General features: G+C 36.1%; 53 protein-coding genes and 2 pseudogenes (2 of these 55 cut by a window edge). 21 read left to right on the forward strand and 34 right to left on the reverse strand.

The features are described 5' to 3' along the window. Positions 1-561, reverse strand: partial view of an oligopeptide ABC transporter permease gene (gene opp3C, locus G8Y84_RS05620; protein ID WP_037572204.1) — the 5' portion only. 501 nt of this gene lie to the left of the window's left edge; 561 of the gene's 1,062 nt are visible here — the first part of the coding sequence; the start codon lies at positions 559-561; its stop codon lies beyond the left edge, outside the window. Next, entirely contained in the window at positions 561-1,487 is a 927-nt protein-coding gene (gene opp3b, locus G8Y84_RS05625; protein ID WP_037572207.1) for an oligopeptide ABC transporter permease, read from the reverse strand. Before opp3b ends, opp3C begins: the two co-directional genes overlap by 1 nt. A gap of 246 nt (positions 1,488-1,733) precedes the next feature. Here opp3b and G8Y84_RS05630 point away from each other — a divergent pair, with 246 nt between their 5' ends. Further along, positions 1,734-2,114: a DUF3899 domain-containing protein gene (locus G8Y84_RS05630; RefSeq protein ID WP_037572210.1), complete on the forward strand. Its 381-nt coding sequence runs from the start codon at positions 1,734-1,736 to the stop codon at positions 2,112-2,114. Between the two features lie 319 nt (positions 2,115-2,433). Here G8Y84_RS05630 and fabF read toward each other — a convergent pair whose 3' ends face one another. Next, positions 2,434-3,678, reverse strand: a complete 1,245-nt coding sequence (gene fabF / locus G8Y84_RS05635; RefSeq protein ID WP_105965168.1) for a beta-ketoacyl-ACP synthase II — start codon at positions 3,676-3,678, stop codon at positions 2,434-2,436. A 16-nt stretch (positions 3,679-3,694) separates the two neighbouring features. Continuing rightward, the gene (locus G8Y84_RS05640; protein ID WP_105965167.1) at positions 3,695-4,636 is read right to left on the reverse strand and encodes a beta-ketoacyl-ACP synthase III; all 942 of its coding nucleotides are present in this window, start codon (positions 4,634-4,636) and stop codon (positions 3,695-3,697) included. Between the two features lie 150 nt (positions 4,637-4,786). Between G8Y84_RS05640 and G8Y84_RS05645 the strand changes: the two genes are divergently transcribed. After that, on the forward strand, positions 4,787-4,987 hold the full coding sequence (locus G8Y84_RS05645) for a DUF2929 family protein (RefSeq protein ID WP_037572217.1): 201 nt from the start codon (positions 4,787-4,789) through the stop codon (positions 4,985-4,987). A 135-nt stretch (positions 4,988-5,122) separates the two neighbouring features. On the opposite strand, the gene clpB is transcribed toward G8Y84_RS05645, so the two are convergent. Both clpB and G8Y84_RS05655 read right to left on the reverse strand, forming a co-directional pair. Then, complete coding sequence (gene clpB / locus G8Y84_RS05650; RefSeq protein ID WP_037572219.1) at positions 5,123-7,732, reverse strand: ATP-dependent chaperone ClpB; 2,610 nt, start codon at positions 7,730-7,732, stop codon at positions 5,123-5,125. 225 nt (positions 7,733-7,957) lie between these two features. Next, complete coding sequence (locus G8Y84_RS05655; RefSeq protein ID WP_037572221.1) at positions 7,958-8,266, reverse strand: metal-sulfur cluster assembly factor; 309 nt, start codon at positions 8,264-8,266, stop codon at positions 7,958-7,960. A gap of 112 nt (positions 8,267-8,378) precedes the next feature. Here G8Y84_RS05655 and G8Y84_RS05660 point away from each other — a divergent pair, with 112 nt between their 5' ends. After that, the gene (locus G8Y84_RS05660; protein ID WP_037572223.1) at positions 8,379-9,215 is read left to right on the forward strand and encodes a Cof-type HAD-IIB family hydrolase; all 837 of its coding nucleotides are present in this window, start codon (positions 8,379-8,381) and stop codon (positions 9,213-9,215) included. 2 nt (positions 9,216-9,217) lie between these two features. After that, entirely contained in the window at positions 9,218-10,540 is a 1,323-nt protein-coding gene (locus G8Y84_RS05665) for a CoA-disulfide reductase (protein WP_105996721.1), read from the forward strand. 147 nt (positions 10,541-10,687) lie between these two features. Here G8Y84_RS05665 and G8Y84_RS05670 read toward each other — a convergent pair whose 3' ends face one another. The 7 genes from G8Y84_RS05670 to G8Y84_RS05700 form a co-directional block, all read right to left on the reverse strand. After that, entirely contained in the window at positions 10,688-11,077 is a 390-nt protein-coding gene (locus G8Y84_RS05670; protein WP_037572226.1) for a YisL family protein, read from the reverse strand. A gap of 252 nt (positions 11,078-11,329) precedes the next feature. Then, positions 11,330-12,232: a fumarylacetoacetate hydrolase family protein gene (locus G8Y84_RS05675; RefSeq protein ID WP_037572227.1), complete on the reverse strand. Its 903-nt coding sequence runs from the start codon at positions 12,230-12,232 to the stop codon at positions 11,330-11,332. Between the two features lie 78 nt (positions 12,233-12,310). Further along, positions 12,311-15,949: a helicase-exonuclease AddAB subunit AddA gene (gene addA / locus G8Y84_RS05680; protein WP_037572229.1), complete on the reverse strand. Its 3,639-nt coding sequence runs from the start codon at positions 15,947-15,949 to the stop codon at positions 12,311-12,313. After that, a complete protein-coding gene (gene addB, locus G8Y84_RS05685) occupies positions 15,936-19,397 on the reverse strand; it encodes a helicase-exonuclease AddAB subunit AddB (RefSeq protein WP_107370369.1) in 3,462 nt (1,153 codons plus the stop codon). The genes addA and addB overlap by 14 nt, the downstream gene beginning before the upstream one ends. Positions 19,398-19,696: 299 nt before the next feature. Then, positions 19,697-20,278: a signal peptidase I gene (gene lepB, locus G8Y84_RS05690; RefSeq protein WP_037573035.1), complete on the reverse strand. Its 582-nt coding sequence runs from the start codon at positions 20,276-20,278 to the stop codon at positions 19,697-19,699. An 11-nt stretch (positions 20,279-20,289) separates the two neighbouring features. Further along, positions 20,290-20,811: a signal peptidase I gene (gene lepB / locus G8Y84_RS05695; RefSeq protein ID WP_037572234.1), complete on the reverse strand. Its 522-nt coding sequence runs from the start codon at positions 20,809-20,811 to the stop codon at positions 20,290-20,292. A 142-nt stretch (positions 20,812-20,953) separates the two neighbouring features. Further along, positions 20,954-22,285 carry a glucose-6-phosphate isomerase gene (locus G8Y84_RS05700; RefSeq protein WP_165806180.1) on the reverse strand — a complete coding sequence of 444 codons (1,332 nt, stop codon included), beginning with the start codon at positions 22,283-22,285 and terminating at the stop codon, positions 20,954-20,956. Between the two features lie 188 nt (positions 22,286-22,473). Here G8Y84_RS05700 and G8Y84_RS05705 point away from each other — a divergent pair, with 188 nt between their 5' ends. The 3 genes from G8Y84_RS05705 (at position 22,474) to G8Y84_RS05715 (ending at position 26,134) form a co-directional block, all read left to right on the forward strand. Beyond that, on the forward strand, positions 22,474-23,679 hold the full coding sequence (locus G8Y84_RS05705) for an argininosuccinate synthase (protein WP_165806181.1): 1,206 nt from the start codon (positions 22,474-22,476) through the stop codon (positions 23,677-23,679). After that, entirely contained in the window at positions 23,672-25,045 is a 1,374-nt protein-coding gene (gene argH / locus G8Y84_RS05710; protein ID WP_165806182.1) for an argininosuccinate lyase, read from the forward strand. The genes G8Y84_RS05705 and argH overlap by 8 nt, the downstream gene beginning before the upstream one ends. Positions 25,046-25,198: 153 nt before the next feature. Next, on the forward strand, positions 25,199-26,134 hold the full coding sequence (locus tag G8Y84_RS05715; RefSeq protein ID WP_103158908.1) for a glycerophosphodiester phosphodiesterase: 936 nt from the start codon (positions 25,199-25,201) through the stop codon (positions 26,132-26,134). 52 nt (positions 26,135-26,186) lie between these two features. On the opposite strand, the gene G8Y84_RS05720 is transcribed toward G8Y84_RS05715, so the two are convergent. The 8 genes from G8Y84_RS05720 to G8Y84_RS05755 all read right to left on the reverse strand — a co-directional run bounded on the left by G8Y84_RS05720 (position 26,187) and on the right by G8Y84_RS05755 (position 34,215). Continuing rightward, complete coding sequence (locus G8Y84_RS05720) at positions 26,187-27,431, reverse strand: Glu/Leu/Phe/Val family dehydrogenase (protein ID WP_103158907.1); 1,245 nt, start codon at positions 27,429-27,431, stop codon at positions 26,187-26,189. A gap of 160 nt (positions 27,432-27,591) precedes the next feature. Further along, positions 27,592-28,791, reverse strand: a complete 1,200-nt coding sequence (locus G8Y84_RS05725; protein WP_165806183.1) for an ornithine--oxo-acid transaminase — start codon at positions 28,789-28,791, stop codon at positions 27,592-27,594. Positions 28,792-29,014: 223 nt separating this feature from the next. Beyond that, on the reverse strand, positions 29,015-30,559 hold the full coding sequence (gene pruA, locus G8Y84_RS05730) for an L-glutamate gamma-semialdehyde dehydrogenase (protein ID WP_037572253.1): 1,545 nt from the start codon (positions 30,557-30,559) through the stop codon (positions 29,015-29,017). A 331-nt stretch (positions 30,560-30,890) separates the two neighbouring features. Continuing rightward, complete coding sequence (ygs, locus tag G8Y84_RS05735; protein ID WP_037572258.1) at positions 30,891-31,277, reverse strand: S1 domain-containing post-transcriptional regulator Ygs; 387 nt, start codon at positions 31,275-31,277, stop codon at positions 30,891-30,893. A 165-nt stretch (positions 31,278-31,442) separates the two neighbouring features. Further along, positions 31,443-31,712 carry an FmdB family zinc ribbon protein gene (locus G8Y84_RS05740; protein WP_037572261.1) on the reverse strand — a complete coding sequence of 90 codons (270 nt, stop codon included), beginning with the start codon at positions 31,710-31,712 and terminating at the stop codon, positions 31,443-31,445. Then, on the reverse strand, positions 31,712-32,902 hold the full coding sequence (gene fmdA, locus G8Y84_RS05745; RefSeq protein ID WP_037572263.1) for a formamidase: 1,191 nt from the start codon (positions 32,900-32,902) through the stop codon (positions 31,712-31,714). The genes G8Y84_RS05740 and fmdA overlap by 1 nt, the downstream gene beginning before the upstream one ends. A 410-nt stretch (positions 32,903-33,312) precedes the next feature. After that, a complete protein-coding gene (locus G8Y84_RS05750; protein WP_037572266.1) occupies positions 33,313-33,576 on the reverse strand; it encodes a DUF1871 family protein in 264 nt (87 codons plus the stop codon). A gap of 33 nt (positions 33,577-33,609) precedes the next feature. After that, positions 33,610-34,215: a peptidylprolyl isomerase gene (locus G8Y84_RS05755; RefSeq protein ID WP_037572270.1), complete on the reverse strand. Its 606-nt coding sequence runs from the start codon at positions 34,213-34,215 to the stop codon at positions 33,610-33,612. 72 nt (positions 34,216-34,287) lie between these two features. On the opposite strand from G8Y84_RS05755, the gene G8Y84_RS05760 reads away from it, so the two are divergent. The 8 genes from G8Y84_RS05760 to G8Y84_RS05795 all read left to right on the forward strand — a co-directional run bounded on the left by G8Y84_RS05760 (position 34,288) and on the right by G8Y84_RS05795 (position 40,579). Then, positions 34,288-34,668, forward strand: coding sequence for a kinase-associated lipoprotein B (locus G8Y84_RS05760; RefSeq protein WP_037572273.1), 381 nt, complete (start codon positions 34,288-34,290; stop codon positions 34,666-34,668). A 141-nt stretch (positions 34,669-34,809) separates the two neighbouring features. Next, a complete protein-coding gene (locus G8Y84_RS05765) occupies positions 34,810-37,227 on the forward strand; it encodes a Na+/H+ antiporter subunit A (RefSeq protein ID WP_165806184.1) in 2,418 nt (805 codons plus the stop codon). Then, the gene (locus G8Y84_RS05770) at positions 37,190-37,636 is read left to right on the forward strand and encodes a Na(+)/H(+) antiporter subunit B (protein ID WP_084275994.1); all 447 of its coding nucleotides are present in this window, start codon (positions 37,190-37,192) and stop codon (positions 37,634-37,636) included. Before G8Y84_RS05765 ends, G8Y84_RS05770 begins: the two co-directional genes overlap by 38 nt. Continuing rightward, positions 37,636-37,983: a Na+/H+ antiporter Mnh1 subunit C gene (mnhC1, locus tag G8Y84_RS05775; protein ID WP_037572280.1), complete on the forward strand. Its 348-nt coding sequence runs from the start codon at positions 37,636-37,638 to the stop codon at positions 37,981-37,983. Before G8Y84_RS05770 ends, mnhC1 begins: the two co-directional genes overlap by 1 nt. Further along, entirely contained in the window at positions 37,973-39,472 is a 1,500-nt protein-coding gene (locus G8Y84_RS05780; RefSeq protein ID WP_037572282.1) for a Na+/H+ antiporter subunit D, read from the forward strand. The genes mnhC1 and G8Y84_RS05780 overlap by 11 nt, the downstream gene beginning before the upstream one ends. Then, positions 39,473-39,955 carry a Na+/H+ antiporter subunit E gene (locus G8Y84_RS05785; protein WP_037572284.1) on the forward strand — a complete coding sequence of 161 codons (483 nt, stop codon included), beginning with the start codon at positions 39,473-39,475 and terminating at the stop codon, positions 39,953-39,955. Continuing rightward, positions 39,952-40,245 (forward strand): Na(+)/H(+) antiporter subunit F1, encoded by a 294-nt coding sequence (locus tag G8Y84_RS05790; protein ID WP_037572285.1) that lies wholly within the window; start codon positions 39,952-39,954, stop codon positions 40,243-40,245. The genes G8Y84_RS05785 and G8Y84_RS05790 overlap by 4 nt, the downstream gene beginning before the upstream one ends. Next, a complete protein-coding gene (locus G8Y84_RS05795; RefSeq protein WP_037572287.1) occupies positions 40,223-40,579 on the forward strand; it encodes a Na+/H+ antiporter subunit G1 in 357 nt (118 codons plus the stop codon). Before G8Y84_RS05790 ends, G8Y84_RS05795 begins: the two co-directional genes overlap by 23 nt. Before the next feature lie 62 nt (positions 40,580-40,641). Here the strand turns inward: G8Y84_RS05795 and G8Y84_RS05800 are convergent, their stop codons facing one another. From G8Y84_RS05800 to G8Y84_RS05825, 6 genes are all read right to left on the reverse strand, one after another. After that, positions 40,642-41,016, reverse strand: a complete 375-nt coding sequence (locus G8Y84_RS05800) for a PaaI family thioesterase (RefSeq protein ID WP_103158902.1) — start codon at positions 41,014-41,016, stop codon at positions 40,642-40,644. Between the two features lie 21 nt (positions 41,017-41,037). Continuing rightward, a complete protein-coding gene (locus G8Y84_RS05805; RefSeq protein ID WP_105962979.1) occupies positions 41,038-42,351 on the reverse strand; it encodes a Na+/H+ antiporter family protein in 1,314 nt (437 codons plus the stop codon). A 135-nt stretch (positions 42,352-42,486) separates the two neighbouring features. Continuing rightward, complete coding sequence (locus tag G8Y84_RS05810; protein ID WP_103158900.1) at positions 42,487-43,965, reverse strand: M17 family metallopeptidase; 1,479 nt, start codon at positions 43,963-43,965, stop codon at positions 42,487-42,489. Positions 43,966-44,046: 81 nt separating this feature from the next. Then, the gene (locus G8Y84_RS05815; RefSeq protein WP_037572298.1) at positions 44,047-45,249 is read right to left on the reverse strand and encodes an NAD(P)/FAD-dependent oxidoreductase; all 1,203 of its coding nucleotides are present in this window, start codon (positions 45,247-45,249) and stop codon (positions 44,047-44,049) included. 246 nt (positions 45,250-45,495) lie between these two features. After that, a complete protein-coding gene (locus tag G8Y84_RS05820) occupies positions 45,496-45,855 on the reverse strand; it encodes a HesB/IscA family protein (protein ID WP_103158899.1) in 360 nt (119 codons plus the stop codon). 13 nt (positions 45,856-45,868) lie between these two features. Next, on the reverse strand, positions 45,869-46,105 hold the full coding sequence (locus G8Y84_RS05825; RefSeq protein ID WP_103158898.1) for a YuzB family protein: 237 nt from the start codon (positions 46,103-46,105) through the stop codon (positions 45,869-45,871). A 295-nt stretch (positions 46,106-46,400) separates the two neighbouring features. On the opposite strand from G8Y84_RS05825, the gene G8Y84_RS05830 reads away from it, so the two are divergent. After that, complete coding sequence (locus G8Y84_RS05830) at positions 46,401-47,465, forward strand: NAD(P)/FAD-dependent oxidoreductase (protein ID WP_037572307.1); 1,065 nt, start codon at positions 46,401-46,403, stop codon at positions 47,463-47,465. Positions 47,466-47,806: 341 nt separating this feature from the next. Here the strand turns inward: G8Y84_RS05830 and G8Y84_RS05835 are convergent, their stop codons facing one another. Continuing rightward, positions 47,807-48,127 carry a YuzD family protein gene (locus G8Y84_RS05835; protein WP_165806185.1) on the reverse strand — a complete coding sequence of 107 codons (321 nt, stop codon included), beginning with the start codon at positions 48,125-48,127 and terminating at the stop codon, positions 47,807-47,809. A 104-nt stretch (positions 48,128-48,231) separates the two neighbouring features. On the opposite strand from G8Y84_RS05835, the gene G8Y84_RS05840 reads away from it, so the two are divergent. After that, positions 48,232-48,474, forward strand: a complete 243-nt coding sequence (locus G8Y84_RS05840; protein WP_037572314.1) for a NifU family protein — start codon at positions 48,232-48,234, stop codon at positions 48,472-48,474. Positions 48,475-48,617: 143 nt separating this feature from the next. On the opposite strand, the gene dltD is transcribed toward G8Y84_RS05840, so the two are convergent. Genes dltD through G8Y84_RS05865 form a run of 5 tightly spaced genes read right to left on the reverse strand, consistent with a single transcriptional unit; the run spans position 48,618 to position 52,837 of the window. Beyond that, complete coding sequence (gene dltD, locus G8Y84_RS05845) at positions 48,618-49,766, reverse strand: D-alanyl-lipoteichoic acid biosynthesis protein DltD (protein WP_107366955.1); 1,149 nt, start codon at positions 49,764-49,766, stop codon at positions 48,618-48,620. Further along, positions 49,763-49,999 (reverse strand): D-alanine--poly(phosphoribitol) ligase subunit 2, encoded by a 237-nt coding sequence (gene dltC, locus G8Y84_RS05850; protein ID WP_103158897.1) that lies wholly within the window; start codon positions 49,997-49,999, stop codon positions 49,763-49,765. The genes dltD and dltC overlap by 4 nt, the downstream gene beginning before the upstream one ends. Before the next feature lie 16 nt (positions 50,000-50,015). Next, positions 50,016-51,236 carry a D-alanyl-lipoteichoic acid biosynthesis protein DltB gene (gene dltB, locus G8Y84_RS05855; RefSeq protein ID WP_037572322.1) on the reverse strand — a complete coding sequence of 407 codons (1,221 nt, stop codon included), beginning with the start codon at positions 51,234-51,236 and terminating at the stop codon, positions 50,016-50,018. Beyond that, the gene (gene dltA / locus G8Y84_RS05860; protein ID WP_165806186.1) at positions 51,233-52,687 is read right to left on the reverse strand and encodes a D-alanine--poly(phosphoribitol) ligase subunit DltA; all 1,455 of its coding nucleotides are present in this window, start codon (positions 52,685-52,687) and stop codon (positions 51,233-51,235) included. Before dltA ends, dltB begins: the two co-directional genes overlap by 4 nt. Before the next feature lie 18 nt (positions 52,688-52,705). After that, entirely contained in the window at positions 52,706-52,837 is a 132-nt protein-coding gene (locus G8Y84_RS05865; RefSeq protein ID WP_084275967.1) for a teichoic acid D-Ala incorporation-associated protein DltX, read from the reverse strand. A 494-nt stretch (positions 52,838-53,331) separates the two neighbouring features. On the opposite strand from G8Y84_RS05865, the pseudogene G8Y84_RS05870 reads away from it, so the two are divergent. Together G8Y84_RS05870 and G8Y84_RS05875 are read left to right on the forward strand one after the other, a co-directional pair. Beyond that, positions 53,332-53,721, forward strand: a pseudogene (locus G8Y84_RS05870) (transposase); the annotation flags it as partial. Between the two features lie 54 nt (positions 53,722-53,775). Then, a pseudogene (locus tag G8Y84_RS05875) lies at positions 53,776-53,934 on the forward strand (IS6 family transposase); the annotation flags it as partial. A 229-nt stretch (positions 53,935-54,163) separates the two neighbouring features. Here G8Y84_RS05875 and G8Y84_RS05880 read toward each other — a convergent pair. Continuing rightward, complete coding sequence (locus G8Y84_RS05880) at positions 54,164-55,822, reverse strand: glycoside hydrolase family 13 protein (RefSeq protein ID WP_037572328.1); 1,659 nt, start codon at positions 55,820-55,822, stop codon at positions 54,164-54,166. Between the two features lie 313 nt (positions 55,823-56,135). Here G8Y84_RS05880 and G8Y84_RS05885 point away from each other — a divergent pair, with 313 nt between their 5' ends. Continuing rightward, positions 56,136-57,131 carry a LacI family DNA-binding transcriptional regulator gene (locus G8Y84_RS05885; RefSeq protein WP_037572331.1) on the forward strand — a complete coding sequence of 332 codons (996 nt, stop codon included), beginning with the start codon at positions 56,136-56,138 and terminating at the stop codon, positions 57,129-57,131. Between the two features lie 258 nt (positions 57,132-57,389). Continuing rightward, positions 57,390-57,671 carry the beginning of an SLC45 family MFS transporter gene (locus G8Y84_RS05890; RefSeq protein WP_232160109.1) on the forward strand. The gene runs 1,014 nt beyond the window's last position, so only the first 282 of its 1,296 coding nucleotides appear in the window; its start codon is at positions 57,390-57,392; its stop codon lies beyond the right edge, outside the window.

A 57,671-nucleotide genomic window follows, 5' to 3' on the forward strand; every position in this document is an offset into this window, starting at 1 on the left:
CATAATATCATCAACACGGCCTCCAAAATAACCAGAAATCGCACCGTAAATTACACCAATGAAAATATCTAGTAACGCCGCCACTAACCCAATAAATAACGAAACTTGTGCACCTTGCCAAGTTCTTGTCCAAATGTCACGTCCTAGTTGATCTGTTCCAAACCAAAAGTTTTGTTTGACGTGCGCTTTATCGTAAGCATTACCGTCAATGCCTTCTCCATCAAAAGGTAAAAATGGAATTTGATCTAAAACAGCAATTTTCGGAGGCAAGTTACGACGTTCGACATCTTGCTCTGCATAATCATGCGAACTTATGAGTGGACCTACAATTGCTAAAATGAGGATAATAATTAACCCTATCATCCCTACAACCGCAAGTTTGTTGCGTGTTAATTGTGACCAAGCATCTTGCCAAAACGTACGTCCTTCTCTTTGAAAATCTTGTTCGCTGCTATCAGGTGCCCCTGTACGCACAAAGTCTTCATGCATAATCCCTGCCGTTTGAGCGACTGTCGCACCTGAATGATCGTCTTTAGGTAAAATACGTTCTTCTTTCGTCATTACTTTTTACCCCCTTGCAAACGGATTCTAGGGTCGATAAGACCATATAGAATATCGACAATAAAAATGGAAACAATGAATAGTGTACTGAACAATAAAGTAATGGCCATAATCACAGAAAAGTCATTTGTAGTAATTGAACGTACAAATTGATCCCCTAGTCCAGGAACACCAAAAATATTTTCAATGGTTAAAGTCCCTGTTAAAATACTTGCAAGCATCGGAACGAGTATCGTAATGACTGGAATAAGTGCATTTCGTAATGCGTGGCCATATAAAACGCGGCTCGTCGAATTCCCCTTTGCTCGAGCTAATAATATGTAATCTGAACTTAACACTTCAATCATTTCTGCTCTAATATAACGTGCTACTGTTGCGATAACGACAGCTGATAATGCTAATGAAGGTAAAATTGCAGTGGAAATACCTTCCCATCCTGCCACTGGAAACCATTGGAGACGTACAGCAAAAACGTATTGTAGCAATACTGCTAAAACGAAGGATGGCACAGAAATAGCAATAACTGAAATAAAGGTGGCGAGATAGTCAACCCATGTATTTTGTCGTGTGGCTGCGATAACCCCTAAAAACAGACCGACAATAACCCCTATCACCATAGAAAAAAGCCCCATTTGAAAAGATGGCACTAATCTCGGTTTAATCAAATCCCAAACGGGCTGATTATCATATTGGAAAGAGTTACCAAAATCACCTTTAACGACATTCGCCATATAGTTGCCGTATTGAATAGGTAATGGATCATTTAAACCATATTTTTCATTCAACATCGTTTTTTGTTCTTCGCTTAATTTTTCATCATTAAACGGTGATCCAGGCATCAACTTCATAAGAAAAAACGTGATTGTAATAATGATAAATAGTGAAATAACCATATATAACAATCGTTTTAAAGTATACTTAAGCATCCTACAAACCCCCTTGTGTTTAATTAACATTCCCTTCAAAATTTTCAGAAATATTAATAATATTATAATCACAAGGCTCCGAATTAATCAATATCATTTCAATTTACAGTGATAAAGGAATTAAGGGAGAAGTAGCTTTAAATCTATATTTCTTTTCATTAAAAATTATTTATATCCTCTTAAATAACTTCAAATTAATTGAGTAGTAGGTTACAATGATGAAAACAAATAGTAAGGAATGACATTATGCCACGTCTCACTAATCAATCATGGATTTATATTATAATCACCCCAGCACTTACACTTTTTTCATGGCTCTTAAGTACGCATACTTGGACCCATTTCATAAATTTATTTTTTACCTTTTCCATTATTTTTTCAATCTTACTATTCACATTGCTTATTATTCAGGAAGGCATCTTTGATGTGACAAGTTTTGGATTTCGGCGTTTTAAGTATCAATTAATGCGCAGTAAAGATAAAAAACACTATGAATCCGATGAGTTCTTTAACCCGAAACAACCCAAAAAATCTCATTATGTCGTACAATCTTGGATTAAGCCTGCATTACTTATGCATGTTTTTTACATACTACTCTCCTTTTTAATGGCTTTTACGGTACATTAACTATACAAATATATGCATATACAAAAAACAGATGTCTCCTCTAAAAAGACACCTGTTTTTTAGTTTTATAAAAAATCCTTTTATTATTTTTTCGTCTGCTGATCTTATTAAGTCAAAGATGTTGCCCCAAAAAGCATTGAGGGAGTTAAATTTGACGTGTTTCTACTATTATATATGTGAGAATTCCTTTTTTATCTCTTCACTTTAGTTACCATAATGTACTTTTAAAAAGAACAGTTTTGTATAATTAATCAATAACATACAAAAAGGCTTGCTATAGAAATATTCACCTATTCTATAGCAAGTCTTGAGATTTTATTTATTGGTTATATTTTTTAAAGACTAATACCGCATTATGTCCACCGAAACCTAAACTATTACTCATCGCATAATTAATTTCGCAATCTACAGCTTTATTTGGTGTAATGTCTAAATCAATTTCAGGGTCATTGTTATCCGCATGAATTGTTGGCGCAATTTTACTGTCTCTTATTGACAACACAGAGAAAATCGCTTCTACGCCACCTGTTGCACCTAATAAGTGTCCTGTCATTGATTTTGTAGAACTGATTTTAAGTGATTTTGCCGCTTCACCAAATGTTTTTTTGATGGCTCTAATTTCAAATAAGTCACCGACAGGCGTACTTGTGCCATGCGCATTTAAGTATTGAATGTCACTTGGTTGAATGCCTGCATCATTCATTGCTGCTTCCATTGCACGTGAGCCGCCTTCACCATCTGGACCTGGGGCAGTAATATGATGCGCATCACCTGTTGATCCATAGCCTACAATTTCAGCGTAAATATTTGCGCCACGGGCCTGTGCCGATTCTAAAGATTCAAGTACTAAAATCCCTGCACCTTCACCCATAATAAAACCATCACGGCCTTCTTGGAATGGGCGACATGCTGTTTCAATATCATCATTTGTGGATAATGCACGACTCGCACTAAATCCAGCGATGGCCATATGTGTAATCGGTGCCTCTGTGCCTCCAGCAATCATCGCATCCGCATCGCCACGTTCAATAAATTTGAACGCTTCACCAATGGAATTTGTTGCAGTCGCACAAGCTGTCACTGTTGAACCATTTGGACCTTTCGCGCCTAAATCGATAGAGACTTGTCCAGTCGCCATATCTGGAATTAACATAGGTACAAAGAACGGACTTACACGACGGGGTCCTCTTTCTTTAAGCAAGTCGTGGGCTTCTTCAAATGTTTCCATACCCCCGATACCTGAGCCAATCCATACACCAACGCGGTTGGCATTCGTTTCATCTATCACTAATCCAGAATCTTTCACTGCTTGTCGTGCAGCGACTACAGCATATTGTGTAAAACGTGACATTTTACGCGCTTCTTTTTTAGGGATATTTGCTTCAATATCGAAGTCTTTGAGTTCCCCGCCAATGTGCACATTATAAGGTGTTGTGTCAATGCGCGTAATTTTATCGATTCCGTTAACACCTTTTAAAGCGTTATCCCACATCGTAGGTACATCATTTCCAATTGGAGATAATGCCCCTAAACCTGTAACTACGACACGTTGTTTTTTAGTCATTCATGTTCCTCCTCTATTATTTACCCCATCGAATCACAAGTGATCCCCATGTCAATCCGCCTCCAAAGCCAACTAACACGAGTACATCATCGTCTTGAATTCGACCAGCTTCTAACTCTTCAGATATACTTAACGGTATGGATGCCGCTGATGTATTGCCATATTTATCTACCGACACACTCATTTTTTCCTTCGGGATATCTAATCTTTGTCTTGCAGATTCCATGATACGAATATTCGCTTGATGCGGTACGAATAAATCGATGTCTTCTGGCTGTAAATGCGCTTTTTCGACTACGCGTAAAGACGAATCTCCCATAATGCGTACCGCAAATTTAAATACTTCACGTCCATTCATTCGGATAAAATCGGTCTCTTGATCTTGATATAAGTATTTACCTCCGATTCCGTCAGAACCTAACTCATAACTTAGAATACCACGGTTGCCCGATACTTCGCCAATAATAGCCGCTCCAGCGCCATCGCCGAATAAAATTGCCGTTGAGCGATCCTCTAAATCTGTAATTCCAGATAATTTGTCTGCGCCTACAACGAGTACATTTTTATAGTCCCCAGATAAAACAAAAGATCTCGCAGTCACAAGGCCGTACATAAAACCTGTACATGCCGCAAGTTGATCTACAGATGCCACTTTACTAAGACCTAATCGGTGTTGTAACATGTTTGCGACAGTCGGAAAACGATGGTCTCCTGTGGATGTCGCTACGATTACCATGTCAATGTCTTCTTTATCAATGCCTGCGTCTTCAATCGCACGGACACTGGCTTCATATGCTAAATCTGATGTATGTTCATCCTCTTTAGCCCATCTACGTTCTTTAATCCCTGTCATTTGGGAAATCCATTCATCTGATGTATCAAGGTATGATTCAAAAAACGCATTATCCACCACACGTTCAGGTGCGTATGCGCCAAATCCTTTAATACCTACATTCATGGTTTGAACACCTTCTTCATTTATTTTTAATACCAGGTAATAATTTACCATAAGGCTAACAAAAATGACAAGTCATATACTGTGACGACTATACAAAATGATATAAGACAATTATAATAGAAATATCAGAAAAATTGGAGGCATATCGCAATGAAATACTTTTTCACATTTTTTTGGGCGGTACTCTTATTAGAGATGGTCAATTTCGTGCTTAACAGCTTAAATGGAGGCGGCGCGATTAGTTTTATCGCTCCAATCGTTTTAGCTGCAATCATGGTAGGCGTTGTGGTATTAATTGATATCGCAATGAAGCCTGATACGAACCATCCTGTTAATGACCATCACAACTAAATTTCGAAATCACATGATTATCTTAATGTCTACTGTTGACAATACATATTGTTGACAGTTTTTTTTGCGTAAAAATAGCGAACTAGGAGGTAACTCCTAATTCGCTATTACACTATAAAACAATTTTTATGATATTTATGCTTCATTTGGTTTTTCGACTTTAAATTCGATTTCACCTTCATGAACATCTCCGAAAACTTTTGTGCCTTCTGGAAGATTTTCTTTAATCATCATACGTGCTAAAGGTGTTTCAACATGTCGTTGAACAAAACGTTTTAATGGACGTGCGCCAAATTGTGGCTCGTAAGCTGTTTCACCCATCCATTTTTTCGCTTCATCTGTCAATTCTAATGTAATGCGTTGATCTGTTAATCTCATATTTAAGTTTCTTAGTACTTTATCGACAATCAATTGCATATCTTCGACAGACAATGGTTTGAACAAGACAATGTCGTCCATACGGTTTAAAATTTCCGGTTTGAAGTAAGCATGTAAACTATCCATTACTGCTTTTTCAGTGTCTTCAGTAATTTCACCGGTATCTTTAACACGATCAAGTAAAATCTGTGAACCTATATTACTTGTCATAATAATAATTGTATTTTTAAAGTCCACACTTCTACCTTTTGAATCTGTTAAACGACCATCATCTAAAATTTGAAGCAAGACGTTAAATACGTCAGAATGGGCTTTTTCAATCTCATCTAACAAAATAACTGAATAAGGATTACGACGTACGGCTTCTGTTAATTGTCCGCCTTCATCATGACCGACATAACCTGGAGGAGCCCCGATTAATCGTGAAACAGCGTGTTTTTCCATATATTCACTCATATCGATGCGAATCATATGACGTTCTGAATCAAATAAAGTGGATGCTAATGATTTTGCTAATTCTGTTTTACCTACCCCAGTTGGACCTAAGAATAAAAATGATCCAATAGGTCGATCTGGGTCTTTAATACCTGCGCGTGCACGCACAACAGCATCAGCGACTAAGTCAACCGCGCGTTCTTGACCTACCACACGCTCATGTAAGATATCAGAGAGGTTTAACAATTTTTCACGTTCTGTTTCGACAAGTTTTGAGACTGGAATTCCTGTCCATTGGCTCACAATTTCTCCAATTTCTTCATCCGTAACGACCTCTCTAATAATACGATCGCTATCAGTTCCTTGTGATTCTTGGAAAGAGGCTTCGAGTTCTTTTAATTCTTTTTCAAGTTGCGGTATTTTACCGTGTTGTAATTCTGCTGCTTTCTCCAAGTCATAGTTGTTTTCTGCATCTTCTAATGCTTTCCGACTTTCATCTAGTTCTGTTCGTTTTTCTTGAACTTTAGCAATTTTTTCTTTTTCTTTTTCTACACGAGATTGTAATTGGGCTTGCACTTCTTTTTCTTCTGCAAGTTCTTCTTGCAATTCTTTTAAACGCATTTGACTCGCTTCATCTGATTCTTTTTTAAGCGCATTTTCCTCAATTTCTAATTGCATTACTCTACGATTCACTTGGTCTAGTTCTGTTGGATTAGAACCCATTTCCGTGCGTATCGTAGCTGAAGCTTGATCGACAAGGTCAATCGCTTTGTCTGGTAAGAAACGGTCTGTAATATAACGATTTGAAAGTTCAGCAGCTGCAACTAATGCACGGTCTTGGATACGTACACCATGGTGAACTTCATAACGTTCTTTTAAACCACGTAAGATTGAAATTGTATCTTCAATATTCGGCTCTTTAACGTTCACTTTTTGGAAACGGCGTTCTAAGGCTGAATCTTTCTCAATATATTCACGATACTCATTTAACGTTGTCGCACCAATACAGTGGAGTTCGCCACGCGCAAGCATAGGTTTTAACATATTTCCTGCATCCATTGCACCATCTGTTTTACCTGCGCCAACTAACATATGGATTTCATCAATAAATAACAGAATACGTCCTTCAGACTCTTTAACTTCTTTTAATACTGCTTTTAAACGTTCCTCAAATTCACCACGATATTTTGCACCTGCAACTAACGCACTCAAATCAAGTTCAAATACTGTTTTATCGAGGAGTGAATCAGGTACATCTCGTTTAACAATACGTTGAGCCAGACCTTCCACTATGGCCGTTTTACCGACCCCAGGTTCACCGATAAGTACTGGATTATTTTTGGTTTTTCGACTTAAAATTCGAATGGTATTTCTAATTTCTTCATCACGGCCGATAACAGGGTCCATATTCCCTTTACGCACTTCTTCGACTAAATCACGACCGTATTTAGCTAATGCCTCATAATTTACTTCAGGATTTTGTGTTGTCACATGATTCCCTCCTCGCACTTTTTTTATAATTTCAATAATGACTTCTTTTTTATGGTTCACAGCTTGTTGTGTGGTTTCATCTATTTCCATTGCCGCTCTTAAAACGTGCTCCATCGAAATATAACTATCTTCATATTCACCCATAAACTGTTCAGCTTTATTAAATAATTCATTTGTTTTCGTGCCTAAATATTGTCCATATTGCACGTTATCCCCTTTTACAGTCGCATAACGTGATAACTTATCCGTATAAGCTTTGTCTAAGGCTTCTGTGTCAATATTTGCACGCTCTAAAATACTTTGATATAAACTTTCAGGTTGTTCTAAAACAGCTTTTAGAACCGCTTCTATTTCTACATTGGTTAAGTGATATTCTTTTGCATATTCAATGGCTTTTTGAAGCGCATTTTGAATAGAATGTGTCATTTGATTAATATCCAAAATGTCTCACTCCTTTATTTAACATAGGTCATTTGACTTTGACTTTCTTTGACCTTAATTATATTATACTCACTCGCGTTAATGATTGCAACCTATAAGTTTGACTTTTTTTGACTATTATTCATTTTTTCCGCATATAACAATAACCGTTCATTTCAAATTCAAACATCACACGGTATAAAAAGAACTCCCTTTGCAATTAAAGGAAGTTCTTTTCATTCAATATTAGCTAACGCCTAATGCTATTTTGGCATAACGTGACATCATATCTTTATTCCATGGTGGATTCCATACGATGTTCACTTCTGTGTCTTTAATTTCTGGCAATTCGCCTAACGCTGTTTTGACTTGATCAACAATCTGTGGCCCAAGTGGACAACCGATAGAAGTTAAAGTCATCTCAACAGTACAAAGGCCATCATCATCTAAATCCACTTTATATACAAGGCCTAAGTTTACGATATCAATCCCTAATTCGGGGTCAATAACATTTTCCAAAGCGCCTAATATGCTATCTTTTAAAGCCTCTTCCATGAGATTCACCTCTTCTAATTAATAACTACTCTCAATATATCAAAATTCAGACACGAGAACAATAAAATGCTATGATAAGTTTACATTGAAACTCGTGCATAAGGAGACATTTATGAAACAACATTTGATTTGCCTCGATCTCGATGGCACTTTATTAAACGATGCAAAAGAAATTACCCCCTATACGTTCAAAGTCTTAAAAACATTACAGGCAAAAGGCCATGCCATCATGATTTCTACTGGTCGGCCATTTCGAGCGAGTCAACGCTATTATCATGAACTTGAAATGGATACACCTATTGTGAATTTTAATGGCGCATACGTACACCATCCTAAAGATCCACAATTTCCCATGCAACATGCGCGTTTAGATGAAGGGATTGCATCAAGTATTATTGAAACTTTGAAAGAAATGGAAGTACAAAATATTATCGCTGAAGTCAAAGACTGCGTGTATTTAGATCGCTATGATGAAAACCTTTTTGAAGGCTTTAGCATGGGTGATGCTCACATTGAAGTTGGCGATTTAAGAACATTACTTCATGAAAATCCGACAAGTCTTCTCATTGAAGCGAAGGAACATCAGATTCCTCGTATTAAACAAACATTAACACGGTTTTATGCTGAAAATATCGAACATCGCCGTTGGGGTGCCCCATTTCCTGTTATCGAAATCGTTAAACGAGGCATTAGTAAAGCAGTAGGTATTGATATAGTCAAAGATTATTTAAACATTGAACGTCAACATATTATTGCTTTTGGTGATGAAGACAACGATATTGAGATGATAAAATACGCAAAACACGGTGTCGCAATGGAGAATGCCATTCCTGAACTCAAACACATCGCTAAAGAGACAACCGCTTCAAATAACGAAGACGGCATCGGTCTCTACTTGAATGATTTTTTTCAACTTAACTTATCTTATAAGGACATCAAGGAGGATTAAAAATGACACAAAAAGTAATTGTTGTAGGTGCTGTTGCAGGTGGCGCAACGGCTGCGAGTCAATTGCGCCGATTAGATGCCTCTGCTCAAATTAACGTTTATGAAAAGGACCGAGATATGAGCTTTGCAAATTGTGGGTTACCTTACTACTTAGGTCATGTGATTAAGTCACGTGACGATATGTTACCGATTACTCCAAATGATTTTAAAGAAAAGAAAAATATTGATGTTTATTTAAAACATGAAGTCATTGCTGTTAACAGTGCTAAAAACACGGTACAAGTTAAAAACCATCAAACTGGGGATATTTTTACAGATCACTATGATACCCTCATTTTAAGTCCAGGTGCACGTGCTCATCGATTAAATTTCGACGTCCCCCATTTATTCACGTTACGTAATATGGAAGATACGGATGCGATTGAAAATTATATCAATGATCATCGTGTCGAACGTGTACTCATTGTAGGCGGCGGTTATGTCAGTTTAGAAGTATTGGAAAATATGTATGAAAGAGGATTAAAACCGACGTTAATCCATCGTTCTGAAGCAATTAATAAACATATGGATCAAGATATGAATCAAGTTATTTTTGATTCATTGAAAGAAAGAGAGATTCCTTACCGATTAAATGAAGAAATAAAGGCAATAAAGGGCAACACGGTCTCGTTCACTTCTGGTCTCCAAGAAGACTACGATTTGATTATTACAGGCATTGGTGTAAAACCGAATTCAGAGTTCTTAAAGGACTCAGGCATACATCTTGATGACAAAGGTTATATTCCAGTAAATGCACGTTTTCAAACAAATGTGCCTAACGTGTACGCCTTAGGTGATATCGCGACGAGTCATTACCGTCATGTTGATTTACCTGCACATGTCCCATTAGCTTGGGGTGCCCATCGAGGCGCAAGTATTATTGCCGAACAACTTGCCGGTAATTCCAATATTACTTTCAAAGGGTTTCTCGGTGCAAATATCGTTAAGTTTTTCGATTATACTTTAACAAGTTCTGGAATTGCGCCTCATGAGTTAAAACATTTTGATTATGAGGTGGTCAACGTCAACCAAACGGCGCATGCTGGCTATTACCCTAATAATAGTACGCTTCATTTGAGAGCTTATTATGAAAAGACAAGTCGAAAATTATTGCGTGCCGTTGCTGTAGGAAAACAAGGTGCAGATAAACGAATTGATGTGCTCACTATGGCGATGATGCACTGGGCAACAATAGATGATCTTACTGAATTTGAAGTGGCTTACGCGCCGCCATATAGCCATCCTAAAGATGCGATTAATATGTTAGGCTACAAAGCAAGACCTTAAACTTAGTTGTTATTGAAAGACGAAACATGTAACGCGCTTTACGATGAGATTACACTTCTCATTGAATGTAAAAAGAACGCATTGGGAAATAGTAACCCAACGCGTTCTTTTTTATGGCATTTTTTAAAGCCATTTCTCATGAGTAAATTAATGAAATAACTGCGTCAATGGACCCCAAGGTAAAATAATACCAAGAATAATCGTAATCAACGCAACAACCCACGTTGCAATAAATAATCCACGACTTGAGGCTTTACGTTTTTTACGTGCAATTGTCACTTCCATTAAGCCTACAATCGCAATACCTAAAATCATCTTTAATGTTAATAACATATGATTGGCACCAGAACTTGTGAAAGCATTCGCAACGAGCCAAAAACCTGTAATTAATACTAAAAGCATGAATAAACGTGTCGCCATATGTAATGGTTTGAATAATGGTGTTGGACCTTGTTTGCTGGAAAAATTTTCATATACCGCAAAAAATAAAATGAGTAAAATAATCCAACTAATAATGTGAAGATTAATTAAGACCACTATGACCCCTCCTTTTATACATAACTTTATTAATTGTACCACATTTCATGTATTCATTCATTTAAATAACCGTTCTTATAGACCTTCAAACAAAGAGAAAAAATTCTTTCACATTGTTCAACATTATACAATAAATCAACGAGGGGTAACACTAACAATAACAATCCCTTTTTCTCAAAAATAATCACGAAAAAACTGCCTACAAAGACAACTTTGTAGACAGTTCATCCGAAGTAAAGACTGAGCTTTTACTTATTTTTCGATATAGTTCGTTAATGTTCCAATATTATCCACAGTGACTTTTACTTCATCACCCGGTTGTAAGTATTGAGGTGGGTTCATTCCCGCACCTACGCCTGCAGGTGTTCCCGTTGCAATAATATCACCTGGATGTAACGCAACATATTTTGAAATTTCTTCAATGAGTTCATCAATTTTTAAAATCATTTGTGATGTATTTCCATCTTGACGAATTTCATTATTCACTTTAGTCACGATATTCACGTTTTCTGGTGTTGGCATTTCATCTTTCGTCACGATATAAGGTCCCATAGGGCATGCGCCTGTTAAACTTTTTGATAAAAATGCCTGATCGTGTGCTTTTTGAGCCGTACGGTCAGTAATGTCATTGATGATGGTATATCCATAGACATAGTCTAACGCCAAACCTTTAGGAATTTTTTCTCCTGATTTTCCGATAACTACACCAAGTTCACCTTCATAATCTAATGTGTCTGTAATATCTTTATGGTTTGGAATTGTTGCTTCATCTCCTGTTAAAGATGAAGCCGCTTTTGTGAACACATATAAACGATTGACTTCGTGATTCAATTCTTCAGCATGTGCTTTATAGTTGCGACCAAAAGCAATTACATTGTTCGTTGGGGTAACAGGAGGTAAAAATTCAATATCAGTAAATTTTACTTTATAGTCATCACCACGACCACTATCCTCTGCGGCAACCACCGCTTTACGCACCTGTTCTTGGAATTCTATCGTTTGATTCTGTTGTAATCCTTGTAGTAACGTTTTTGGATGAAAATCACCCTCCGCAAAGTCAGCAAATACTTTTGTTAAATCCCATGCGGCTTCCTCACGTTTTACTTTTACGCCAAATGACGTTTCACCATTGTGTTTGAATGATAAAAATTTCATTCATAATCAGCTCCTAACGTATATCTTACACACATTATAACGAAAATTTCAGATAAATCACACATTTACCCTTTTAATTTAATCAATTACTAAGGCACCAAACTTAAAGAAATACAAATATCCTGAAACATGTTGACCTGTAATCGTCTCTAAAGCTTTTTTATAATACTGCATTTGAATGCGGTATTTTTCTTTCAATTGTGCTCCAATTTCATCATCTGTCATTCCTCGACGTTTCACAAAGGCATCCGTTTTATAATCCACAAAATGATACGTCCCTTCTTCAACATAAACTACGTCAATCATCCCTTGAATGATAGCTGCATCATTATCATGCGTCTCACTTTCTAAATCATGTTGATTCACAATAAAGGGGAGTTCTCGATAAATCTCATCACTTTCTGCAATTCGTTGATATAAATCACTGTTAATGAATCGCATTACATCATCTCGTTGAATATCATTTATGGCACCTTCACTAATGATGGCCCGTTGTACGAGAGTGTCAATATAGGCGTTAAGTTCTTCTTCTGTTAAGCCCTCTTTACGAAATGGCAAATGTTGCATCACTGTATGCATTAAAGTTCCTATTTCCGCTGCAGTTCGTTTTTGTTCTTCAAGAAACTGAGGGCGATTGTATGTGGCCACGCCTAAGCGGTATTGACGCACCCGATCATAATTGGTATCTGCCTGTTCCGTTTCAAGTTGGCGTTTTAACTCAGAGACCGATTGTTTAGAAGCATCGTGTTGCGCACTTTGATATGGATATTCAAATAAAAGTCGCGCTTCAATTTCACGGGTAGTTGCGCGATCACGCCCTCCTTTATTGATTTGTTGTTCGAGTCCTTCCATTGTGAGACGATGGGCTTCTTCTGTTTCAGTCGGTAGAATATCTTTGGCTTCAATATGTTTGATTTCAATTGCCGGTTGCAATGAAGCGTCTTGTTGAGAAGGAGCTTTAAAGCGCAACGCATCAATGAGTGACTGGTTGTCAAATTTACTAAACACACTATAAATCAGTTCAAATGGATTTTTAGCATTGAATCTTGTGAGCGCTGTAAGTTTATCTTGCGCAATGGGCGCTTGTGTCAGTTTTTCTAAACGCTCTTCTTTTTTCTCACGACCAATAAGATACAGTTGTTCTTTCGCACGTGTTAAGGCCACATAAATTAATCTCATTTCCTCGGAAATAATTTCTTTTCGATTGGTTAACTCGATACTCATCGAAATCAATGATGGATAAAATATTCCTTTTTCTTCGTCGTAATATTGAAGTCCTAACCCCTCGTGTTGATTTAATATGACAGGTTGATTTAAGTCCATCATGTTGAAGTCACGGGTTAGACCTGAATAAATGACGAATGGGAATTCTAATCCTTTACTGCTATGAATTGTCATCATTCGTACGACATTGTCATTCGGCCCAATCATATTTTCTTCTCCGAAATCTTTTCCTCTTTCTATCATTTGATCTATAAATCGAATAAATTGGAAAAGCCCTCTAAAACTTGATGACTCAAAATCAACGGCTTTGTTAAACAATCCATGTAAATTGGCACGTCGCCCTTGTCCGCCGACAAGACCGCTAAAATATTGGATTAAATAATGGTCATTAAAAATCTTATCTATCAATTGATACACAGGATGACTCTGACTGTATTTGCGGTAAGCCTCTATATCATTAAGAAATAATTTGAGCTTATCTATCAGTTCAGGTTGTGCTTGTTCAGATTTCATATAATGCTGAATGGATTGGTAATAATAATCATCATTAGGTGAAATAATTCTAATTTGAGCAAGTTCATCTTCAGTAAACTGATAAATCACTGAACGCATCAATCCGACTAAATAAATGTCTTGAAGTGGATTATCTATAACTCTTAAAAACGATAGCATAAGTCTTATTTCTGTCTGTTCAAAATAGCCTTGTTTACTATTTACATAAAAAGGAATATCCCTATCTTTAAACACTCGTTGTAAATGACGGGCGTTACTATAGCTTCTTTCCAAAATGACAATATCTTTATACGTCGCTGGGCGATATTGTTTTGTTTTGATGTCATACACTTTTTGTGTTTCAAGAATCGTTTCAACTTGTGCTGCAATCAAATGCGCCTCTTGTTCAGATCCTGTTAAATCACTGTCTTGCTCCTCTAATAGCACATTGAAATGTAACGGGATGTCGACCGCATCAAACGGGGCCCCATAATACAATCTTGCCGCTGCATCGTACTCGATTTCTCCTACTTCTGAATCCATCATATGATGAAATAGGTAGTTGGTACTGTTTAATACTTCTTTACGCGAACGAAAGTTTTGTGATAAATCGATTCTCCAACCACTTGATTGATCAGGTTGATTGAATGCTTGATACTTTTCAATGAATAAACTTGGATCAGCTTGTCTGAACTTATAAATCGATTGTTTTACATCGCCCACCATAAAAAGATTTCCATTTGAGGCATCTCCACGCTTAATGCTCGCAATTATCTTTTCTTGCACGCGATTCGTATCTTGATATTCATCTACAAGAATTTCTTCAAAACGTTGGCGATACATCTCAGCCACTTCTGAAGGGTGACCCTTTTCATCATATAAAATTCGAAGTGCAAAATGCTCATAATCTGTGAAATCTAAAATATTACGTTCTCTTTTCGCTTTACTAAATGCCTGAATGACGTCTTTTGTCATTTGTGCAAGATAATTAACTCTCGGTGCCAAATGTGTCAATTCAGACATTAATTCCTCATCATCACGTGCGGCGAACTCTTCTTTTACTTTCGTCAATAGCGTTTTAAATTGATCATAGTATGCTTTGAATGTTTCATACATTTCATTTAAACTTTCGTCTTTTCCGATGTCCCGAGGTTTTGTGGGTAAACGTCCAAAGTCATAGTCTTTCAGTTGCATTTTATCAATTTGACTCTCACTTAAAAGGCCACGCAATGCTTGACGATGAGCATCTACAAATGGCACATGTTTTTCTAAATCTCCGATAAGTTCCAATTGATTATAGGCTTGTTCAAGTGCAGCTTGTGCCGCTTCTACATAAAGTTTGATATAACGATTTAAATTAGAGAGATAATGTTGTCGAAGATGCGTCTCTATATAGGGTGCATCTAGTGCATCAAGCCACTCTTGAGGGTTTGGGTTAGCCACACTAAAGTAATACAAACTTTTGATAATTTGACGTAAGCGTTCATCGTTGCGATCTGAACCAATTTGTTCTGTTAATGCAATAAAATGTGAATTTAATTGACTATAATGTGTTTCGAAAACATCATCAATCACCGATTCTAATAACAATACATTTTCAACTTCACTTGCCGTCCGAAAGTTAGGGTCAATTTCTAATACATCGTAATGTTGTTGAATTAACTTTAAACAAAAACTGTGTAAAGTAGAAATTTGTGCTTGATGAATTTTTGCACTTTGATTTTTAATATGTTGGTTGGACGGGTCTTCTATAATGGCTTGTTGAATTCTTGCTTCAATACGATGTTTCATTTCTCTAGCGCTTAAGTTGGTAAAGGTCACAACGAGCAGACGGTCCACATCAATGCCATCTGTTAAAATGCGTTGAATGATGCGTTCTACAAGTACAGCCGTTTTCCCTGAACCTGCAGCAGCAGCCACTAGAACATCTTGCCCTTTCGCATAGATACTCTCCCATTGGGCATCTGTCCATTGCACCTCTTGTGGTTTAGTTGGAATCATCGTCTTCCTCCTCTCTCAAACATTTTAAAGGATCAATCTTTTCATCCACCGTGCGATATTTTGGCGCATCAATCAAACTGTCTACATGACAAACAGATTGATAATTACAAAAACGACAAGGGAGCGTTTCTTTATATTTAAGTGGGGCAACTTCGGTATGTCCATCCATAATGTTTGTCGCAATCTTTTCAAAATTTTGTTGGTTATGTTGCATTAAACGGTAAAGCGTCTTTTCATCTGCCACTTTACTAGAACTGTAAAATTCGCCATTTTTCTTTAATCGAACCGGAACAATATCTGAGCTAAACCCACCTGTTAAACGCTTATCATAAGCTTCTAATACATCTGGATCACTATTCAGCAATCCACTCAATTGATATGATTTCAAGAAAGCCTGTGCTAAGTTTTCTACGTTTAAATTAGACCAAGTTCGTTTCTCATCTTTAAATTTATGCACATACATATAAAGAAATCCACCCGGTTTGACTTCATTTGATAAACCGAGTCTGTCTTTATTCTGTAGTGCAATATCCATATACGTCATCATTTGCATTTGTAATCCATAATACACCTTTACTAAATCTAATGATGCACTTGTGGTAGAAGATTTATAGTCTACGATATTGACAAAGCTCTTATCATGAGTTTCAAAAATATCAATACGGTCAATTTGTCCTCTAATATTAATCGGTATGCCCTGTTTCGTTTGTAGAGGTTGTGCCACAAGTTCATTCTCATTACGTGGACGCTTTCTAAACGATTTTTCAAATGCGATAGGATGAAATTGAGAATATTCACTTTGATGTTTCATCGCAAATAAAGTGGCTTGCACAATGGCGCCAATACGTTGTGACAAATATTGATAATAAGACGTTGAATTCAATAAATTGTATTGAACCTCAGGTAAATAATGTGCTAGCGCCTCTTCTGTTAATTGCTGAATTTGAGTCGCTGTCAATTGGTTGAAACGGCCTTCTACTTTTTCAGCAATGTAACGTAAGACGTCGTGAAAAATCGTCCCTAAATCAAAACTTTGCAGTTGGTATTTTGTACGTTCGTTTAAACGTAGCCCATGAGAAGCATAATGTTTAAATGGGCAAGTTTGATAACCTTCAAAACGTGAGACACTCGCATTAATCGTTGTTCCATATAATGCTTTTGTCATTTGTTGATCGAGCTGAGTAGTGTCATTCGTATAAGTGAGTGCCGTTTTAAGATGATTCAAACCTTTTGACAATGCCGTATACTCTGCCATCACATAATAGACGTCATACCAAATATCCGAAATCAATTCACCTTCTAAAGCGGATTTTAAAGCTTCGAACAAATGGACTTTTGTTTGATGCGGATGGGAAACGAGAGACAACGTATGACGTTCATGTTCTCTTTTTGTTGCTGTCACTTGTAATTTCGAAAATAGGCCCATCGTCTGTATTAAAAATGGACTTATTTCTCTTTCATTACCATTCGTTCCCATTAAACTGTAACTCCACGTTACTTTTTCAGTCGCACGTGTCATGGCATAATAGCAAACGAACGCTTCGTCCATTTGTAATATGTCCGCAGTAGGACTGAGTTGCATCTCGGTAACACTTTCGAACTGTTTCTTTTCTTCATCGGACATTAAATTTTGACTTGAGGACGCTTGAGGCATGACACCATCATTCATACCTATCATATATACATGCTTTTTATTATCTACCTTTGCAAGATCCATCGTTCCTATCGTGACTTGATCTAACGTTTGAGGAATCATTGAAAATTCAAGCTCATTTAACCCGACATCTAATAGTTCAAGAAATCTTTTTAAAGACATCGATTGCTCTTGAAAAACAGTGACTACATCATCTAAAACACGACTAAATCCATTCCAAATTTGATCGATTTCTTCTGCTTCTGTGTGTTTCCCAGCCTCATCTAATAAATCACGTTCCGTCATCAGTTGCTGTGGCAGTTCAAAATCTTCCATGACTTCATAAAAAGCTGTTGCATAATCTAACACGTGTTGACCTTTATTTAATCTTTCTTCAAACGTTAATAACTTATGAAAAACATCATTTTTTAAAGTCACGACACGTTCGAATAATGTTTTTACATCTTCATTAATTTTTTTTCGTTTAATCCCCATTTTTTCAAATTGCTCAAGCGTAAAATATTTTGGATCTATCCAACGCTTTCCGTAAATGCCTCGCTCGATAGCAAAGTTTTCCAAAATATCAATACGATGCATACTATCTGTATATTGCTTCGTTAAAACATTTGTTTTTAACAGACGCATCAATGGTTCAAATTGCCAACCTGTTTGCATCACTTCAATGAGGGCGCGCAACATCTCCATCACAGGATGGTGCGTCATAGATTTTTTAACATCAATATTATACGGAATATCAAACTGTGGCAAAATCGCATCTAATAAATACGTATAGCTCGGGTCTCGATACAAAATGGCAATATCTTTAAAGCGATATTGATGCTCGCGTACATCTTTTAAAATTTGTCGCGCAATTTCATTGACTTCATCACGCGTTGTTGGGGATTCAAGGATTTCTATAGACTCGATATCATTGTGATAACGCTCTGGCAACAATGCGTCAAATTGTTGTTCAAGGTGTCTCATGTCCTGACGTTGGAATCGATATTGTGTTGTAAATGAGACAGATTGTAGCGGTACCCCTACTCGCTTGGCAATGTCTTCGATATGTAGAAGGGCTTCGGACGGTTTTCGAAACATGCTAAACTCATCTTTATCACCATTTGTCGTCAATAAGACGGTCACGGACTTTGCTTGTTGAACTAATGCCTCAATCACCAAATATTCTTGCGTCGAAAAGTTATGAAAGCCATCAATGTAGATATCGGCTTTAGAGAGCCATTTTGATTGAGGAATCAATGAAATAAAACGATTCATTAAAGCTTCGGACGTTATATACTCATCTGATAAGCGCTCCATAAGTTGCTCGTAGATTAATCCTATGTCCGATAATTTATCACGCGTACGACGTTCAAATCGCTCATTTTGCGCTGCTTCTAACACCATTTCAGAAGTAATCGCATATTTTTCAAAATCTTGAATTTGTTCTCTAATTTTTGCACTAAACCCTAAATATTCAGTTTGCGCATGATACAACTTAAGATGTTGACGTTGTTCTTGTAAAATATCATAAAGCATCATTTCTATAGCACTTGTGGATAAACGTTTTTCGGTCACACCACCTAATTCTTGAAATACGCGATGACTTAATCTTTCAAAGTGTAGCACTTCTGCCCGTAAACTTCCACGTAACGCTTCATCATTGACGAAGGCTTGCTCATACATGTAGGTCCCTTGCATAGGCGTAATCAAGACAATAGGATCCCCAATGGGTTGCGTTTGAAGTTTCTTTTTAATTTCATCTAACATTGCCGTGCTTTTTCCAGTACCTGCACGACCTAGAAATGTTCGAAACATTTCTTCACCCCTTTAACTCTCGTTCATTTTATATTTATTATAGCATTCTCCTATCGTTTACTCGATACGTTTCATACAATCCTTAGATGCATAAATTTCATACAAAATGCCCTTCTTTTCACGTGAATTCATATAGAAATAGGAACATCTATGCCGCTTTACTTAGAGATAAAATCGTAAACTTCTAACAATATGAAAAAGCCATCAAAATTTACCTCTTGATAAATTTTGATGGCTATTAAAATATCTATTAAATAAAATTATAATGAAGGCGCGAATAATATATCGCCTCGCCATATTTAACCGTTTTGATTACTTGTATGATCAGGGTTAAAATTGATTTTAAATTCACTGAATGGCCAGAAACGTAAAGAAACTTTACCCACAATTTGCTTTTTGTCAATTAAACCAAAAGCACGACTATCTTTACTTACTTCACGATTGTCCCCTAAAACTAAGTATCTGTCTTTAGGAATCTTATACTGTCCACCACTATTCGGTAAATCAGATGATTTGAATGACCCTGTAATTTCTTCATAATTTTTATGTTTCATATTGTACTCTAAATACGGTTCTGGTGTTTTTTTACCGTTAACATATAAAACATCATGTTTATATTCAATATGATCGCCAGGGACACCAATGATACGCTTGACGTAATCACTATTTTCATCCGCATGGAACACAATCACATTACCACGCTCTAGGTTTCCAAATGTTTTCCCTAGCTTATTAACAATGACGCGCTCGCCATCTTTTAATGTTGGATCCATTGAGTCTCCCTTTACATTATATGGTTTGATGACAAAAGCATAAAGTAACCCCACTATGAGTAACGCTAAACCAATAGAAACCAACCATTCCATTGTTTCTTTTTTCAACATCGACACCTCTAATCCTTAAAGTTTACAGTCATTTTTTCGAAAGGATAATAACGTATTAAAATCGTTCCTATTATATCATTTTTATGTACAGTTCCAAAGGCTTCAGATTCCTTTGAAGATGAAAGCTGATTCATCACAACATAATGACTAGGACTTATAATATCACTTTCTTGTTCAGATAACATCTTTGAAGACCAATTTTGAACCCCTATTTGTTTGACCCAATCATCTTTTACCGGTTGGTTGTCCACGTAGAGTTGTTGTGCCTTAATCTCAATGGATTGACCTGGTTCACCTATAATCCGACCAAGATGCAGTTGACCATCTTTATGATATACAATCATATCCGCATGATGAATCATGTTCAATCGGGGCGTCAGTTGATTCACAATCATGCGATCTCCTTTTTGAATTAGGGGGGACATATAGTCATTGTCTGCACGAAAAGGGACTGCAATAAACAAGACAATCACCAAGAGTACAATGATGGCGCTTATCAATGCTCCCATAATTTTAATGGTTTTTCTCATATTGGCTCCCCCCCTTTTTATTTGAAGTTTATCTATTATACCTTGTTTTATTTATTTCAGTATCCTACTTAAGAACGAATTATGTTGCATTCAAAAAGAGGCGGGACTTTATCGTCCTCGCCTCTATGGAGTCATTTAACGCTTATAATCTTTCTTCAAGTTCTTTTTTCTTATCTTCGAAACCAGGTTTACCTAATAATGCAAACATGTTTTGTTTGTAAGCTTCTACACCTGGTTGGTTGAACGGATTAACACCTAGTTGGTAGCCACTCATCGCTACAGCTGTTTCAAAGAAGTAAACAAGATAGCCATAAGTAAAGGCATCGAGTTGAGGTACTTTCACAACTAAGTTAGGAACACCTCCGTCAGTATGTGCGAGCAATGTCCCTTCAAATGCTTTCGTATTGACATCATCAACTGTTTTACCAGCCAAATAATTCAAACCATCTAAATCCTCTGGGTCTTCTTCAATTGTAATCACATGCTTAGGTGATTCAACTTTTAAAACAGTTTCAAATAAGAAACGACGCCCTTCTTGAACATATTGACCTAATGAATGCAAATCTGTTGTAAAGTTTGCACTAGATGGATAAATCCCTTTTAGGTCTTTACCTTCAGATTCTCCGAAAAGTTGTTTCCACCATTCGTTAAAATATTGTAATGAGGGTTCATAGTTGATCAACATTTCAGTCGTATATCCTTTGCTATATAGGATATTACGAATCGTCGCATACTGATAAGCAATATTTTCAGAAACGTCATCAGAGCTTAATTCTTCACGTGCTTTTGCAGCCCCTGACATCATGCTTTCAATATCAATTCCTGCAACTGCGATAGGTAAAAGTCCTACTGCTGTAAGGACTGAGAAACGACCCCCAACATCATCAGGCACGATAAATGATTCGTATCCTTCGTTAGTTGCAAGTTGTTTTAATGCACCTTTTTCTTTATCTGTCGTAGCGAAAATACGTTTTACTGCTTCTTCTTTACCGTATTTTTCTTCTAATAATTTTTTGAAAAGACGAAATGCTACTGCTGGTTCAGTTGTTGTTCCAGATTTAGAAATGACATTCACTGAGAAGTCTTTGCCCTCTAAATAGTCAATTAATTCTTGTGTATATGTGGATGATAAATGATGTCCTGCAAAAATAATTTCAGGTGTATCCTCATTCTTTTTAAATGCTGGTGTCAACATCTCAATAGCTGAACGTGCACCTAAATATGAACCACCAATACCAATAACCACTAAGACGTCAGAGTTAGATTGAATTTGCTTTGCGGATTTTTGTATACGTGCAAATTCCTCTTTATCATAATCTACGGGTAAATCAACCCAACCTAAAAAGTCGCTACCTGCTCCTGTACCTTCATGAATTGTGTGATGTACTGATTTAACAAGGTCAGCTTGTTGATCGATTTCGTGTTGTTCAAAAAATGATAACGCTTTTTGATAATCTAATTGAATATGTGTCATGCACTGCGCCTCCTAATATTTCTAACTATTGTTATTCTACTAAGATTTTCATATGTTTTCAATTTTCAGACTCGCAGATTCTTGCTCATTTCAAAATTTTTAGTGTATATTTATTTATATACTTGCATAATAAATCATTTGTGATATAGTAAGTGCTATACATATTAAACACCGAGGGGGAATTGGAAATGAATAAACAAAAAGTTGTATTAGCATACTCAGGCGGTCTTGATACGAGCGTGGCCGTTCAATGGTTGATTGATCAAGGTTATGAAGTTGTCGCTTGCTGCTTAGATGTTGGCGAGGGCAAAGATTTAGATGTTGTCTATCAAAAAGCACTCGATATGGGAGCGGTCGAGTCACATGTGATTGATGCCACAAAAGAATTTAGTGAAGATTACGTCGGCTATGCGATTAAAGGTAATTTAATGTATGAACAAGCTTATCCTTTAGTTTCTGCTTTATCTCGTCCGTTAATTTCTAAAAAGCTTGTTGAAATCGCACATGAAACTCAAGCAGATGCCATTGCTCATGGTTGTACAGGTAAAGGGAATGACCAAGTTCGATTTGAAGTCGCTATTAAAGCATTAGACCCTAAACTTAAAGTGATCGCACCTGTAAGAGAATGGGGTTGGAGCCGTGAAGAAGAAATTGATTATGCAAAAAAACATAATATTCCTGTACCAATTGGAAAAGAATCACCTTATTCTATCGACCAAAACTTATGGGGACGTAGTAATGAATGCGGTGTATTAGAAGATCCATTTGTGGCACCTCCAAAAGATGCCTTTGACTTAACAAATGAGTTAGAAGATACACCAGACACACCTGATGAATTGCTTATAACATTTCATAAAGGTTTGCCAACACATATTGACGGCCAGGCTTACGAATTAGATGATTTGATTCTACATTTAAATCAAGTCGCTGGGAAACATGGCATTGGACGTATTGACCATATTGAAAATAGATTAGTAGGTATTAAATCACGTGAAGTATATGAAACACCTGGTGCTGAAGTTATTTTAAAAGCGCATAAAGCTTTAGAGTCTATCACATTGACAAAAGACGTAGCGCATTTCAAACCTATTATCGAAAAGCAATTTGCTGAACAAGTGTACAATGGTCTATGGTTTTCTCCGTTAACAGATGCACTCAAAGTGTTTGTAGACCAAACGCAAGAACATGTCACTGGTGAAGTACATGTCAAATTGTTCAAGGGTCATGCTATCGCCAATGGAAGAAAATCAGACTATACATTATATAATGAAGAACTTGCGACTTATACTAAGGAAGATGCATTTAATCAATCATCTGCTGTAGGATTTATCGATATTTATGGATTGCCTACTAAAGTTAACGCAATGCAAAATGGAGGGTATCAAAATGACTAAAAAAGCTTGGGGCGGTCGTTTTGAAGAGAAACCAGAAGATTGGGTCGATGCATTTAATGCATCGATTCACTTCGATCAAACATTAATTGATGAGGATATTCAAGGAAGTATTGCTCATGCAACGATGTTGAGTCATAAAGGGATACTTACTGAAAATGAATGCCAATCAATTGTCCAATGTTTACAAGAGATTCAAAAGGATTTTCATGAGGGTCATATTCAATTTCAAGCCTCACTCGAAGATATCCATCTCAATATTGAACATGAGTTAATCACACGTATCGGGGCTGTTGGCGGAAAGTTACACACTGGCCGTAGCCGTAACGACCAAGTTGCGACGGATATGCACCTTTATACAAAAAAAGAAGTTCAAAATCTTATCGCATCCATTCAATCATTCCAAAAAACCATTGTTCATTTAGCAGACGAACACGTCGACACTATCATGCCTGGTTATACGCATTTGCAACGTGCTCAGCCTATTTCCTTTGCACATCATATTATGACGTATTTTTGGATGTTGGAGCGCGATAAAGGACGTTTTCAGGATGCATTGAAGCGGATTGATATTTCTCCCCTCGGTGCGGCGGCATTAAGTGGAACAACTTATCCTATTGATCGCCATGAAACACAACAGTTATTAGGTTTTGCTTCGTTATACGAAAACAGTTTAGATGCGGTGAGTGACCGAGATTATATTGTTGAAACATTACATGCGATAAGTCTGACAATGGTTCATTTATCCCGTTTCGCTGAAGAGATTATCTTTTGGTCCTCAGAAGAAGCTCAATTTGTGGCATTATCAGATGCCTTTTCTACAGGTTCATCCATCATGCCTCAGAAAAAAAATCCTGACATGGCTGAATTGATTCGTGGTAAAGTCGGTCGAACAACCGGACATTTAATGAGCATGTTGATGACATTGAAAGGGCTGCCTCTTGCCTATAATAAAGATATGCAAGAAGATAAAGAAGGCCTATTTGATGCCCTTCATACATTGAAAGGCTCCTTGCGTATTTTTGAGGGCATGTTAGGTAGTATGACTGTAAACACTGAGCGATTAACCCAAACTGTTCAAAAAGATTTTTCAAATGCCACAGAATTGGCAGACTACCTTGTAATGAAAGGCATCCCTTTTAGAGAAGCTCATGAAATTGTTGGGAAAATTGTATTATGGTCCATTCAAAATGATCTTTATTTATTAGATGTCCCTCTTGAAGTCTATCAACAACATCATGCTTCTATTGAGAAAGATATCTATCATTATCTTCATCCATCAGAAGCGGTCAAACGTCGTAAAAGCTATGGTTCTACTGGTCAAGAGTCCGTAAAACATCAAATCTCTGTTGCAAAAACATTAATTTAATATAAAGAGTTCAAAAGTTCTGTTAAATTTAGCAGAACTTTTTTAATTAGTTATTAATTTTTATAACATTCATTCAAATCTATTGTTATTATAATTTGTGTATTATAATTTAAGTAAGGAGTAATTATTACTTTAATAAAGGGAGGATTTACCATGAAGCATTCCAAAGTTTTACTTTCTACAGGTTTAGCGACATCTTTAATTTTAGGTGGTGTGACAATGCCTCAACAAGCAAATGCCGGTTCAGTACAAAGTGCCTCACAACACCAACAAGCAACACCTCTATCTCCAAGTGTACATAATGTTTTAAACAAAAAACATGTCACGATTGGTCATCGTGGCGCTAGCGGATATGCCCCTGAACATACTATCCCTTCTTACGATAAAAGCATTAATGAAATGGGTTCTGACTTTTTAGAAATTGATTTACAAATGACGAAAGACGGCCACCTCATTGCGATGCATGATGAAACTGTCGACCGCACAACGAACGGTACAGGTCGTGTAGATCAATATACCCTCGCACAACTCAAAAAATTGGACGCCGGTTCTTGGTTTAATAAAGCGCACCCTGAATACAAAAATCCTAAATACGTTGGACAAAAAGTACTAACACTCGATGAAATCTTCCAACGTTATGGTACACGGACTAACTATTACATCGAAACGAAATCACCAGAAGTTTATCCTGGCATGGAAGAAAAATTACTGCAAACAATGCATAAATATGGATTGGATAAGAAAAACCAACTTACGAATGGGAAAGTCGTCATTCAGTCCTTCTCACAAGCAAGCTTACAAAAAACACACCGTTTAAATCCTTATATCCCTTTAATTCAATTGACTGATTTAGGTCAATTGCAAACAATGACTGAAAAAGATTTACAAAATGTGAAAAGTTATGCTGTCGGCATTGGACCAGATTATCATGATTTAAATGCGAAAAACACAAAGCACTTAAGAGAACTCGGCTTTTACATTCATCCTTATACAGTGAATACGCTCGCTGATATGAAGCGATTAAACAAATATGGCGTAACAGGAGTTTTCACGAATTACCCTGATGTATATAGTCAACTTATTAAATAAATTCAAAAAACACGCAAAGTTCATGAACTTTGCGTGTTACTATATTTTTATATTACGCCCAACCACGATAACGTGCTGCTTCTGCTGTACGTTTAATACCAACGATATATGCTGCTAAACGCATGTCGATTTTACGATTTTGAGAAAGATTGTAAATCGTATCGAAGGCACTGACTAATTTTTCACGTAATTTTTCGTTAACTTCTTCTTCTGTCCAGTAGTAGCCTGTATTATTTTGTACCCATTCAAAATAAGAAACGGTTACGCCCCCTGCGCTGGCTAATACGTCAGGAACAAGCAGTACACCACGATCTGTTAAAATTTTTGTTGCTTCAGGAGTTGTCGGTCCATTTGCAGCTTCGACAACAATTTCAGCTTTAATATCGTGTGCATTATCTTCTGTAATTTGGTTCGCAATGGCTGCTGGTACTAAAATATCACAGTCTAGTTCGAATAATTCTTTATTAGAAATCGTATCTTCAAATAAGTTCGTTACTGTACCAAAACTATCACGACGATCTAATAAATAATCAATATCTAGGCCTTCAGGATCATGTAATGCACCGTATGCATCTGAAATCCCTACAATTTTAGCGCCTTGATCATATAAGAATTTCGCAAGGAAACTACCTGCGTTACCAAACCCTTGAATCACAATACGAGAACCTTTAATCGTTTTACTACGGCGTTTTGCTGCTTCTTCAATTGCGATAACAACACCTAATGCTGTAGAACGGTCACGCCCTTGTGAACCCCCAAGGACAATTGGTTTACCTGTAATAAAACCTGGTGAGTTAAATTCATCCATTTGGCTGTATTCATCCATCATCCAAGCCATAATTTGAGAATTTGTAAAAACATCCGGTGCCGGGATGTCTTTTGTTGGCCCAACGATTTGTGAGATTGCACGTACATACCCTCTAGACAGACGTTCTACTTCATGGATGCTCATTTGACGAGGGTCACACACAATTCCCCCTTTACCGCCACCATAAGGTAAGTTCACAATACCGCATTTTAATGTCATCCACATAGATAACGCTTTTACTTCTTCTTCATCAACATCTGGATGAAAACGTACCCCACCTTTAGTTGGTCCAACCGCATCATTATGTTGCGCACGATATCCTGTAAACGTTTTTACTGTACCGTCATCCATTTTAACTGGAATTCGAACAGTTAAAAATCGTAATGGTTCTTTAATTAACTCATACATACCATCATCGAAACCTAATTTGTGCATCGCTTCTTTGATGATACCTTGAGTTGACGTCACTAGATTATTTTTTTCAGCCATGATCCATTTCGCCTCTTTTTCCTACATGTTTTCGCTTACATAAGTCATTGTAACATAAGCTATTCTTTTTTAAAGCCTTTTCACCTATGGTAAAAGGATAATCATTTTTTATAAATTTGAGGTCATAAAATTCACTTTAAAATATGAAATTTAAAACTTATTAGGCCTCAGAAAAAACCTTTTTCACTTTATCAATTGCAAAATCTAGTTCTTTTTTCGTAATGACTAATGGAGGTGCGAAACGAATAACTGTATCATGTGTTTCTTTACATAAAATACCCTCTTCTTTTAAGCGTTCGCAATATGGACGTGCATTTTCATGTAATTCAACACCAATAAATAACCCACGGCCACGTACTTCTTTAATCGATGGGTGATCTATTTCAAGTAATGCTTTTTTGAAATATTCGCCAAGTTCTTGAGAGCGTCCTGGTAAGTCTTCGTCAACAATCACATCTAATGCTGCAATAGACGCCGCACATGCAAGTGGATTGCCTCCAAAAGTTGATCCGTGAGAGCCAGGTGTAAATACATCAAGTACCTCTTTATCCGCAAGTACCACAGAAATTGGGAAGACACCGCCACCTAAAGCTTTTCCTAAAATATAAACATCTGGTTTAACTTCATCCCAATCTGTGGCAAATAGTTTTCCTGTGCGCCCTAATCCTGCTTGAATCTCGTCAGCAATAAATAAGACATTATGCTCATCACATAACTCACGCACTTGTTTTAAGTAACCTTCAGGTGGTATATTAATGCCGGCTTCCCCTTGGATTGGCTCAATTAAAACCGCAGCAGTATTTTCATTGATAACTTCTTTTAATTGTTCAATGTTGCCGAATTCAACATTTGTAAACCCTTCTAATAAAGGACCATATCCACGTTGATACTCTTTTTCGGAAGAGAGTGAGACGGGTGCCATCGTACGTCCATGGAAGTTACCTACCATTGCCACAATTTCAGCATCATTCGGCTTAATTCCTTTGACATCATACGCCCAACGACGTGCTGCTTTTAAAGCCGTTTCTACCGCTTCTGCTCCTGTATTCATTGGTAATGCTTTTTCTTTACCAGACAGTTTACAAATTTTTTCATACCATTCCCCTAAGTTTGCGCTATGGAAGGCACGGGAAACAAGCGTCACTTTGTCTGCTTGATCTTTTAATGCTTGAATGATTTTAGGATGTCTATGTCCTTGGTTCACTGCAGAATAAGCAGCAAGCATATCCATATATTTGTTGCCTTCAGGGTCTTTCACCCAGACACCCTCTGCTTCCGAAATGACAATTGGTAGTGGTAAATAGTTATGCGCCCCATAATGATTTGTTAATTCAATAATTTGTTCTGATTTTGTTGTCACAATAAACGCCCCTTTATATGAAATTATAGGGTAAACCTATCTCGTATTACATTTCAAATCAAACTTCCGTTTCATCTGAATGCATCTATGAATGGCTTACCCTACCTTACGTACATAAAGTATTACATCGCCAAATGGTGATTCGCCTGCGTTCTCTTTAAAAACGTATTGGCATCTTGTACACACTTTGAGACTTTATGCATATTATTCAATTCTTTATTTTTTATAAATGTTCAGACACTGTACGTCCTTGCATATGAAGTACTAAATAATCTGGTCCACCCGCTTTAGAATCTGTACCTGACATTTTGAACCCACCAAATGGTTGATATCCAACAACAGCGCCTGTACAGCCACGGTTGAAGTACAAGTTACCCACCATAAAGTCACGACGCGCTTGCTCTAACTTCATACGGTTGTTTGAGATAACTGCACCTGTTAAACCATATTCAGTGTCATTCGCCACATCGATAGCTTCATCGAAATCTTTCACTTTTGAGAAACCAACGACAGGTCCGAAAATTTCTTCTTGCATAATGCGTGAATTTGGATCTAAATCAGCAATAACTGTTGGATGCACAAAGTTTCCTTTTTCTTCGTCAGTGTTACCACCAGTTACAATGCGACCTTCTTCTTTACCAATTTCAATGTATTTTTTAATTTTATCTAGTGATTTTTGGTCAATAACTGGACCTACATATGTGTCTGGTTCAGCTGCATTGCCGACTTTAATTTTTTCAGTTTCAGTTTTAACGCGCTCTAACAATTCATCATAAATGTCTTGGTGTGCAATGACGCGTGAACATGCAGAACATTTTTGCCCAGAGAAGCCAAATGCTGAGTACACAATCGCATCAGTTGCCACTTGTAAATCTGCTTCATTATCAACGATAATCGCATCTTTACCGCCCATTTCAGCAATGACACGTTTGATATGATTTTGTCCTTCTTGAATCACTGCCGCTTTTTGAATAATTTCTTTACCTACATTTTTAGAACCTGTAAATGAAATTAAGCCCACGTCTTTATTTTCAATTAAGAAGTCACCAATTTCACTTGATGAGCCCGGAATCCAGTTGACTACCCCTTTAGGTAATCCTGCTTCTTCAAGCACTTCCATAAATTTATAAGAAATAATTGGTGTATTTGAAGAAGGTTTTAATAATACTGTATTACCTGTTACTACTGGTGCTGCAGTTGTTCCTGCCATAATCGCATAAGCAAAGTTCCATGGTGAAATGACCACACTTACACCAATTGGAAGATAATCGAATTGATTATATTCTCCTGGTCGGCTATTTACTTTTTTACCGTCTTTTAATTCGAGCATTTGACGACCATAATATTCCATAAAATCAATAGCTTCTGCAGTATCTGCATCTGCCTCTTTCCATGGTTTTCCGCCTTCTTTAGATAATAGCGCTGAAAATTCATGTTTACGTTTACGTGTTAATTCGGCAGCACGGAATAAAATATTCGCACGTACTTTTGGATCTACATTTCTCCATGTTTTAAACGCTTCTTTAGCTGCTTCTAATGCTTTTTGAGCATGTTCTTTTGATGCTTTAGAGACATAACCAATTGTTTCTTCACGATTTGAAGGGTTATACACACGTGTTTTATCATCTGTATAGACGCGTTCTCCACCAATAATTAATGGATACTCTTGACCTAATTCGCGCTCAACTTTTTCTAATGCACGAAAATAAGCTTCGCGGTTCTCCTCTTTCGTAAAATCTGTAAATGGTTCGTGTTGATATGGAATCATTTATAAATCCTCCCTTGTTTAATTTGAGAAAGCACTTACCTTTATCATGACATATCGCCTTTAGGAAGTAAAAGATTTTTTCAGTCTTTACTGAATTATCACAATTTTCGTGGTAATTTGTATCTTCAACACTCTAAAGCGATTATATTGCTCGAATTAAAGCGCTTTCATTTACAAGAATTATAGCTTTTATTCAGGCTAAATTCAACCACTTTAAGCCAGTAAATTCAGACGCTTTTATTTCATTTATGCTCATTTTGCATTAATATACATCTATCAATTTTTATATACAAAAAGACCAAACGACGATTCATGTCATCTGGTCTTTTAATTAATCGGCTTCGTCTTGCATTTGTCGCTTTGACTGTTTCACCCAATATGGCAAGCGTTCTTTTAAAGTTTGAAACCCATATGTTTCGGTCTCTTTAATTTCGTCCAATACTGAACGTTTTTCCTTTTTACGCTCATAATTTTTAAAGTAATCATTGTCTTTTAAAGACAAATTCAGTTTACCTGATTCATCAATTGAAATGATTTTCGCCTTTACCGTTTGTCCTTGCGATAAAAGTTTTTTTAAATTATGCACATAATCATCCATAACTTCTGAAATATGAATAAGTCCTTCAGTATTGTCAGGGGTTTCAACGAAAGCACCGTAGGGTTGAATACCAGTCACACGTACTTTTATGTGTTGACCAACACGATACTGTTTTTTCAACTTACATAACCCCTTATTTAATTTGAACTTCAACAGTATCATCATAGCATATATTTTTTAAGAATCCTAACCTTTTAGCACGTGATTATTTAAAGCTCAAATCTATATCCATACGTTAAAAAAACAATTTTCTCAATTCTTCTAAGTGTATCATGCAGTGCACATCTATGAATGACCCGCTACCCAAGGACGTTGTGTAGAAGTGGGAGTTTTTCTTTTAGCTGGTAACGCTTCCTTTTTGACCACTCTTGGATTTTGTCCTTTTTCAATGCGTTGTTTTAAATTTGCATCCATTTTATACGTTTGAAAGGCCGTAAATTCACGCTTTGCAGTAGACTGACAAGTTGGGCATGTCGCTACTTCGTGAGAAATATTCATCGATTGACGCAATGTAAACGACCCACACGTGGCGCATGTATAAGTATAGTTTGGCATTAATCTTCATCCATTTCTGGTAATACACCTTTTTTAAAAATTTCTCGTGGAATTGCAATTGTACAGCAAGCATTCGGCACATCAACAATACCCGCGACGGTTCCTTGAATTGGCGCAGTTCCTAACAACATAAACGCCTGTTCACCGGTAAAACCTCTCGTTTTCAAAAATTCTATCGCATTTAAACATGCATTTCTGTATGCTGTATTAGCATCCAGATACGTTTGTTTACCTGTAAATTCATTCACAGAGATCCCTTCAAACACGATATAATCACTGTAATTTGGCATAACAGGCCCTGGATTAAAGGCTGGATTTTTCTTAATACTATATTTTTCCATTCCATTTTTAATCACATTGACTCGCAATTCTATCCATCCGGGCATTTCAATTCCGCCGCAAAATGTAATCTCCCCATCTCCTTGAGAAAAATGTAAATCTCCTACAGATAGTTTTGCGCCGTCTACAAATACTGGAAAATAGATTCTAGATCCTTTGGATAAATTCTTAATGTCACAGTTTCCTCCATTTTCACGTGGAGGTACCGTACGTGCGCCTTCTTTTGCCACACGTTGAAACTCTTTTCCTTTTAATGTGCCTAATACTGCGGCGTCTTCTGTAGGTAAATTCGCTAAAACAGGCTCACGATTAGGATCAGTATCTACGAGTGCTTTTTCTCGTTTATTCCATTCATCTAACATTTCTTGAGAAGGCGCTACACCGATTAATCCAGGATGAATAATTCCAGCAAACTCAACTCCTGGGACGTGTCGACTCGTCGCATATATTCCATTAAAATCCCAGATTGATTTTTGTGCATGTGGATAATGGTCAACTAAAAAACTACCGCCATTAGTTTTATCGAAAATGCCATTGAATCCCCATTCGTGTTCAGGAAATGTGCCGATATCTAAAATATCAACGACAAGTAAGTCCCCTGGTTTAACGCCATTAACATAGACTGGGCCACTCAATACATGTACACGGTTTAAGTTAACCTGTTTAATGTCACTTGGGTCATCATTATTTGCAATTTGTCCATCTGTCCAATCTAGACATTCCATACGAAACGACTCTCCTGGTTCCACTGAAAATGCAGCAGGTATATCGGGATGCCAGCGATTGTGTCCCGGATATGCTTGTTGGTCCATTTTCTTATTCAAATCAATGCTAAATAATTTTTTTGGCACGATTTCATCCCCTTTATGAAAATTTATCAATAATGAATGCGCTTACCTGTTGTTATTGTTAAATTACCCTAAAAGAGATAGTGTACACACCAAAAGTTTATATCGTCTATTTATCATTGTAATTAAAAGGATTGGTATGATGCTAAGAAAAATTTAATAGATTAAAATGACCAAATTAAAGCTATTTTTAAACTTCATATCCCCTATAAAAAGCGTACGCAAAGAACAACTTTCTAAAATCAGAAAACCATCAAAATTTACCCTCAGATAAATTTTGATGGTTATTTTAACATAACTTAGATAAGTAAAATTGCCAGTGAGTCAAAGACAAATACATTTGATGAATTCTGTAGCCTAGATTAATGAAACAATCAAAAAGGAATATGTCAATGCCCTCGCCCTTTCAACCTCTAAGAAGGAATATCGCATTGTTGTTGTAATTGTACAGCTTCCGTAGCTTTTTGCAGACAAGCGTCATAAGAGAGTTTTTCGTCAAAAGAAAATTGATATATGTCTTGAAATGCATGGGCAATATCACTAGGTGAGCCCAGTTGATGTACAGCATCCATCATTTCATAAACTTCAGCATCTCCTAATGTTTTATCTTCAAAATGCATCGGATTCCATTCGGATAGTAATTGATAAAGCGCTATATTCAAATCGTTGTTCGCCATTTAAGAGCCTCCCTCAATGCATTAACGATACAATTATGCAGTAGGTTCGTCTTCGATATCAATTGATTCAATGACAACATCGTAGGCTGGTTTGTCTCCAGGGCCCACTTTAACATTGGCAATATCTTCTAATGTCTTTTCACCTTCGATTAATTGACCAAACACGGTATGCTTTTGATCCAACCATGGTGTGCCACCTTTTTCACGATACGCTTCTGCGATTTCTTTTGGCCATCCACCATCTTGTAACTGATTGAGCATTTGAGCTGGAAGTTCTTTCATTTGGACAATGAAAAATTGAGATCCATTTGTTCCCGGTCCAGCATTAGCCATAGAAAGTGCGCCATACAAATTGAAAGCTTCCATTGAAAATTCATCTTCAAATGGTCCGCCATAAATACTTTCTCCACCCATTCCAGTTCCTGAAGGGTCACCGCCTTGAATCATAAAATCATTAATGACACGGTGGAAAGTAATCCCGTTATAATACCCTTGTTTAGAAAGCTCAACAAAGTTTTTCACTGTTTTAGGTGCAATCTCAGGGAATAATTTTAAAGTCATATCTCCCATATTTGTATGCATGACTGCTTTTATTTCGTTTTTTTGAATTTCTTTTGTCAATTGCGGATAGTTCGTCATTTGTCATATCTCCATTCGTGTTAAACTAAATATAACCATATCTTAACATATTTAGAAAAGGAAGGGATATCTATGCGCTATCGATTCGCTCATAAAACAGGCGTTTATGGTGTAGAAATTGTAGAAGAATCGAACGACCAAGTTCTCGTCAAAGTGATGCAAGTCATTAAACATCCCAAACAAGGAGATCTTCATCATCCTAATGAAGTTGAAGGCGTCTTTTTTCATGAACGGAAAGCGTTGAGTTTATACGAAAAACGTTTTACGACAAAAAGTAAATTAAAACCTTTTGAAGATGAAATTATGCCTTATACTGATTCTTTACAACAAGCGATCACAACACTAGAAAATAAACTCAACACTTCGGATACACCATTCAACCAACAATCTCTTGCTTGTTTAGAAGCACTAAAAACAGATTATGCACGCCAATATAAAATAAATTTTGACTAATTGATTTACTTATTTTAGACGTGTTTCTTCTTATTTAAATAAACCTTTAAAAACAACCCTGTCCTTAGATGGGGTTGTTTTTCTTAACTTTCATAATCATGTATAATAGAGGTAATGTAGTTTTATGAAGGAGGACAATTTATGAGTTGGTTACATATTGCGGTCATTTTGCCGTTGATATTCGCACTTCTCATACCTGTTTTGTATCGTTTTTATAAACGTGTACATTTGGGATGGTTTGTGTTACCTATTCCAGTTGTGTTGTTCGTATACTTTTTAACGTATCTTCAACCTACGATGTCCGGTCATTACCAATTAGCATCTGTAAAGTGGATGCCTCAAATCGGAATGAATTTTGACATATATGTAGATGGACTCGGCTTATTATTTAGTTTGTTAATTACTGGTATTGGGAGTCTAGTTGTACTATATTCTATTAGTTATTTAAGCCGTTCTGAACAACTTGGCAATTTTTATTGTTACTTGCTAATGTTTATGAGCGCCATGTTAGGCGTTGTACTTTCAGATAATTTGCTTACTCTGTATTTATTCTGGGAGTTAACTTCATTTTCAAGTTTCTTACTTATTTCATTTTGGCGTCATAAGGAGAAATCGCTCTATGGCGCAATGAAGTCTATGCTCATTACTGTATTCGGTGGTTTATCATTACTTGGAGGATTTATTTTACTTTATATTGCTTCAGGGACTTGGAGCATTCGAGAAATTCTCACGCAAGTCAGCGAGATACAAGATTCACCGTTTTTCATACTTGCTATGATATTCATCATCATTGGAGCAATGACAAAATCAGCGCAATTTCCATTTTACATTTGGTTACCGGATGCAATGGAAGCCCCAACTCCTGTCAGCGCCTATTTGCATTCGGCAACAATGGTTAAAGCAGGAATTTATCTTATCGCCCGTTTTACGCCTGTATTTGCAATTTCGCAAGGGTGGATTTGGACAGTCACGCTCTTTGGTTTAGTGACGCTCTTTTGGGGTTCTCTAAACGCAACCAAGCAACAAGATTTAAAAGGGATTCTCGCTTTTTCAACTGTGTCTCAACTTGGGATGATTATGTCAATGCTTGGAATCGGAGCTGTAAGCTATCATTACACTGGCGCTCAAAATCAATTTTATGTCGCCGCTTACAGTGCAGCCATTTTTCATTTAATCAACCATGCCACTTTTAAAGGCGCTTTATTTATGATTACGGGTACCGTAGATCATGCCACAGGGACACGTGATATTAAAAAGCTCGGTGGTTTGATGACCATCATGCCAATATCATTTACTTTAGCGATCATCACTTCATTAAGTATGGCAGGCGTGCCCCCATTTAACGGGTTTTTATCGAAAGAACAATTTTTAGAAGCCATGATAGAAGTGACAAACGCACATCTCTTTAGCTTGAATACGATAGGTCTTTTATTACCTATTGTTGCGATAGTAGGGAGCATTTTTACATTCGTGTACTCATTTAAATTCATCTCTGAAATATTCTTAGGCAAACATCAACCTGAAGCTCTACCCCATAAGGCTCATGAAGCTTCATGGCTGATGAATATCTCACCTACGATTTTAGCAACTTTAGTCATTGCTATTGGATTATTTCCGAGCCTTGTTTCAGGGCCACTTGTTGAGCCAGCTGTAAAATCAATTGGTAACGTTAATAATGTAACGGCTGAATTCCATTTATGGCATGGATTTACCCCTGCATTTTTCGCAACGTTAGTGATTTACATTGTAGGAGCACTTTTACTCCTCACACACAAGAAATGGGTCGGTATTATCAAAGGTTTACCTCAATTCTTAACGTTAAACCATTGGTATGATCAAACAGGTCGTTATTCCCCATATTATGCGACACAATTAACACGCACTTATATGACAGGGTTTAGTCGAAACAACTTAGTGATTATATTTACAACTTTAATCATTATTACGGTGGTTACATTAATTTCTGTACCGTTTACTTTTGATTTCAAACACGTATCACCTGTTCGCCCATACGAATTTATTTCAGTCATTACAATTATTATTGCAGCCGTGATGATTATCTTTGCACGTTCACGTCTGTTCAGTATTATCATGCTCAGTGCAGTAGGATATTCTATGGCCATTTTCTTTATTTTCTTTAATGCGCCTGACCTTGCTTTAACACAATTCGTGGTTGAAACGATTTCAACTGCACTATTTTTACTTTGTTTCTATCATTTACCTAATATGAGCCGCTATAACGAAACGCCTAAATTTAAAATTGTTAATGCCATCATCTCAATCAGTGTAGGTTTGATTGTTACGATTCTCGGTTTAATTGCATATGGTAATCGTCATTTTGTTTCTATTAGTGAATTTTATAAAAAACATGTCTATGACCTTGCAGAAGGTAAAAATATGGTTAACGTGATTTTAGTTGACTTCCGTGGTACGGATACATTGTTTGAATCGGCAGTGCTTGGTATTGCGGGCATGTCGATCTACACGTTAATTAAACTACGTGCTAAGCACAAAAATGGTTATGAAAGGGTTGAGAAAATTGAACAGACAGAAAAATGATTTAATCTCTCAATATTCTGCACTCATCATCTTTTTCTTAATTATGATGTTCGGTTTCTCACTCTTTTTAGCCGGACACTATACTCCAGGGGGAGGATTTATTGGGGGCTTACTCGTTTCAAGTGCGCTCGTCATTATTGCAGTAGCGTTTGATGTTAAAACATTACGCAAAGTCTTTCCTTGGGATTTTAAAAAGTTAATCGCACTCGGTCTTGCTTTTTGTGTGTTTTCACCTATGCTGAGCTGGTTTTACGGTAAAAATTTCTTTACACATACGTCAGTCGATATTCCTTTACCGTTACTAGCACCCATGCACCTTCACACAGCCGTACTTTTCGACACAGGTGTCTTATTCGTTGTTATCGGTACTGTATTAACTATCATTTTAACGATTGGAGAGAATGAGTAATGGAGATTGTTTTAATTGTCATTTGTGGCTTGTTAACATCAATTGGCGTGTACCTTATTCTTTCTAAAAGTTTGATACGTATTATTATCGGTACCGCACTCTTGTCACATGCCGCTAATTTATTTTTACTTACAATGGGAGGATTAAAAACGGGCAACGTACCGATCTATGAAAAAGATGTATCGAACTACGTTGACCCTATCCCCCAAGCCTTGATTTTGACAGCTATCGTTATTTCCTTTGCTGTTACAGCCTTTTTCTTAGTATTGGCATTTAGAAGCTATAAAGAATTAGGCACAGATAACGTAGAACGTATGAAAGGAGTGCCACAGGAAGATGATGAATGAGAACTTGATAATTTTACTTGTGGCAGTCCCGGTGGTCACTACGATTTTTCTTATATTTAGCGGTCTACGTCCATTTATTAAACGCTATATTGCTTTAACTGGGACGTTGATTACTTTAGGCTTTGCCATTTGGAATTTAGTGAACGTATGGTATGCAGGGCATCCCATTATCCTTGAATTAGGTTCTTGGAAAGCCCCTTATAGTATTGTGTTTGTTTTAGATTTATTTAGCGCATTACTTGTCACGACGAGTACACTCATTACTGTTTTGATTATTTTGTTTTCATATCAATCTATAGGGTTACATCGTGAAACTTATTATTACTATTTTACTGTCATGTTTATGTTAGCTGGGATTAATGGCGCATTCATTACAGGAGATATTTTTAACTTATTCGTCTTTTTTGAAGTTTTCTTAATGGCTTCTTATGGCTTGATGGTAATTGGGGGAACAAAGATTCAACTGCAAGAAAGTGTGAAATACTTACTTGTTAATGTTGTCTCTTCAGCCTTTTTCGTCATCGGTGTCGGTATTTTATATTCTGTTGTCGGCACTTTGAATATGGCTGACATCAGTGTGAAACTTGCCGAAGTAGGTAAATCACATCCTGGGTTAATCAGTATCGTATTCATTTTGTTCATCTTTGTGTTTGCAACAAAAGCAGGTGCTTTCCCGATGTACGTGTGGCTTCCTGGCGCTTATTACGCACCGCCTTTTGCGATTATCGCTTTCTTCGGTGCACTATTAACAAAAGTAGGCGTTTACGCTATTGCACGAACGATGAGCTTGTTTTTCCAAGATACTTTGTCCATTTCGCACTATACGATTTTGACACTTGCCCTACTGACGATTATTTTCGGCTCAGTCGGCGCTGTGGCATATAGAGATACAAAACGCATCATTTTATACAATATTATGATTGCCGTGGGTGTTATTCTCGTGGGAGTTGCCATGATGAGCGAATCAGGAATGATTGGCGCTATTTATTACACATTACATGATATGCTTGTCAAAGCCGCTTTATTCTTTTTGATTGGAATTATGTTTAAAATTACGAAATCAACTGATCTACGTAAATTTGGAGGATTAATCCATCATTATCCCGTGTTAGGATGGACCTTTTTCATCGCCGCTTTGAGTTTAGCCGGAATTCCACCTTTAAGTGGTTTTTACGGAAAACTCTATATCGTCCAAGCCACATTTGAAAAAGGATTTTACGTGAGTGGTATCATCGTCCTTATTTCTAGTCTCGTTGTACTGTATTCTGTGATGAATATTTTTCTACGTGGTTTCTTTGGTAAAAGCTATGGCTATATTTACAATCCACGATTACATCACCGCGGACTATTAGCGGTAGCTATACTTTCAGTCATCATTACGGTTGTATTTGGACTTTCTGCCGGACAATTATATCCTCTTGTCTCAGAAGCAGCGAAATCTTTCTATCAACCAGAGACTTATATTCATAGCGTATTAGGAGGCGTTTAAATGGCAGTTCAAATATTAATTAATATTATTCTCGCTGTCTTTTGGCTCTTTTTATCTGGAAGTTACACGATGAATTCGTTTGTACTTGGATTTTTATTCGCCTTATTACTTGTATTTTTAATGCGTCAGATTTTACCAGGGCGTTTTTATCTCATTACGCTCTATAAAATTGTTAAACTTGCGCTAATCTTTATCGTTGAACTTGTTAAAGCAAACTTCGACGTATTTAAAGTAATTATGCAACCCCATTCTAAAAATGAATCTGCATTTTTCGTCTATGAAACGGATTTAGAACATAAATGGCAAGTCGCCTTATTATCTAACTTAATTACATTAACTCCAGGTACGGTTGTTCTTGGCGTGAATGATGATATGAAACGTTTGTATATTCATTGTTTAGATTTCTCAACTAAAGAAGAAGAGGTCGCTTCCATTAAAAATTCTCTAGAAAAAGCGGTCAAGGAGGTCGGTGAATCCTCATGAATTATGACATTTTTATCATTATTGCATTAATTATCGTTGTTTTGTCGATTTTAGCGATGTTAGTTCGCGTCATATTAGGGCCTTCTCTACCAGATCGTGTGGTTGCATTAGATGCCATTGGCATTCAACTTATGGCCATTGTTGGGCTATTCTCGATTATTTTAGGGACACACTATATGATTGTAGCAATACTTTTAATAGGAATTCTTGCCTTTTTAGGCACAGCGGTATTTGCTAAATTTATGGATAAAGGTGAGGTGATTGAACATGACCGGAACGATCGTGATTAGTATTGGAATCATTCTTGTCATTATCGGTGCTTTATTCAGCGCTTTAGCTGCGATTGGGATTTTAAAACTAGATGATGTATACTCACGTGCCCATGCTGCGGGTAAAGCAGCTACACTTGGCGCGATGCTCTTATTGACTGGCGTGTTCATCTATTTTATAGGTAAAGAAGGTTATGTGAATTTTCAACTTTTAATTGGAATTCTCTTTGTCTTTATCACAGGACCTCTTTCAAGTCACCTTATCTTAAAATCAGCCTATAACCTAAAAACACCGGCTTCAAAACGTTTGAAGCTAGATGAGGTTAAAGATGATTTAAACGGAACTAAACTATAATAACTCAAAAAAGCTAAGTTGCTTATATCGTGAATTAAATGTTCACTTGCAACTTAGCTTTTTTATTTTAATTTTTTTATTGCGAGGGTCCCTCTCATTACAGAAATTAAGTTGTCGTGATGATCTGTAATTCTAATATCCCATACATGCGTTGTTCGACCTTGATGAATGATTTTTGCTTCAGCAATCACTGAACCCTCTTTTGCTGATTTAATATGATTGGCATTCATTTCTAAACCAACAGGTATCTCTTCTGAGGTATCTAAAAGGTTAGCAGACCCTAGTGAACAAGCGGTCTCACCTAAAGCCATTGTGGCGCCCCCATGGAGATAGCCAAAAGGTTGCTTCACTTTATCACTTACCGGCATTTCCATTTTCAAGTAGCCTTCTTGTTGCTCAAGCACTTTCATTTCTAATAATTCAACTAAATTGGTCATCGTTGCGCCTCCTCAAATTTATTATAATACAAGTGCTGCAACAGTACCCATGATGACGAGCGGAATATTATAGAATAAAAAGTTAGGAATACATGTATCTCGAATATGATCATGTTGGCCGTCGACATTCAAACCTGCGGTAGGACCTAGTGTAGAATCACTCGCTGGAGATCCAGAATCTCCGAGAGCACTCGCTGTCCCTATTAATGCAATTAAAGCCATTGTACTCATTCCAAGTGACTCACCAAACGGAATAAATAACGCTGCAATAATTGGAATTGTGGCAAACGAAGAGCCAATGCCTAAAGTAACAATCAATCCTATTAAATACATGAGCACAATACTGACAAACATATTTCCTCCAGAGAGTGTTGTCAGTCCACTGACAAGTTTCTCAATGTCCCCTGTTTTATTCATCACACCCGCAAATCCATTCGCAGTCAAAATTACGACGCCAATATAGGCCATAATTTTAATCCCATCGACAAACTGCGCATCCAAATTTTTCCACTGATACACACCAGAAATAAAAAATACCAGCACCCCAGCTAATGCACCGAAAATCATAGAATCTGTCACAGTTTGAACGATAAATGTCGCGAGTATTGCAACAATGACGACAAGAATAACGTACGGTTTTAAAGTCACTTCTCCTGCTTTATCTGTCACTTCTACCGTTTTATAATCACGGGGTTTACGATAGAAGTATAGTGCTAAAATTAATCCGATAATATAGCCACTCGCTGGAATTAACATCGCTTTCCAAATCATTCCAAATGCAATGGGATGATGCGCCTTTTCAAACCCTTTTTGGATAATTTCATGGAAAATGTGTCCAAATCCAAAAGGTAATAATACATATGGAAAACATAGACCAAACCCAATAATTACCCCAATTAATCGTCGATCCATTTTCAACTCATTAAATAAACTGAGTAACGGTGGAATCACGATTGGAATAAATGCAATATGGACAGGAATCACATTTTGACTCATCACACTTAATGCTAATAAGCTGATGATGATAAAAACTTTAACTTTAATACGCGAAACCTTTGTATTTTCTTGACGTATCGCATCAATGATTCGATTCACTAAATAATCTGTAATACCGCTGTATGAAATAAGCGCAGCAAAACCACCCAATAGCGCATAGCTGAGTGCAACTTCTGCCCCATCAACGATATTTTCTGTAAACGTTGTAATGGTTTTATCTAAAGGTAATCCTGCAATAAGGCCCCCCACGAGCGCACTAATAAACAAACTAATGACAACGTTTAAGCGACATAAACATAAAATAATCATAAGTAATACTGCAATTAAAACTGCATTCATTCCCGTAATCTCCTTTAGTTCATTATCGTGTTAAAGCGTTATGCAAATCATAACAGTTTCACAAATTGATGTCAATGCAATAAAATAAAAAAGCGCTACAGTACAGAATGATGTATCTGTAGCACTTTCTTAGTCTTACTGTTGCCCGTATTCCTCTTCTAAAAAATGAATAATGGTTGAAATCATAAATCCGGTTGGCCCTTTTGGTCCTTTAAAAGTTGCTTTAGAGGTTGTTGCCGGTCCTGCAATATCAAAATGTAAGTGAGGAATTTGCCCGCTAAAGTGTGTAATAAATGCCGCCGCAAACAACGCTTTACCATCAGCATTTACGTGGTTAGTTAAATCTGCGACATCAGATTTTTTAATATTACGCCGTTCTGTTTCTGTAATAGGCAGTTCAAAAACGGGCTCATCTGCTCGAGTCGCTTGTTCTAATATTGCGTTGAGTGTCTTATGTGGTACGCCTTTGTTAAATACCGCGGCCTTGTCTTCCCCTAATGCAACAATTGCAGCTCCTGTTAATGTGGCAAAATCCATTATTAATTCTGGTTGATATTGCGCAGCATAGAATGAAGCATCTCCAAGCACTAATCGCCCTTCAGCATCGGTGTTTGGAACTTCAACAGATTCTCCACTCATCGCAATGAATACATCATCCGGTTTCATCGCATTACCTGCAATCATATTTTCAGCAGCAGCAATCACCGCCACCACGTTTACTTTTAATTGGAGTGATTGAATCGCCTCAACCATACCTACTACATTAGCCGCACCACACATATCATACTTCATTGTTGGCATTCCTGTTTTAGACTTAATGGAATAGCCCCCTGAGTCATACGTAATTCCTTTCCCTACCAAGGCAATACACTGATCAGGATTTTCAGGGTTCCCACGGTATTCCAGTGTAATTAAACGAGGTCCATGTACAGAACCTTTTCCGACTGCATGAATTAAGCCAAATCCTTCTTGTTGTATGTCATTTTCATCTTTAATTCCAACTTGTACTTCTGTTTTCTCAAAATACTCTTTTATTATTTCGGCAAAATACGTTGGAGTTAAAATATTCGGAGGCATATTTCCTAAATCCCGTGCAAAATTAATGGCTTTCCCTATGTGTTCACCTACCTGTACCGAAGCAATCTCTTGTTGTTCTCTTTCAGGTTGAAACGTAATTTGTAAATGATAAGGTGGCTTCTTATCTGACTTATACGAATCAAACGTGTACAGCGCTTGTTGGCGTTGTAATCCTAAAATTTGGAAGATTTTGTTTGACTCAACAGATTTTGCATAGAACGTTGGAGTGACAATAGAAATTTCCGATATCCCTTGTTTTTTTAAGTATTGAAAAACATTTCCCCATATTTCTAAATAGTTTGCTTCATTTAATGTTTTTAAATTGCCAAGACCAACTGTAATTACGCGTACTACTTCTTCATCCAACATCATCGCAGTGTCTCGGATTTCTCCTAATTTAGAACTGATAATTTGTCGTGTTTTTAATTCTGTGAGGCCTTTAATGAGTGATTCATTTTGTTTTGCCTCATTTAAATATTGGTTTAAATGTTCAGGAATTCCTATGACTTGAATCATTTTAGTCTCTTGTGTTGTCATATAAACACTCCTTTTTAGATATAAAGAAAGGCTAGATGGCGCCTCTTTCTAGGGCGCTATCTAGCCTAAATATTTGTGGACTTAAAATTTACCTTTTTTGTAAGCTAAACCTAAGCCACCAATTTTAAAGATAGCACGTGTATCAATAACACGTTTAAGAAATGCTGCTTTTTTACCAGTGACTTCGCGACCATAAACAAGTCCTACACCCTCATATTTACCTAATGATGCCACTGTACCACGGTCAACATAATTGAAGTTTTCTGTTGGTTCACCTTTTAAAATGTGTTGAATATTTTTCGCTACGTGTTCACCTTGTTGCATTGCAATTTGTGCTGTCGTTGGTAATGGACGCTCTTCACCTTCTGGAATAAATGCTGAACAGTCACCGATAACGAAAATATCATCATAACCTTCAATTGTTAAATCTTGTTTCGTTACGATACGACCACGTTTTACACCTTCGAAAGATTTTTCCATTAATTGACTACCGCGAACACCTGCAGCCCATACAACTGTGTTAGCTTCTAGTGTTTGTTCCTGATCGTTAACTTTTACAACAAATCCTTTTTCATTTGCTGCAACGATAGGTGTGCCTACTTTAAATTCAACGCCACGACCTTCTAAGTAACTTACCGCATGATTCACTAGGTTGTCAGAGAACATTGGTAACATTTTTGGAGCTGCTTCAACACAAGTAATTTTAACTTTGCTTTGATCCACCCCATATTTATTCGCAAGTTCAGGAATACGGTCTGTCAACTCACCTAAAAATTCAACACCCGTAAATCCTGCGCCACCTACTAAAATCGCTAAATCGTTGTCGTCTTTTGTTTTAGAAGCTGCATAGTTTGCAAATTTATCTTCAATATGACGTGCAATTTTACGAGCTGTATGCACGTTTTCAATTTGGAATGCATATTCTTTCATTCCGTTGATACCAAAAGTTTCTGATTCGAAACCTAAACCAACGACTAAAATATCAAAGTCGAAGATACCACGCGTTGTTTCCACTTTTTTAGCATTGCGATCAATTTTAGTGACTTCCGCACGTACAAATTCAACATTGTCTTTTAATACACTTTCAACTGGGTATAATAAGTCTTCGTAACTTATTGTCCCCGCTGATGCTTCATGTAACCAAGTTGCTTCGTAGTGATAGTCATTTTTATTAATTAATGTAATTTGTGCATCTTCTTCTGATAATTGCTTTTGAAGTTTAACTACAGTTTGTAAACCAGCGTAGCCTGCACCTAAAACAAGCACTTTTTTACGTTCTGCCATTTCAATTCACCTATTCCTTCATAAATATTGTAAATACTTTTAATACTGTATACCCTCATAACTTTTAATGTACACAAAATTGTAAAATACAGTCCATTAATAGTTTATATTTTTTTAACAACGAATTCAAGTTAATCATCTAAGTCAAATATGTACACGTAAAGAAGCCTACACTTTGCAGAAAGCGCTTTCATTAATTCCTGAATAAAAAGTGAAGCATCTCTCAATGTTTCACTTTTTATATTTTTAGCAATCTTCTGGAGTACCTGCGACTTTAGCCGTTCTAAATGAACTTCCACAGCCACATGAAGCAATTGCATTAGGGTTTTCGATTTGGAAGCCACCACCCATGAGAGATTGTTTATAATCAATAGTTGTTCCATTTAAAATTGGCACATCTTCTTTATCAACAAGCACCTTTAGCCCAAAATATTCTAGTATTTCGTCATTTTCTCCTGGTTCTTGTTCTGCAGTCATACCGTATGTGAGTCCTGTACAACCTCCACCATTGACTTTAACTTTTAAATATCCTTCAGGCATATCATTTTGTTTTAACATATCTTTAACTTCATAAGCCGCAGCTTCTGTAAGTATTACTGTTGGCATTTAAAATCCTCCCTTAAAAAATCCATGTTGTTTCTATATGAGCATAAATATTTTGAAGCAACTCATCGGCAGTATCGCCTTCTACTAAATCGCCATTCACAAGCGCATATAATCCTGACGAGCAAATTCCGCAATTTTGTAAGCAACCATAATCCAAAACATCGACATTTGGATCATTTTCTAATGTTTGATAAACCGCTTCCGAACCCCGTGCCATATTCGAGATACAAAATTCAACAATAGGATTCATATTTCACCCTCTCGCATATTTTTTAGTATTCTCATTATAACAAACTCTGACTTCACATTCTATGAGACGCGCTTATGACTCATATCACCTTTTATATTGATGACCCACAATTAAATGAATAAATTATGTCGAGATTTTGACGATTGTTTGTACGCACATACAAAAACGTTTATAATTAATATGGAATAATGATGTCTGAATCTCATTCTAATATAATCACCTTCTAGCATGTTTTGGGGTAAATACATGTTAGATGTCGCATGATATCAAATCAACATTAAAGGGGAATTTTACAATGAAGAATTTAGTATTATTAGGCGGCGGCTATGGTAATATGCGTATTTTATCACGGATTTTACCAGATGCATTACCTGAAGAGTATCAAATTACGCTTATAGATCGTATGCCCTATCATGGGTTAAAAACAGAATTTTATGCACTGGCTGCAGGTTCTAAATCAGACAAAGAGGTACGTGTTGGATTTCCAAAATCTGAACGTATGAACATCGTCTATGGAGAAATTACAGATATAGATTTAGAGCAACAGATTGTTTCTGTAGGGCAAACACGTGTAGATTATGATGAACTCATCATCGGGTTAGGTTGTGAAGACAAGTACCATAATGTCCCTGGCGCAAAAGAACATACATATAGTATCCAAACGTTACCTAATGCGCGTAAAACTTATCATGATATTTGCGATTTACCTTCAAAATCACAAGTCGGCATCGTGGGGGCAGGATTGAGTGGTATTGAACTTGCGAGTGCATTGCGTGAAAGTCGAAGTGATATTGAAATCTTTTTATATGATAGAGGCGACCGTATTTTAAATCAATTTCCTGAAAAGCTCAGTAACTACGTTAAAAAGTGGTTTGAACAACATGATGTTACAGTTGTCCCAAATTCTGATATCGTAAAAGTAGAACCTGGAATTTTATACAATAAAGAAACGAAAAATGAACATGACTTAATTGTTTGGACAGCGGGCATTCAACCTGTTGAGCTTGTTCGTAACTTACCCATAGATTTAAGTCGTAGTAACCGTGTGGTGTTAAATCAGTATCACCAAATCCCAACGTATCCTAATGTGTATGTCGTTGGAGATTGCGCGGATTTACCTCATGCACCGAGTGCTCAGCTTGCTGAAGAACAAGCAGATCAAATAGCGACGGTATTGAAAACACAATGGCAAGGCCAGCCTCTCCCTGAACATATGCCAGAAATTAAAATCCAAGGTTTCTTAGGTTCATTAGGTGAGAAAAAGGGATTTGCTTACTTGATGGATAAAACAGTGACTGGACGCCTTGCTTCCATTTTAAAATCAGGTGTGCTTTGGCTTTATAAATATCATAATGGATAAGCAAAACAACAAGGTAAATGATCGTTTACAACTTCAGTCGTTAACGATTGCCTTTAACTAGGACAAAGAGCCTAAAATTTAAAAGAGGTTGGGACATAATTAATTTCATGTATTTGATTGTTCCAAAAAACCTCGCTTTTCTAGGCGCCTCAGAAGTCTCGGCTTAGGAATCAATCAAATTTGCTATAATTATTCACCGCTCTAAAGTTATAAAATTTGCATTATCAACTCAATTTTTATGAACTAATTTGTATCAAAATAGCCATCAAAATTTATAGTCAGGTAAATTTTGATGGCTTTCTAATTATTGGTAACCTTTATGTCCCAATCCCCTTTTTTGATTATTGAGCGATATACTCATCAATAAATCGTGTAATTGGTTTGAGTTGAACATATCCGTCTGTTACATATTCATCGTTCATTGTGACTAACGGATAGAATAATTCATCTTCATTGATTTGTTCAATGTACTGTTGATCATGATCTGATAAATTTTCTGTATCTTTTTCAATATCTATATACGTATATTCAAATTGAATATCTGGATATTTTCGTTCTAAAATTGATTGTAACCACTCATAGGTGTTACGTGAACTCGGTGCATTCACACAACTGGCACAAATGACATCCGCACCGTAGACAACAACACTCACCTTATTCATTCAAAATCCCTCCCATTTTCAAATATAGATTTTTACTACTGATTCTATTATAATAAAAAAATAAGAGTAATTAGAACCATTTAACTTGAAAGGAGGCATTTTACATGCCAACTGAAAATGCAACCATGTATGACCAAGTTGCTGAAGTCATCGAAAAACTACGTCCTTTCTTATTACGCGATGGCGGTGACTGCGAACTCGTTGATGTTGAAGATGGTATCGTCAAACTTCAATTGTTAGGAGCTTGTGGTACATGTCCTAGTAGTACTATCACATTAAAAGCTGGGATTGAACGTGCTTTAGTGGAAGAAGTTCCTGGCGTTATCGAAGTCGAACAAGTCTTTTAATATATTTCATACGTTAGAGAAGAAACGGCGCATTGTGCCATTTCTTCTCTATTTTTTGTTTTGTTAACATAAAAGTGATTTTTTCAAAATAGAATTCAAAAACCAGTAACCCGCTTCGATGGCGATGTTACTGGTTTTTATTTTTAAGATTTAATATGTTTTTCAATTTGTTCCGTAAGTTCAACAAGTCCACGCCATCCAATATGAACGGCATCACTCATCACATAAGGTTTGTAGTCTTGGTTTGTCATATCATAAACATTGCCACCGCGCTCATTAATTGTTTTAACAATTTTTTGATTTACTTTTTGACGACGTTCATGATTCACTTTAATTGAGTCGTACCACTTACCATTTACAGGTAACACTACATATTGAACATCTGCATTTCCAGCTTTCATTAAATCAACTAATAATGCCAAGTCTTTGAATTCTGGAGAATTTGTACGGAATTCATATTGACGGTTAATAGGTCGTTTATTTTCTTTAATTAATTTCCAGTATGCGTCTTTTATACGGTAAGGATTCGTTGAACTATGGGCTTTACCATATTGTTCTGCTTCTTTATCCAATTGTTGATAAGATTTATGCGTTGGTTTTGACTTATCAACAAGTTTCGTTAATTTATCAGTTTCTGAAGGTATTTGAAGATAACTTTTAATGACTTCCATTTTCTCTAAATGATTCGCATAAAACGGATTGAGATAATGTCCTTTAACCTCACCAGTTTTTGATACTGCTTTTAAGAATGCGTCATTTTTGTTCGTTTTAAAATGGAGCAGACGTTGGGCTAAACGTTGCTTAAGATGATTCGGTATGTTTGGATTATCGAAATATCGATTAATTTGAACTTTAGATACACGCCCTAAATAGTTATTTTCTAAAATACCATTTCGCGTGAACCACTGTGGGGAAACAATAATGGTCATCTTCTTACCTTTAAGCTGATCATATTGCGCCCCTAATGCGATGGCTTGTAATAAATCCGTTTGACCACCCGTTCCAACATAAAAGAGATCAGGTTGCTTTCCTTTTAATAGAATTAAAGGTTGGTAAGGATCGTCTTTACGAAGTTCACTCGAACCATAAACAGGATAAAAGTTTTTATCCTTTAGCATTGCATTTTGAATGGCTGAGCCTTTAATGACAGTATCGCTATTCGCCACTTGTTGTTTTAATAATTTATCATGCGACCAATTCGGCTGTAGCCATGAAGCAGGTATCAATACAAAGGCACCAAACAAAAGTGCACTAACTAAAAAAGCAATAAGTGCAGGATATTTTAGTTTCATTGTAATTCAGATAATACTTCAACGATTTTATTTGGTGTTGCCCATGCTTCACGATCAAAATCCATAATTGACACTTCGATATCCAATTCGTTCTGAATCGCTAAAATCAGTTGAACGGTTTGCATAGAGTCTAAAATACCTTCATCAAATAAACGCACATCGGGTTGTTCTTTTACAACGCTATCTTCTGTTACTTCTTCTAAAATATTCAATACTTGTTCTCTAAATTCCATATCAATCACTCCTAAATTAAATCAGTTTTCCTGAGAATATTAATAGTCCAAATGCTATAAAGTGGAACGTAATAAGAATACCCATAACATTAAAAAATGGATGTTTCAGTTGACCAAAACGTTTTTTACGCCATTTTTCATAATAGGCATATCCGATAAATAATGCTGCATGGTATAAACCATAAATAATATAGAACCATTCAAGACCGTGCCAAATCCCCATAATTCCGAAATTGACTAAAAATGCTAAATTAGAGATATGAAATGTTGATTTCATATATTTCTTTTTCGTCATAAAGAAGACGATACGCATGTAGACGCAATCTCTGAACCAGAAAGATAATGACATGTGCCAACGGTTCCAGAAATCTTTAATGTTTTTAGCAAGGAACGGTTTATTAAAGTTCATTGGTGTTTGAATACCATAGATGTAACTGAATGCCACCGCAAATAAACTGTAACCTGCAAAATCAAAGAATAAATAGAAAGTATAACCATACATATAAATCCAATAATCAGTAAAGGACGTTAAATGGTTACCCATTGGTGTTGTCACATATTTTTGAATTAAAAATGCAACAATGTATTTGTATAAGAACCCAAGCATCACATAGTGTACAGCTTTTTCTAGGAGTAATCGGTATTGCGCTGGGTCTGGAATTTTCTTTTCATCTTTTATAAATCGTCTAAATCGATCGATAGGTCCAGATGAAATTGTCGGGAAAAATGTCATAAAAGCTAATAATTTTTTGAGTGGTATTTCTTTAATAGAATGATCTCGAATCTCCATAATTAATTGGATACTCTTAAACGCAATGTATGAAATACCTAAAAACCCAAACAATCCTAAAAGTTTCGAACTATACATATGTACTTGTCCAGTACCTAGCCAAGAACTTTGTAACACTTTAACCGCAATTAAAGGAAGCAAAGATAAGAATAGGACCGTGATGTACAATGCCGTTGAATTTTTTTCTTTATTTTTATTTAGCTTTTCATATCCTTTTATCACCACGACTTGCCAAATGATATAAAGGAAAAATGTTATTGTATGATAACTTAAATATTGATTGCCAAAAAAGTTGTGCTTGTGATCAGCAAAGATAATCACTAGCATCACAAGAGTACTTAGGGCATTATAAATTTTTGAGCGTTTACCAAATAGCCCTAATATAATAATTGGCAATAATATAATTAAAGCAATTAAGAAAAAATGAAAAGAAGCATATGGTGTCATGATTGATATACCTCGTTAATCATTTTTCTGTCTATTTTACCATTATTATTTAATGGCATTTGATCCACACATACCCATTGTTGTGGAATCATGTAATCTGGTAATTCTTTTTTAATGCGTTCTTTAATTGCTTTTATAGCCTTTTTTTCATCTAAATCTTGTGAAGATAAACGAATGACGCCTTTCAACAATTTAACCTTATTATTTTTGCGAACAGGCACGACCATCGCACTGTTAATTTCGTCAAGTCGATTTAATTTTGCTTCGATTTCTTCAAGTTCCATACGGTAGCCGTTATATTTAATTTGGTTGTCAATACGTCCTTGGATGAACCATTGATCATTTTCAAATTTTGCACTATCCCCAGTTAAATAACCTCTCGTGCCATCTGTTTCAATAAACACACGGGCACTACGTTCTGGATCTTTCACATAACCTGCACTCACACAAGAACCCTCGATGACAAGCTCATTTTCCTCAGTAAGACGTAACTGAACACCTGGTCTCGGTGCGCCAATAGGGACAATGTCAAACTGATTCAACAATGCTTCAGTTACTAAAATACTTGTAATGGCCACTGTTGCTTCTGTTGGACCATACGTATTATAGATATCTGCTTGTGGAAATTGTTGCACCAAACGTTGTGCGGATTTGTGGCCAAACACTTCTCCACAGAATAAAAATGTCGATAAGTTCGGCATTTGCCCTTCGTTAAATGAAGGTAAGAGTAAGCACATTTCCATAAATGAAGGGGTAGATACCCACACATCTATGCGTTGTGAAATAAATAGCTCATGTAATGCTTTCGGGTTCATAATCATGTCTTTAGAAATAAACTGTATTGTCCCGCCTGAAACCAACGCAGGATAAACTGACATAACAGACAAATCAAACGAAAGTGGGGCTTGGTTCAACCAGACTTGGCCTTCTTTATTATGATTTAAATCATCTACCCAGTTCGCAAAATCCACAAGACTGTCGTAATAGATTTGTACACCTTTAGGTTCACCAGTAGAACCTGATGTAAAAATCGTATAGGCAATCGTATCAGGTGGAATATTGGAAATGTGATCATCTTCACCTATTAAGTCAAGTTCATGCACATCTACAACGTCGACACCTTCAATGGTGATTGTATCTGTCATCGTGTTCAAAAATAAACTCGGTTCAATTTTCTTAACTATAGATTCAATACGATTAGCTGGAATCGAATAATCTATGGGTACATAGCCACATCCTGCTTTCAATGCTGCAATCATTCCAACTATCATATAAGGAGACATATGTCCATACACAACAATAGGCTGTGTCTCGTTCTTCAAACGAAGTGCAAGTTGATTTGAATAAGTTTCTAATTCTGAATACGTGAGTGTATTCTCTTGATGTTGTACAGCATTTTTATTTGGAGTGGCTTTACTAAAATGGCGAATTGCTTCTAAAATATCTCTCATCGTCATCACTCCTAAATATTAAAATTCATTATAGACAAATGTACTTTGTGCACCGCTATCCCCGTACAACAAATACAAAGCCATCATTATTGCAAAATACAAAACCATTAATAAAAATGACTTTAGATACACATGATCTGCCAATTTCATAGTACGTCACTTCTCTTTTCTAAAAATTGTCGTGCATAGAATTGTTAAACTCAGAAGTGAGCCAATATGTCCTTCGTTCCTCCTGGCTTTCCTTGATGTTTAACCCCAATTAAAACATACTTCACATTTCTCATTCATTTACACAAGTAATATTATAATACTATTCAGTCATTATATCTCTCTTTTTTAATAATTTAAGTAAAATTTAAACTTAATACGACTAAGGTCGTAGACAGTCTTATAGCCTAGTCTATCCCTCATGTTTATCCTCTATCTCATATGTAAATAGCAGGTGAAAGAAAGGTAAACACCGAATCAATTCAGTTTTTAGCACTCAAAAAGGGGCTGGGACATAATTCCTAGCCAAAAAAGAGAATCGATTAGGTAAAATCATTTTTACTTAATCGATTCTCTTTATATATTATTTCAAAAAAATAAAATCCTCGCATATAATAATGAATAACCACAAACAAAATGATACGGAGGAACTTTATATGTATAAAAATTATAACATGTCTCAACTAACACTACCAATTGAAACGGAAATTACATTTCCAGAAAATGATGTTTCTACTATTATTAATCATCTTGTTGAGTCCATCCCTGACGCAGAATTCAATGACTATTACAATCATAGGGGTCCCTCTTCTTATCATCCCAAGATGATGTTAAAAATACTTCTTTATAGCTATTCTCAATCTGTTTTTTCAGGACGCAAAATAGCATTCCTTCTTAAAGATAGTTGTCGTCTCATGTGGCTTGCCCAAGGGCAAACACCTTCCTACAGAACTATAAATAGGTTCAGAGTGAATCCACACATGATGGGAATTTTACAAACCTTATTTGTTGGTTTTAGAGCTCAGTTAATCGAAGATAAATTAATAGGTTCTGTTGCAAAGTTGAATTTATAGTATAATTTTACAAAAGGAGTCTTCTGTATGAACTATTTCAGATATAAACAATTTAACAAGGATATTATCACTGTAGCCGTTGGCTACTATCTAAGATATGCATTGAGTTATCGAGATATATCTGAAATACTAAGAGAACGTGGTGTAAACGTTCATCATTCAACGGTCTACCGTTGGGTTCAAGATATACTCTAATTTGACGGAAAGTATAATAAGACTATTAGAACTACATTTATTAAATCAAGAAAAAGTTTAACCATGAAAGATAATACATATTTATCTTCCAGTAAGTTTCAGTAGTTAGAAATAATTTAATATATTTAAAAACCAAACCCACTCAAATTAAGATTTATCTTGTTATGAGAGGATTTGGTTTTTGGGTAATTGTCAACTGAATGAAGTTGTTAACTAAATACTAAATCATAGTAACAAATGCTTCATAGGGTTTTATATTATCTGTATTAATTTCAGTATCATAGTTATGCAATTTTAAATCGCCCTTGTTTAATTCAAGGTCAGTTTTTAGACTTACAGTTTGATTTGTTAGATTACCGACAATGACTGCAGTTTTATTATTTAATGTGCGAGTATATGCAAAGATACTGGAATTTTCTGAATCAATTAAATTGAATTCTCCATACGTAAAGGTGTCATCTGACTTTTTAAGTTGAATTAAATCTTTGTAAAATTGCAATATAGAATGATCATCCGCTTCTTGTTGTTTGACATTAATTGACACGTAGTTAGGGTTGACTGGGAACCAAGGTTCAACATTAGAGAAGCCAGCGTAAGCTTCATCATTCCATTGCATTGGAGTTCGAGAATTATCTCTGTTTTCCATGCGGTATTTCTCTAATAATGCATCAGTGTTTCCGCCTTCCTCTTTAACCATATGGTATTCATTTTTAACAGATACATCGTTAAATTGCTCTATATTTGTAAACGGAAAGTTCGTCATTCCAATTTCTTGTCCTTGATAAATAAATGGTGTGCCTTGTTGTAGGAAGTAAACAACCGCATGACTTGTAGCTGATTCATACCAATACTTATCATCACTTCCCCATGTAGATACACGACGTGGCTGATCATGGTTTTCGATGAATAGTGCATTCCATCCAGTATTTTCAAGTTTTTTTTGCCAACGATTCAATACTTTTTTATAAGCTTTAACATCGAAATGAGATTGTCCTGTATTCCATAAGCCTAAATGTTCAAATTGAAAAATCATATTAAATTTACCATTTTTTCTTCCAACCCATTCGTCAGCATTATCGGGATTTACTCCATTTGCTTCACCTACAGTCATAATATCGTACTTACTTAATGATTCATCTTTGATTTGTTGTAACCAATCTTGAAGTCCAGGGCGGTTCATATCAGCATCAAAAGCCGGTGCATATTTTTTACCTGGAGGAACGGGTAAATCTCCCATTTCCCAAGATTTTTTAAGATGCGTAATTGCATCTACACGAAAACCATCAATACCTTTATCGAACCACCAATTCATCATGTTTATAACTGCATTTCGTACTTCAGGATTTTCCCAATTTAAATCGGGTTGCTTAACACTGAATAAGTGAAAATAATATTGTCCTGTATTTTCGTCATATTCCCAAGTTGAACCATTAAAAATACTTTCCCAGTTATTAGGTTCAGAACCATCATCCTTCGAATCAGCCCAGTAGTACCAATCACGTTTAGGACTGTTTTTACTTGAACGAGACTCAATAAACCAAGGATGTTCGTCTGAAGTATGATTGACTACAAGGTCTAAAATTAGTTTCATTCCTTTCTGATGAACTTTATCTAAGAGTTCATCAAAATCTTCCATAGTTCCAAATTCTTTCATAATGGCGTGATAATCGCTGATATCATAACCGTTGTCATCGTTAGGAGAAGCATACATTGGACTTAACCAAATAACGTCAATTCCTAAATCCTTTAAATAATCTAATTTTTGAATTAATCCACGTAAATCACCTATTCCATCATTGTTAGAATCATTAAAGCTACGAGGATAAACTTGGTATGCGACAGCTTCTTTCCACCATTGTCTATCTTTAATTTCTGTCATAATTTTCGCTCCTTAACGTTTTATGTTATTTACAATGACTAAAATATCAGTATGCTTTATGTTTATTTTTAGCCATTTAAAGATAGAAATAACATATTAAAATGTAATCGATTACATTTTAATATATCAAGTTTTTTGGTTTTTGTAAACGATTACATTAAAGTCAGTTATGTTATATAATAAGTTTAGCTAATTTAGCTCAAATTATATTTAGAAAAATATCTCATTTATTTAGTAGTAGCTAAGAGTGAATGTTAGTATAACAACTTTTTTCAAATCAAAGTTGTATATATTGAACAAGGGGGATTCAAGAGTGACAAGTATAAAAGATGTGGCTAAACTTGCAGAAGTGTCAACAGCAACAGTTTCAAGAGTATTAACAAATACCGGGAATGTATCTATAAAGAACAGGAAAAAAGTTTTAGATGCTGTAGAAAAATTAAAGTATTATCCTAATAGTATTGGAAGACAGTTAAGAAAAATGGAAACTAAGACTATTTTAGTTGTAGTACCTGATATTACTAATCCTTTTTTTGCAAATATGCTGAGAGGCATTGAAAGTATAGCTGAAGAGAAGGGATATCAAATTCTTTTGGCTGATACTCAAAAGAAGAAAGTAGATAATTATTTTAAATACCTTTATGAAAGGCAAGTAGACGGTATGATCCTATTAACGTCAAAGTTAAGTTTAAGAATAATGAAAGATATTTATGATAAATACCCAATAGTGTTAGCATGTGAAACAAGTACAATTCTAGATATTCCTACAATATCAATTAATAACATTAAAGCGGCAGAAACAGTTACAGATTTTCTTATTAATTTAGGACATAAAAAAATAATACATGTTACAGGATCATTAGATAGTTTTTTGGGGAAAAAGCGTTTATTAGGATTTGAAAATAAGATGAGACAGTATAATTATCCAGTCACTAAGAAATCAATTATTGAAGGGGATTTTTCTTTAGAATCAGGATATAAAATTGCAAGACATATTTTAAGTATGAAAGATAGACCAACAGCTATTTTTGCAGCTAATGATGAAATGGCTATTGGAATAATTAAGGTGTTGAGAGAACATAGGGTAAATATACCGACAGATATTTCTGTTGTAGGGTTTGATAACATTAAATTAGCTGAGATTATTGAACCTGGACTTACAACATACTCGCAACCTAATTATGAAATCGGAGAAAAAGCAATGGAGTTGTTAATAGACATTATAGATAAAAAAGCAATTGAAAGAAAAAATATAATTTTAAATGGTAAGTTAATAGAAAGAAAATCAGCTATATCCCAAAAAATGTAATCGTTTACAAAAGCGATTTCATATGATAATATATGTAAGTAATCGATTACATAATCAACGAAGACCGATGTGTGTAGAAAATATTATGTGAAATAACAGTCTTTAAAGTAATCGTATACTTTAAAGACTGTTATTTTTTAGGGAGGCTTTAAAATGAAAGATGCAGATGGTTTAGGTTATCAATACAATAGTGAGGAAGAAAAGCCATTGTCAGAAAAATTGAGTTTGCCAATATTAAAAAAGAGCATTATTTTTGCAATGACTTTTGGTTTCTTTGGAGTAAACATGGCATTTTCTTTACAGTCAGCTATGATGGCTAGAATTTTCCAAACCCTAGGAGCGAACCCTAATAACCTTGGGTGGTTTTTTATTTTACCTCCGTTAGCTGGTTTGATTATTCAACCATTGATTGGTTATTATTCGGATCGTACATGGACAAGATTTGGTAGACGAATGCCATATTTATTAATAGCCGGTCCTATAGGAGCTATCACACTTGTATTTTTACCGAACTCAGGATCACTTGGTTTTGGCTATGCA

The organism is Staphylococcus sp. 11511212 (assembly GCF_011394755.1).
Lineage (GTDB): Bacteria > Bacillota > Bacilli > Staphylococcales > Staphylococcaceae > Staphylococcus > Staphylococcus chromogenes.

Excerpts from the sequence above, each read along its gene's own strand:
- opp3b (WP_037572207.1), bottom strand. The coding sequence starts at position 1,487 with ATGCTTAAGTATACTTTAAAACGATTGTTATATATGGTTATTTCACTA.
- G8Y84_RS05630 (WP_037572210.1), top strand. The coding sequence starts at position 1,734 with ATGCCACGTCTCACTAATCAATCATGGATTTATATTATAATCACCCCA.
- fabF (WP_105965168.1), bottom strand. The coding sequence starts at position 3,678 with ATGACTAAAAAACAACGTGTCGTAGTTACAGGTTTAGGGGCATTATCT.
- G8Y84_RS05640 (WP_105965167.1), bottom strand. The coding sequence starts at position 4,636 with ATGAATGTAGGTATTAAAGGATTTGGCGCATACGCACCTGAACGTGTG.
- G8Y84_RS05645 (WP_037572217.1), top strand. The coding sequence starts at position 4,787 with ATGAAATACTTTTTCACATTTTTTTGGGCGGTACTCTTATTAGAGATG.
- G8Y84_RS05655 (WP_037572221.1), bottom strand. The coding sequence starts at position 8,266 with ATGGAAGAGGCTTTAAAAGATAGCATATTAGGCGCTTTGGAAAATGTT.
- G8Y84_RS05660 (WP_037572223.1), top strand. The coding sequence starts at position 8,379 with ATGAAACAACATTTGATTTGCCTCGATCTCGATGGCACTTTATTAAAC.
- G8Y84_RS05665 (WP_105996721.1), top strand. The coding sequence starts at position 9,218 with ATGACACAAAAAGTAATTGTTGTAGGTGCTGTTGCAGGTGGCGCAACG.
- G8Y84_RS05675 (WP_037572227.1), bottom strand. The coding sequence starts at position 12,232 with ATGAAATTTTTATCATTCAAACACAATGGTGAAACGTCATTTGGCGTA.
- addA (WP_037572229.1), bottom strand. The coding sequence starts at position 15,949 with ATGATTCCAACTAAACCACAAGAGGTGCAATGGACAGATGCCCAATGG.
- addB (WP_107370369.1), bottom strand. The coding sequence starts at position 19,397 with ATGTTTCGAACATTTCTAGGTCGTGCAGGTACTGGAAAAAGCACGGCA.
- lepB (WP_037572234.1), bottom strand. The coding sequence starts at position 20,811 with ATGAGAAAAACCATTAAAATTATGGGAGCATTGATAAGCGCCATCATT.
- G8Y84_RS05700 (WP_165806180.1), bottom strand. The coding sequence starts at position 22,285 with ATGACACATATTCAATTAGATTATCAAAAAGCGTTATCATTTTTTGAA.
- G8Y84_RS05705 (WP_165806181.1), top strand. The coding sequence starts at position 22,474 with ATGAATAAACAAAAAGTTGTATTAGCATACTCAGGCGGTCTTGATACG.
- argH (WP_165806182.1), top strand. The coding sequence starts at position 23,672 with ATGACTAAAAAAGCTTGGGGCGGTCGTTTTGAAGAGAAACCAGAAGAT.
- G8Y84_RS05715 (WP_103158908.1), top strand. The coding sequence starts at position 25,199 with ATGAAGCATTCCAAAGTTTTACTTTCTACAGGTTTAGCGACATCTTTA.
- G8Y84_RS05720 (WP_103158907.1), bottom strand. The coding sequence starts at position 27,431 with ATGGCTGAAAAAAATAATCTAGTGACGTCAACTCAAGGTATCATCAAA.
- pruA (WP_037572253.1), bottom strand. The coding sequence starts at position 30,559 with ATGATTCCATATCAACACGAACCATTTACAGATTTTACGAAAGAGGAG.
- G8Y84_RS05740 (WP_037572261.1), bottom strand. The coding sequence starts at position 31,712 with ATGCCAAACTATACTTATACATGCGCCACGTGTGGGTCGTTTACATTG.
- G8Y84_RS05750 (WP_037572266.1), bottom strand. The coding sequence starts at position 33,576 with ATGGCGAACAACGATTTGAATATAGCGCTTTATCAATTACTATCCGAA.
- G8Y84_RS05755 (WP_037572270.1), bottom strand. The coding sequence starts at position 34,215 with ATGACGAACTATCCGCAATTGACAAAAGAAATTCAAAAAAACGAAATA.
- G8Y84_RS05760 (WP_037572273.1), top strand. The coding sequence starts at position 34,288 with ATGCGCTATCGATTCGCTCATAAAACAGGCGTTTATGGTGTAGAAATT.
- G8Y84_RS05765 (WP_165806184.1), top strand. The coding sequence starts at position 34,810 with ATGAGTTGGTTACATATTGCGGTCATTTTGCCGTTGATATTCGCACTT.
- G8Y84_RS05770 (WP_084275994.1), top strand. The coding sequence starts at position 37,190 with ATGAAAGGGTTGAGAAAATTGAACAGACAGAAAAATGATTTAATCTCT.
- mnhC1 (WP_037572280.1), top strand. The coding sequence starts at position 37,636 with ATGGAGATTGTTTTAATTGTCATTTGTGGCTTGTTAACATCAATTGGC.
- G8Y84_RS05780 (WP_037572282.1), top strand. The coding sequence starts at position 37,973 with ATGATGAATGAGAACTTGATAATTTTACTTGTGGCAGTCCCGGTGGTC.
- G8Y84_RS05785 (WP_037572284.1), top strand. The coding sequence starts at position 39,473 with ATGGCAGTTCAAATATTAATTAATATTATTCTCGCTGTCTTTTGGCTC.
- G8Y84_RS05790 (WP_037572285.1), top strand. The coding sequence starts at position 39,952 with ATGAATTATGACATTTTTATCATTATTGCATTAATTATCGTTGTTTTG.
- G8Y84_RS05795 (WP_037572287.1), top strand. The coding sequence starts at position 40,223 with ATGACCGGAACGATCGTGATTAGTATTGGAATCATTCTTGTCATTATC.
- G8Y84_RS05800 (WP_103158902.1), bottom strand. The coding sequence starts at position 41,016 with ATGACCAATTTAGTTGAATTATTAGAAATGAAAGTGCTTGAGCAACAA.
- G8Y84_RS05805 (WP_105962979.1), bottom strand. The coding sequence starts at position 42,351 with ATGAATGCAGTTTTAATTGCAGTATTACTTATGATTATTTTATGTTTA.
- G8Y84_RS05810 (WP_103158900.1), bottom strand. The coding sequence starts at position 43,965 with ATGACAACACAAGAGACTAAAATGATTCAAGTCATAGGAATTCCTGAA.
- G8Y84_RS05815 (WP_037572298.1), bottom strand. The coding sequence starts at position 45,249 with ATGGCAGAACGTAAAAAAGTGCTTGTTTTAGGTGCAGGCTACGCTGGT.
- G8Y84_RS05820 (WP_103158899.1), bottom strand. The coding sequence starts at position 45,855 with ATGCCAACAGTAATACTTACAGAAGCTGCGGCTTATGAAGTTAAAGAT.
- G8Y84_RS05825 (WP_103158898.1), bottom strand. The coding sequence starts at position 46,105 with ATGAATCCTATTGTTGAATTTTGTATCTCGAATATGGCACGGGGTTCG.
- G8Y84_RS05830 (WP_037572307.1), top strand. The coding sequence starts at position 46,401 with ATGAAGAATTTAGTATTATTAGGCGGCGGCTATGGTAATATGCGTATT.
- G8Y84_RS05835 (WP_165806185.1), bottom strand. The coding sequence starts at position 48,127 with ATGAATAAGGTGAGTGTTGTTGTCTACGGTGCGGATGTCATTTGTGCC.
- G8Y84_RS05840 (WP_037572314.1), top strand. The coding sequence starts at position 48,232 with ATGCCAACTGAAAATGCAACCATGTATGACCAAGTTGCTGAAGTCATC.
- dltD (WP_107366955.1), bottom strand. The coding sequence starts at position 49,766 with ATGAAACTAAAATATCCTGCACTTATTGCTTTTTTAGTTAGTGCACTT.
- dltC (WP_103158897.1), bottom strand. The coding sequence starts at position 49,999 with ATGGAATTTAGAGAACAAGTATTGAATATTTTAGAAGAAGTAACAGAA.
- dltB (WP_037572322.1), bottom strand. The coding sequence starts at position 51,236 with ATGACACCATATGCTTCTTTTCATTTTTTCTTAATTGCTTTAATTATA.
- dltA (WP_165806186.1), bottom strand. The coding sequence starts at position 52,687 with ATGAGAGATATTTTAGAAGCAATTCGCCATTTTAGTAAAGCCACTCCA.
- G8Y84_RS05865 (WP_084275967.1), bottom strand. The coding sequence starts at position 52,837 with ATGAAATTGGCAGATCATGTGTATCTAAAGTCATTTTTATTAATGGTT.
- G8Y84_RS05880 (WP_037572328.1), bottom strand. The coding sequence starts at position 55,822 with ATGACAGAAATTAAAGATAGACAATGGTGGAAAGAAGCTGTCGCATAC.